Annotated in this window: 49 protein-coding genes and 1 pseudogene; 32 read left to right on the forward strand and 18 right to left on the reverse strand. The window is 39.0% G+C overall.

What is annotated here, in order from left to right; all coding sequences use genetic code 11:
- From ACTIEV_RS08850 to ACTIEV_RS08880, 7 genes are all read left to right on the forward strand, one after another.
- Positions 1–971, forward strand: a 971-nt coding sequence (locus tag ACTIEV_RS08850) for a TolC family protein (protein WP_439516360.1), incomplete at its 5' end; no start/stop codon positions are given.
- A 10-nt stretch (positions 972–981) separates the two neighbouring features.
- On the forward strand, positions 982–2,181 hold the full coding sequence (locus tag ACTIEV_RS08855) for an efflux RND transporter periplasmic adaptor subunit (protein ID WP_322196657.1): 1,200 nt from the start codon (positions 982–984) through the stop codon (positions 2,179–2,181).
- A 33-nt stretch (positions 2,182–2,214) separates the two neighbouring features.
- A complete protein-coding gene (locus ACTIEV_RS08860; RefSeq protein WP_439516361.1) occupies positions 2,215–5,817 on the forward strand; it encodes an efflux RND transporter permease subunit in 3,603 nt (1,200 codons plus the stop codon).
- Positions 5,801–6,337 (forward strand): GxxExxY protein, encoded by a 537-nt coding sequence (locus tag ACTIEV_RS08865; protein ID WP_439516362.1) that lies wholly within the window; start codon positions 5,801–5,803, stop codon positions 6,335–6,337. The genes ACTIEV_RS08860 and ACTIEV_RS08865 overlap by 17 nt, the downstream gene beginning before the upstream one ends.
- Before the next feature lie 35 nt (positions 6,338–6,372).
- The gene (locus ACTIEV_RS08870; RefSeq protein WP_295194267.1) at positions 6,373–6,603 is read left to right on the forward strand and encodes a GxxExxY protein; all 231 of its coding nucleotides are present in this window, start codon (positions 6,373–6,375) and stop codon (positions 6,601–6,603) included.
- 113 nt (positions 6,604–6,716) lie between these two features.
- On the forward strand, positions 6,717–7,511 hold the full coding sequence (locus tag ACTIEV_RS08875; protein ID WP_178887438.1) for a TIGR00266 family protein: 795 nt from the start codon (positions 6,717–6,719) through the stop codon (positions 7,509–7,511).
- A gap of 163 nt (positions 7,512–7,674) precedes the next feature.
- Positions 7,675–8,448, forward strand: coding sequence for a TIGR02757 family protein (locus ACTIEV_RS08880; RefSeq protein WP_439516363.1), 774 nt, complete (start codon positions 7,675–7,677; stop codon positions 8,446–8,448).
- Between the two features lie 90 nt (positions 8,449–8,538).
- Here ACTIEV_RS08880 and ACTIEV_RS08885 read toward each other — a convergent pair whose 3' ends face one another.
- The 3 genes from ACTIEV_RS08885 to ACTIEV_RS08895 form a co-directional block, all read right to left on the reverse strand.
- Positions 8,539–11,310, reverse strand: coding sequence for an outer membrane beta-barrel protein (locus ACTIEV_RS08885; RefSeq protein ID WP_439516364.1), 2,772 nt, complete (start codon positions 11,308–11,310; stop codon positions 8,539–8,541).
- A 333-nt stretch (positions 11,311–11,643) separates the two neighbouring features.
- Entirely contained in the window at positions 11,644–11,844 is a 201-nt protein-coding gene (locus ACTIEV_RS08890) for a helix-turn-helix transcriptional regulator (RefSeq protein ID WP_178887433.1), read from the reverse strand.
- On the reverse strand, positions 11,834–12,283 hold the full coding sequence (locus ACTIEV_RS08895; protein ID WP_178887431.1) for a hypothetical protein: 450 nt from the start codon (positions 12,281–12,283) through the stop codon (positions 11,834–11,836). The genes ACTIEV_RS08890 and ACTIEV_RS08895 overlap by 11 nt, the downstream gene beginning before the upstream one ends.
- 164 nt (positions 12,284–12,447) lie before the next feature.
- Between ACTIEV_RS08895 and ACTIEV_RS08900 the strand changes: the two genes are divergently transcribed.
- Positions 12,448–12,732 carry a hypothetical protein gene (locus tag ACTIEV_RS08900; protein ID WP_439516365.1) on the forward strand — a complete coding sequence of 95 codons (285 nt, stop codon included), beginning with the start codon at positions 12,448–12,450 and terminating at the stop codon, positions 12,730–12,732.
- An 88-nt stretch (positions 12,733–12,820) separates the two neighbouring features.
- Here ACTIEV_RS08900 and ACTIEV_RS08905 read toward each other — a convergent pair whose 3' ends face one another.
- The gene (locus tag ACTIEV_RS08905) at positions 12,821–15,349 is read right to left on the reverse strand and encodes a glycoside hydrolase family 9 protein (RefSeq protein WP_439516366.1); all 2,529 of its coding nucleotides are present in this window, start codon (positions 15,347–15,349) and stop codon (positions 12,821–12,823) included.
- Positions 15,350–15,505: 156 nt separating this feature from the next.
- Here ACTIEV_RS08905 and ACTIEV_RS08910 point away from each other — a divergent pair, with 156 nt between their 5' ends.
- Both ACTIEV_RS08910 and ACTIEV_RS08915 read left to right on the forward strand, forming a co-directional pair.
- The gene (locus tag ACTIEV_RS08910) at positions 15,506–16,513 is read left to right on the forward strand and encodes a fumarylacetoacetate hydrolase family protein (protein ID WP_439516367.1); all 1,008 of its coding nucleotides are present in this window, start codon (positions 15,506–15,508) and stop codon (positions 16,511–16,513) included.
- Between the two features lie 146 nt (positions 16,514–16,659).
- Entirely contained in the window at positions 16,660–16,872 is a 213-nt protein-coding gene (locus tag ACTIEV_RS08915) for a hypothetical protein (protein WP_322196666.1), read from the forward strand.
- A gap of 52 nt (positions 16,873–16,924) precedes the next feature.
- Here ACTIEV_RS08915 and ACTIEV_RS08920 read toward each other — a convergent pair whose 3' ends face one another.
- A complete protein-coding gene (locus ACTIEV_RS08920; protein ID WP_322196667.1) occupies positions 16,925–17,620 on the reverse strand; it encodes a YjjG family noncanonical pyrimidine nucleotidase in 696 nt (231 codons plus the stop codon).
- Positions 17,621–17,740: 120 nt separating this feature from the next.
- Between ACTIEV_RS08920 and ACTIEV_RS08925 the strand changes: the two genes are divergently transcribed.
- The 3 genes from ACTIEV_RS08925 (at position 17,741) to ACTIEV_RS08935 (ending at position 20,511) form a co-directional block, all read left to right on the forward strand.
- The gene (locus tag ACTIEV_RS08925; RefSeq protein WP_322196668.1) at positions 17,741–18,439 is read left to right on the forward strand and encodes an SDR family oxidoreductase; all 699 of its coding nucleotides are present in this window, start codon (positions 17,741–17,743) and stop codon (positions 18,437–18,439) included.
- A gap of 162 nt (positions 18,440–18,601) precedes the next feature.
- Positions 18,602–19,459: a UDP-2,3-diacylglucosamine diphosphatase gene (locus ACTIEV_RS08930; RefSeq protein WP_439516368.1), complete on the forward strand. Its 858-nt coding sequence runs from the start codon at positions 18,602–18,604 to the stop codon at positions 19,457–19,459.
- Positions 19,460–19,461: 2 nt separating this feature from the next.
- Complete coding sequence (locus ACTIEV_RS08935; protein ID WP_439516369.1) at positions 19,462–20,511, forward strand: glycosyltransferase family protein; 1,050 nt, start codon at positions 19,462–19,464, stop codon at positions 20,509–20,511.
- On the opposite strand, the gene ACTIEV_RS08940 is transcribed toward ACTIEV_RS08935, so the two are convergent.
- The 5 genes from ACTIEV_RS08940 to ACTIEV_RS08960 form a co-directional block, all read right to left on the reverse strand.
- Positions 20,508–21,389 (reverse strand): flavin reductase family protein, encoded by an 882-nt coding sequence (locus ACTIEV_RS08940; protein ID WP_439516370.1) that lies wholly within the window; start codon positions 21,387–21,389, stop codon positions 20,508–20,510. The two genes, ACTIEV_RS08935 and ACTIEV_RS08940, sit on opposite strands and share 4 nt — an antisense overlap.
- Positions 21,390–21,462: 73 nt before the next feature.
- On the reverse strand, positions 21,463–22,122 hold the full coding sequence (locus ACTIEV_RS08945) for a phosphatidylserine decarboxylase family protein (protein ID WP_322197242.1): 660 nt from the start codon (positions 22,120–22,122) through the stop codon (positions 21,463–21,465).
- A 55-nt stretch (positions 22,123–22,177) separates the two neighbouring features.
- Positions 22,178–23,038: a phosphatidate cytidylyltransferase gene (locus tag ACTIEV_RS08950; RefSeq protein ID WP_439516371.1), complete on the reverse strand. Its 861-nt coding sequence runs from the start codon at positions 23,036–23,038 to the stop codon at positions 22,178–22,180.
- Between the two features lie 97 nt (positions 23,039–23,135).
- Positions 23,136–23,342, reverse strand: a complete 207-nt coding sequence (locus tag ACTIEV_RS08955) for a putative signal transducing protein (RefSeq protein WP_250687157.1) — start codon at positions 23,340–23,342, stop codon at positions 23,136–23,138.
- The gene (locus ACTIEV_RS08960) at positions 23,339–24,271 is read right to left on the reverse strand and encodes a CPBP family intramembrane glutamic endopeptidase (protein WP_322197244.1); all 933 of its coding nucleotides are present in this window, start codon (positions 24,269–24,271) and stop codon (positions 23,339–23,341) included. The genes ACTIEV_RS08955 and ACTIEV_RS08960 overlap by 4 nt, the downstream gene beginning before the upstream one ends.
- 179 nt (positions 24,272–24,450) lie before the next feature.
- On the opposite strand from ACTIEV_RS08960, the gene dusB reads away from it, so the two are divergent.
- The gene (gene dusB / locus ACTIEV_RS08965; protein WP_322197245.1) at positions 24,451–25,488 is read left to right on the forward strand and encodes a tRNA dihydrouridine synthase DusB; all 1,038 of its coding nucleotides are present in this window, start codon (positions 24,451–24,453) and stop codon (positions 25,486–25,488) included.
- A 45-nt stretch (positions 25,489–25,533) separates the two neighbouring features.
- Here the strand turns inward: dusB and ACTIEV_RS08970 are convergent, their stop codons facing one another.
- Both ACTIEV_RS08970 and ACTIEV_RS08975 read right to left on the reverse strand, forming a co-directional pair.
- The gene (locus ACTIEV_RS08970) at positions 25,534–26,187 is read right to left on the reverse strand and encodes a glutathione peroxidase (protein WP_322197246.1); all 654 of its coding nucleotides are present in this window, start codon (positions 26,185–26,187) and stop codon (positions 25,534–25,536) included.
- 21 nt (positions 26,188–26,208) lie between these two features.
- The gene (locus ACTIEV_RS08975; RefSeq protein WP_322197247.1) at positions 26,209–27,585 is read right to left on the reverse strand and encodes an aldehyde dehydrogenase; all 1,377 of its coding nucleotides are present in this window, start codon (positions 27,583–27,585) and stop codon (positions 26,209–26,211) included.
- A 110-nt stretch (positions 27,586–27,695) separates the two neighbouring features.
- Here ACTIEV_RS08975 and ACTIEV_RS08980 point away from each other — a divergent pair, with 110 nt between their 5' ends.
- The 12 genes and pseudogenes from ACTIEV_RS08980 to ACTIEV_RS09035 all read left to right on the forward strand — a co-directional run bounded on the left by ACTIEV_RS08980 (position 27,696) and on the right by ACTIEV_RS09035 (position 39,947).
- Entirely contained in the window at positions 27,696–28,685 is a 990-nt protein-coding gene (locus ACTIEV_RS08980; RefSeq protein ID WP_322197248.1) for a potassium channel beta subunit family protein, read from the forward strand.
- A 131-nt stretch (positions 28,686–28,816) separates the two neighbouring features.
- A complete protein-coding gene (locus ACTIEV_RS08985) occupies positions 28,817–29,368 on the forward strand; it encodes an RNA polymerase sigma factor (protein WP_322197249.1) in 552 nt (183 codons plus the stop codon).
- Entirely contained in the window at positions 29,361–30,077 is a 717-nt protein-coding gene (locus ACTIEV_RS08990) for a hypothetical protein (RefSeq protein ID WP_322197250.1), read from the forward strand. The genes ACTIEV_RS08985 and ACTIEV_RS08990 overlap by 8 nt, the downstream gene beginning before the upstream one ends.
- 13 nt (positions 30,078–30,090) lie before the next feature.
- Positions 30,091–31,581: a hypothetical protein gene (locus ACTIEV_RS08995; RefSeq protein ID WP_322197251.1), complete on the forward strand. Its 1,491-nt coding sequence runs from the start codon at positions 30,091–30,093 to the stop codon at positions 31,579–31,581.
- 249 nt (positions 31,582–31,830) lie between these two features.
- Positions 31,831–33,090, forward strand: a complete 1,260-nt coding sequence (locus ACTIEV_RS09000; protein ID WP_322197252.1) for a hemolysin family protein — start codon at positions 31,831–31,833, stop codon at positions 33,088–33,090.
- A 25-nt stretch (positions 33,091–33,115) separates the two neighbouring features.
- Positions 33,116–33,490 (forward strand): annotated as a pseudogene (locus ACTIEV_RS09005) (nucleoside 2-deoxyribosyltransferase); the annotation flags it as partial.
- Between the two features lie 73 nt (positions 33,491–33,563).
- Positions 33,564–34,418 carry a twin-arginine translocase subunit TatC gene (tatC, locus tag ACTIEV_RS09010; protein WP_322197253.1) on the forward strand — a complete coding sequence of 285 codons (855 nt, stop codon included), beginning with the start codon at positions 33,564–33,566 and terminating at the stop codon, positions 34,416–34,418.
- Between the two features lie 88 nt (positions 34,419–34,506).
- Positions 34,507–34,962, forward strand: a complete 456-nt coding sequence (gene rpiB, locus ACTIEV_RS09015) for a ribose 5-phosphate isomerase B (protein ID WP_322197254.1) — start codon at positions 34,507–34,509, stop codon at positions 34,960–34,962.
- Between the two features lie 138 nt (positions 34,963–35,100).
- Positions 35,101–36,615, forward strand: a complete 1,515-nt coding sequence (locus ACTIEV_RS09020) for a M28 family peptidase (RefSeq protein ID WP_322197255.1) — start codon at positions 35,101–35,103, stop codon at positions 36,613–36,615.
- A gap of 135 nt (positions 36,616–36,750) precedes the next feature.
- Positions 36,751–37,923 (forward strand): phospholipase D family protein, encoded by a 1,173-nt coding sequence (locus ACTIEV_RS09025; RefSeq protein WP_322197256.1) that lies wholly within the window; start codon positions 36,751–36,753, stop codon positions 37,921–37,923.
- A 93-nt stretch (positions 37,924–38,016) separates the two neighbouring features.
- Positions 38,017–38,340: a helix-turn-helix domain-containing protein gene (locus tag ACTIEV_RS09030; protein WP_322197257.1), complete on the forward strand. Its 324-nt coding sequence runs from the start codon at positions 38,017–38,019 to the stop codon at positions 38,338–38,340.
- Positions 38,337–39,947 (forward strand): class I SAM-dependent methyltransferase, encoded by a 1,611-nt coding sequence (locus ACTIEV_RS09035; protein ID WP_322197258.1) that lies wholly within the window; start codon positions 38,337–38,339, stop codon positions 39,945–39,947. Before ACTIEV_RS09030 ends, ACTIEV_RS09035 begins: the two co-directional genes overlap by 4 nt.
- Positions 39,948–40,065: 118 nt before the next feature.
- On the opposite strand, the gene ACTIEV_RS09040 is transcribed toward ACTIEV_RS09035, so the two are convergent.
- Both ACTIEV_RS09040 and ACTIEV_RS09045 read right to left on the reverse strand, forming a co-directional pair.
- Positions 40,066–41,040 (reverse strand): deoxyhypusine synthase family protein, encoded by a 975-nt coding sequence (locus ACTIEV_RS09040; protein ID WP_250687144.1) that lies wholly within the window; start codon positions 41,038–41,040, stop codon positions 40,066–40,068.
- Positions 41,041–41,156: 116 nt separating this feature from the next.
- A complete protein-coding gene (locus ACTIEV_RS09045) occupies positions 41,157–41,594 on the reverse strand; it encodes a hypothetical protein (RefSeq protein ID WP_322197259.1) in 438 nt (145 codons plus the stop codon).
- Positions 41,595–41,899: 305 nt separating this feature from the next.
- Here ACTIEV_RS09045 and ACTIEV_RS09050 point away from each other — a divergent pair, with 305 nt between their 5' ends.
- From ACTIEV_RS09050 to ACTIEV_RS09065, 4 genes are read left to right on the forward strand one after another with little or no spacing between them, the layout of a single operon-like run.
- Positions 41,900–42,562 (forward strand): SdpI family protein, encoded by a 663-nt coding sequence (locus ACTIEV_RS09050; RefSeq protein WP_322197260.1) that lies wholly within the window; start codon positions 41,900–41,902, stop codon positions 42,560–42,562.
- A complete protein-coding gene (locus ACTIEV_RS09055; protein ID WP_322197261.1) occupies positions 42,559–43,143 on the forward strand; it encodes an ACP phosphodiesterase in 585 nt (194 codons plus the stop codon). The genes ACTIEV_RS09050 and ACTIEV_RS09055 overlap by 4 nt, the downstream gene beginning before the upstream one ends.
- Before the next feature lie 40 nt (positions 43,144–43,183).
- Positions 43,184–43,780, forward strand: a complete 597-nt coding sequence (locus tag ACTIEV_RS09060) for a DUF2911 domain-containing protein (RefSeq protein ID WP_322197262.1) — start codon at positions 43,184–43,186, stop codon at positions 43,778–43,780.
- 12 nt (positions 43,781–43,792) lie between these two features.
- Complete coding sequence (locus tag ACTIEV_RS09065) at positions 43,793–44,932, forward strand: cystathionine gamma-synthase (RefSeq protein ID WP_322197263.1); 1,140 nt, start codon at positions 43,793–43,795, stop codon at positions 44,930–44,932.
- 66 nt (positions 44,933–44,998) lie between these two features.
- On the opposite strand, the gene ACTIEV_RS09070 is transcribed toward ACTIEV_RS09065, so the two are convergent.
- The 4 genes from ACTIEV_RS09070 to bla all read right to left on the reverse strand — a co-directional run bounded on the left by ACTIEV_RS09070 (position 44,999) and on the right by bla (position 49,283).
- Positions 44,999–46,150 (reverse strand): methionine aminotransferase, encoded by a 1,152-nt coding sequence (locus ACTIEV_RS09070; RefSeq protein WP_322197264.1) that lies wholly within the window; start codon positions 46,148–46,150, stop codon positions 44,999–45,001.
- A 95-nt stretch (positions 46,151–46,245) separates the two neighbouring features.
- Positions 46,246–47,544 (reverse strand): TolC family protein, encoded by a 1,299-nt coding sequence (locus ACTIEV_RS09075; protein WP_322197265.1) that lies wholly within the window; start codon positions 47,542–47,544, stop codon positions 46,246–46,248.
- 58 nt (positions 47,545–47,602) lie between these two features.
- A complete protein-coding gene (gene pyrH, locus ACTIEV_RS09080) occupies positions 47,603–48,319 on the reverse strand; it encodes a UMP kinase (protein WP_178887343.1) in 717 nt (238 codons plus the stop codon).
- A gap of 229 nt (positions 48,320–48,548) precedes the next feature.
- The gene (gene bla, locus ACTIEV_RS09085) at positions 48,549–49,283 is read right to left on the reverse strand and encodes a BlaB/IND/MUS family subclass B1 metallo-beta-lactamase (protein ID WP_322197266.1); all 735 of its coding nucleotides are present in this window, start codon (positions 49,281–49,283) and stop codon (positions 48,549–48,551) included.
- Positions 49,284–49,536: 253 nt separating this feature from the next.
- Here bla and ACTIEV_RS09090 point away from each other — a divergent pair, with 253 nt between their 5' ends.
- Together ACTIEV_RS09090 and feoB are read left to right on the forward strand one after the other, a co-directional pair.
- Entirely contained in the window at positions 49,537–50,427 is an 891-nt protein-coding gene (locus ACTIEV_RS09090; protein WP_322197267.1) for a hypothetical protein, read from the forward strand.
- Between the two features lie 583 nt (positions 50,428–51,010).
- Positions 51,011–53,152 (forward strand): ferrous iron transport protein B, encoded by a 2,142-nt coding sequence (gene feoB, locus ACTIEV_RS09095; RefSeq protein ID WP_439516372.1) that lies wholly within the window; start codon positions 51,011–51,013, stop codon positions 53,150–53,152.
- Positions 53,153–53,472 lie beyond the last annotated feature (320 nt).

Genomic DNA, 53,472 nt, shown 5'->3' on the forward strand with positions numbered 1-53,472 from the left:
TTTTCGGTGCGATTTTCTTGCCCTTTTTCATAACGTTGACCTCCTTTTTTGGTCAACCTTTTTTATATACGGACAAGATGATCAAAACAAATATTCACAAGATCTACTATCAGTTGGTGGTGAGTAAAACACAGATCGATCTTTTGGATGCGAACATCAATAGATTATCCAAACTGGAAAACGATACCAGAGAGCTGTACAAGAATGGTTTTGCTGAAAAACTCGACCTCGACAAAATTGCTGTTCAGGTAGCGAATTTGCAAACAGAAAAATTGAAAGCCCTGAATAGTATTGATCTGGGTTACATGGGATTGAAAACTTTATTAGGTATGCCTGTAAATGATACACTGATATTAACCGATCGCTTAAGCGAAGATCAAATCAGTAAAGATTTTACCTTGGATACTGCCTATAACTATGCAGACAGAAAAGATTTTCAGTATTTGAATCTGGGTAAAAAACTCAATGAGTTTAATATCAAACGTTATCAGTTGAGCTATTTACCTACCGTATCATTATCAGGTTCCTATACCAAGAATGCACAAAGAAATAAGTTTGACTTTTTTGGTAAAGGTGATTGGTTCACTACTTCTTTCATCGGCTTGAATGTATCGATCCCCATTTTTGATGGTTTTGGGAAAGATGCCAGAATTAAAAAAGCACGTTTTGAATTACAACAAACCGAAAATCAGCTGGATAACTTGAAACTGAGCATTGACAATGAAGTAGCTCAATCGAGGGTGAATTTCAGAACGGCTATTGCCACGATGAATTTCCAAAAGAAAAACATGCAACTGGCAGAAAGTGTATACAACCAGACCAAGAAGAAATATGAAGTAGGTACCGGTTCCAATACCGAGATCACTGCTGCGCAAACAGATCTGGTGACCGCACAAACCAATTATATCAGTGCCCTGTACAGTGCCATTATTGCCAGGGTAGATTATTTAAAAGCAATCGGAAAACTATAAACCTAAGTATATGCAAAAGATATTCACTATTCTGGTACTCGCCGCTTCAGTAACACTGGTTTCTTGTGGTGCAGGTTCTACTGAAGCCAACAGCGGTGCCGCAGCTGAGCAAAAAGCAAAACTGGCTGAATTAAAAAAACAAAAGGATGGAATTGATGCTGAGATCGCTAAGCTTGAAGCAGAAATCGCCAAACTGGATCCTGCTTCTGCTAAACCGGATAATGCAAAACTGGTTTCATTAACTACTGTAACTCCAGAAACATTTACACACTATATTGATCTGCAGGGTAAGATCGAATCTGAAAATATTTCTTTCGTGACTCCCCGTGGTGGTGGTGGACAGGTTAAAGCCGTTTATATCAAACGTGGTGATGTAGTAAAGAAAGGGCAACTCATCTTGAAACTAGATGATGCCTTACAACGTCAAAGTGTAATTGCAGCAGAACAAGGTCTTGAAACCCTGAAAACACAATTGTCTTTCGCTAAAACTTTGTATCAGAAACAGAAGAATCTCTGGGAACAAAATATTGGCACAGAAGTACAGTTGATCACTGCAAAAAACAATGTAGAAACACTGGAAAATCAATTGAAAAGTGCGGAAGAGCAAGTGAAACTTAGCAGAGAACAACTCGCTTTCTCTTCAGTATACAGTGATGTGAATGGTGTTGCTGAAGATGTGAACATTCGTGTAGGTGAAATCTTTGCCGGTCCGGGTCAAATTAAAATTGTCAATACCAGCAATTTGAAAGTGACTACTGAAGTTCCTGAAAACTATATTGACCGTGTTAATAACGGAACCCGCTTGAAAGTTACTTTACCTGATATCAACAAAACCGTAGAAGCAAAAATATCTGTATCCGGAAAAATCATCAATCCAATTAGTCGCAGCTTCTTTATTGAAGCAAGAATGCCGAATGACAAGGACTTCAGACCGAATCAAATTGCGATGGTACAGATTCAGGATTATACCATCAATAATGCCATCACTGTTCCTGTCAACACTTTACAGAATGACGAGAAAGGTAAATATGTAATGGTGGCTGTAAAAGAGAATGGTAAAATGATCGCTAAAAAGAAAGTAGTGATTGTAGGAGAATTTTATGGTGATAAGCTGGAAGTGAAATCCGGGTTACAGGCAGGTGATATGGTGATTACAGAAGGTTATCAGAGTTTATATGATGGTCAGGTAATTACCACCAGCGCTAAGTAGGCATTAAGATTCAAGATCTATTAAACTAATTGTATGAGTGCATTAGAAAATATAAAAGGTAAGTTCAAAGAATTTGGACCTACTACCTGGAGTATCAAAAACAAAACATCGATCTATCTGATGATGTTGTTTGTGAGCTTGGCAGGTATTTACCAATTCATCACTTTACCAAAAGAGCAATTTCCCGATATCGTTATCCCTACTATTTATGTACAAACTGTATATGTAGGTAACTCTCCAAAAGATATCGAGAACCTGGTTACCCGTCCTATCGAAAAACAGATCAAGGGTATTACGGGTGCCAAGATTAAAAAATTCACCAGTACATCACAGCAAGACTTCTCAGCCATTATGGTTGAGTTTGATACGGATGTAAAAACAGATATCGCACTACAAAAAGTAAAAGATGCGGTAGATAAAGCTAAGCAAGACCTACCGAATGATCTTACACAAGAACCCACTGTTCTTGAAGTAAGTTTCAGTGAGCAACCCATCATGTATGTGAACCTGAGTGGTGATTATGATCTTCCGCGCTTGAAGAAGTATGCGGATGATATGAAAGATAAACTCGAAGATTTACCTCAAATCAACCGTGTAGATATTGTAGGTGCTCCTGAGCGTGAATTCCAGATCAATGTCGACAATTACCGCATGCAAAGTGCAGGTATCACTTTTGATGATATCACAAATGCCGTTCAACGTGAAAACATGGATATTTCCGGTGGTCTTTTAGAAGTAGGTAACATGAAACGTAACCTACAACTGAAAGGACAACTGAAAACTGCTTTTGATATTCAACAGCTCATCATCATAAATACCAATGGTGCACCTATTTATCTAAAGGATATTGCTCACGTTATTGATACCATCAAAGAAAGAGAAAGCTATGCGCGTTTGGATGGTAAAAATGTAGTGACACTAAATATCATCAAAAGAAGTGGTGAGAATTTGATCGAGACAAGTGACGGTGTTAAAAAGATCGTAGAAGAAGGAAAAGGTATTTTATATCCTACGGATATGAAGGCAGTCATCACAGGTGATCAGAGTATTCAAACCAGAACTTCATTCAATGAATTGGTGAACTCTATCATCATCGGTTTCGTATTGGTATTAATTGTATTGATGTTCTTCATGGGTGTCGTGAATGCATTCTTTGTGGCATTGTCTGTCCCTTTGAGTATGTTTGTTGCCTTCGTATTCTTACCGGGTGCCGATCTGATTGTTGGAACACATGTAACTCTCAACTTCATCGTACTCTTTGCCTTATTATTCGGATTGGGAATCATTGTGGATGATGCAATCGTAGTGATTGAAAATACGCACCGCATCTTTATGGAAGGCAAGGGTAAATTGACTTCTGCTTTCTCTGCAAGAATCGCTGCTGGTGAAGTATTCGTGCCTGTATTAGCGGGTACACTTACTACACTGGCTCCTTTCTTTCCATTGTTATTCTGGCCGGGTATCATTGGTAAATTCATGGTGTACCTGCCAACAATGTTGATTTTCACATTGGCGGCATCATTGGTGGTTGCTTTTATCATGAACCCCATTTTTGCGGTTGACTTCATGAATCATGAAGATGAGCACGGAGTAAAAGAACCGAAGAGTGCTATCTTCAAAAAGAAAGGATTCTGGATTGCAATCGTTATTGGTATCTTATTAGATATCGCAGGTGCTACTTTCTGGGGCAACTTACTGTTATTCTTCATGATACTGGTGGTATTCAATAAATATGTATTAGATGATGCCATCCATAATTTCCAAAACAAGGCATTGCCTTGGATCATGAGTCATTATGAAAGTTTATTGAGATGGGCATTGAATGGATGGAGACCTGTACACCTGTTATTGGGAACCATCGCACTGTTCTTTATCTCCCTGTTCATTTTTGTGGGTTCTATTGGAAGTGGTCGTATTCCGATTACTTTCTTCCCGAAAGGTGATCCTAACCAGATTTTTGTCTACCTGAAATTACCGGTAGGTACGAATGTGGAATACACAGACTCTGTTACCAAGGTATTGGAAGGAAGAGTGAATAAGATTTTGGGCACTGAGAATGGCAAAGAAAATCCGATCGTGGAAAGTGTGATCAGTAACGTTGCCGTGGGTGCCGGTGATCCGATGGCAGGCGATAGAAGTACGAGAAGTGAACTGGGACGTATTCAGGTATCATTTGTGGAATTTGAAAAAAGACATGGTGTTTCTACCAGACCTTACTTAGATCAGATACGTGCAGCGATGAAAGGTATTCCGGGTTCAGAAATTAGTGTGGATCAAGAAAGTGGTGGACCACCAACTGATCCTCCGATCAATATTGAAATTGCCAGCGAAGATTTTGATGCGATGATCAAAGGTGCTACGGCACTGAAAAATTATCTGGATTCTATTCAGGTACCGGGTGTGGAAGAATTGAAAATGGATGTAGATCTGAAAAATCCGGAAATCACTTTAACTGTTGACAGACAGCGTGCATTGATCGAAGGTGTATCCACTGCTCAGATCGGCATGGAAATTCGTACCGCACTGTTTGGAAGAGAAGTGTCAAAAGTGAAAGAAGGAAAAGAAGAATATAAAATACAGCTGCGCAACAATGAGATTCAGCGTAAGAGTCTCACAGATCTGCTCAATATGCGTATTTCATTTAGAGATATGGCAGCGGGTGGCGCGGTAAAAAATATTCCGATCAGTGCATTGGTAAAAGTTGAGCCTACCAGTACCTTGGGTAGCGTAAAAAGAAAGAATCAGAAACGTTTGATCACACTACGTTCTAATGTATTGACCACAGAAGGATTCAATGCTACGGCAGTGAATCAGGTATTGGCTAAGCATATTGCTGACTTCAAAGGTTTACCTGATGGCGTAACCATCAAACAAACCGGTGAAGGAGAACAGCAAGCCGAAACCGGCGCCTTCTTATTCAGCGCTTTGTTGATTGCATTGGCATTGATCTTATTGATTCTGGTATTACAGTTCAACAGTGTAAGTAAGCCGGTGATCATTTTAACTGAAATTATTTTCAGTGTGATCGGTGTGTTCCTTGGTTTCTCGATCACAGGAATGGAAGTATCTATTTTGATGACCGGATTGGGAATCGTAGGTCTGGCTGGTATCGTAGTGAAGAATGGTATTCTTGTGATTGAATTTGCGGATGAGTTACGATCTAGAGGTATGAAGACAAAAGAAGCGGTAATACAAGCTGGTAAGACACGTATCATTCCGGTACTATTAACTGCGCTTGCTGCGATCCTAGCTTTCATCCCGATTGCGGTAGGTTTTAATATCAACTTCATAACGCTGTTCTCTGAATTGAATCCAAGGATCTTCTTTGGCGGTGATAATGTAGTGTTCTGGAAGCCATTGAGCTGGACCATTATCTTTGGTTTGACTTTCGCTTTCTTCATGACATTGATCATTGTACCTGCGATGTATCTGATCGCCGAACGTTTACGCAGACCGATGCGCAGAATGTTTGGTGGTAAATGGATCAGTTTCATGGGTATTCCACCGTTGACCATTATCTTCTTATTGTTGATGGTAGCGGCATTGATCAGAAATAGAATAGCGAGAAAGAAAAGAGAAAAACGTTTGAAAAATGTAGCCACTGTTAACCAATCTTTTATTGGCAGTTGGTTCTAATGATAGTGTACAGTTGGTTTTTGGTAATAATCCACACACCGCCCCTGTTCTCAGGGGCGGTTTTTTTGCGGGAAATACGGTACACAAGAAAAAAAATTCTGTGTACCTCTGTGCTCTCAGTGGCAATAAAATGAACCCATACAACTCCAAAGACTACCCCGTCCAAACAGAAACCAGCCAAATTCTATCTACCTGTATAGAAGTTCATCGAATACTTGGTAAAGGATTTTTAGAAATAGTCTATAAAGACGCATTGGAATATGAGTTTCAAAATAGAAAAATAAGCTACCAAAGAGAACAACAATACATCATCGAGTATAAATCAATTATCCTACCACATAAATTCTTTGCTGACTTTGTTGTTTTTGATCAAATTATTTTAGAGGTTAAGGCTCAAAATGGCATTGCGGAAGAGCAATACAAGCAGGTTATTAATTATTTACGTGTGTCAGGATGTAAGATTGGATTGATTATTAATTTTGGGGAGGATAGGTTGGGTATCAAGCGAGTGATTTTGTAAAAAGAAATGCCACTGAGGGCACTGAGATACACAGAATTAAAGAAAAAGAATATACAGTTACCTATAAAAACATCATTTTACCGCATAAATTTTATGCCGACTTTGTAATTGACAACTCAATAATTTTAGAAATCAAATCAAAAGCAGGAATTATAGAGCAACATCAGGCACAGGTATTAAACTATTTGGCTGTTTCAAAATTAAAATTAGGATTGCTTTTAAACTTCCATGAAAAATCATTGCAATACCAAAGAATAATACTGTAATCTGTGAATCTGTGGCTAATTTTTGCCACAGATTCACAGATTATTTTACTCGAGTTATAACTGATATGTAATCTTTATTACTACTTGACTACTAATTTTTAAAATTGTTTGATATGAAACAAAACCACGAAATAGACTACAAAATCTACGGAGAAGAAATGCAATATGTGGAAGTAGAGTTGGACCCAAATGAAACGGCAATCGCTGAACCGGGGGCTTTTATGATGATGGATGATGGTATCCAAATGGAAACCTTGTTTGGCGATGGCAGTAAACAACAAGGAGGATTATTAGGTAAACTTCTCAATGCCGGTAAACGAGTACTGGTAGGTGAAAATCTATTCATGACCGCATTTACCAATGTTACCGGTGGCATTAAAACCGTCAGTTTTGCTTCCCCTTATCCCGGGAAAATCATCCCTGTTGATCTTTCCCGTTTTCAGAATAAAATCATTTGTCAGAAAGATGCATTCCTCTGTGCCGCTAAAGGAGTAAGCGTGGGCTTAGAGTTCCAAAGAAAACTAGGAACCGGCTTATTTGGTGGCGAAGGATTCATCATGGAAAAACTGGAAGGTGATGGAATGGCATTTTTGCATGCCTGTGGTCATGTAGTACAAAGACAATTACAACCGGGCGAATTGTTAAAAGTAGATACCGGCTGTATAGTGGGCTTTACTTCAAGTGTAGATTATGATATCCAATTTGTAGGCGGTATTAAGAACACCATTTTTGGAGGTGAGGGTTTATTTTTTGCAACACTCCGTGGTCCTGGTATCGTTTGGATTCAAACACTACCGATCAGCCGACTGGCAGGAAGAATTCTTGCTTATGGCACTTATAGCAGAAAAGAAGAAGGTAGTATACTCGGAGGCATCGGTAATATTTTGGATGGAGATGGATGGAGGTAAAGTTTAGCGGATAGCTGATGGGTCATAGCAAATAGTTTATAGCAGATAGCTTATGGTTCATAGCAAATTACTTGTTACAAACTATTTGCTATGCCCTATAAGCTATTTGCTACCAATAATAAAGTGGACTTAGTGATGGACGATTGTGATAGTTTTGTACCGTATGAAAATCGATAGTAAGAGCTCCTTAAAAGATTTTTTCGACAGTAAAGTACAACAATACAATCAACCCTCCTTTATCAAAGAAGATCCTATCTGCGTACCTCATACTTTCACCAAAAAGCAGGACATAGAAATAGCAGGTTTTTTTGCAGCCATATTTGCTTGGGGCAATAGAACTACCATCATTCAAAAATCATTTGAATTGATGAAACTGATGGACAATAATCCTCACGAGTTTTGTCTGCACCATCAAGATCAGGATTTGAAAAGATTGGTACACTTCAAGCATCGAACATTTAATGCTACCGATCTCCTGTATTTTATCAGCTTTCTACAACAGCATTATAAAAAGTATGACTCTTTAGAAGCTGCCTTTACGATTCCAAAAGAAAAAGAAATGGAAATCCGATTAATGCGATTTCATGAATACTTTTTCTCCCTAGAAGATGCTCCGGCAAGAACCAGAAAACATATCGCCCCTCCTTATAAAGGCTCATCTTGTAAAAGATTGAATATGTTTTTACGCTGGATGGTCCGAAAAGATAAAGCCGGCGTTGATTTTGGTATTTGGCAAAAGATCAATGCATCAGAATTGATTTGTCCGATTGATTTACATGTAGCCAGGGTAGCAAAACGGTTTCAATTACTAGATAGAAAACAAACAGACTGGCAAGCAGCTGTAGAACTCACCAATTACCTGAAGACACTAGACCCCAAAGATCCGGTGAAATATGATTTTGCCTTATTTGGGTTGGGGGTGATGGAGAAGTATTAGCACTAATAAAAAACTCCTATTCTTTACGGTTACTCCTTTAAAGTAAATAACCGCAGAGAATAGGAGAAATGAGTTATCGCAAAGAAGAGATTAGAAGAAAAACATACTTTGCCTTCCCCCTACTTTACCACCTGATCCCTTACCGGATGCTCCAAAGCTTCTGATATTGTAGGTAAATGTGAGCATAAAATAACGCTGAAGAATATTTACTTGTCGATCGGTAATGAAGTTCTCAGCTGAGAAACGGAATACAGAACGATTTTGATTCAGTAGATCAAAGACTGAGAACTTAAGTTGTCCTTTATCCTCTTTCAAGAACAGGTACGTTAATCCGGCATTCAATAGAGCAACTGTTTTCTGAACCCCGGGAGCTGTTTGTGAATTATAACGATGATCTAAAGTCATTTCCCAAACAAATTTTTTCGGTATCCGTACTACGAGATCAGTATTGATGCTCTGTCTTTCTACTTGCAGGTTACGAAAATCGCCGCTTTCATAATACGCATTATTAATACCTCTGTTATAACTGATATTCCACTCTACTTTATCATTCCAGTTGAAGCCTCCGCGTAAGTACGGACTGAAATCAATATTCTTTACATAGCTCTTCTTGGAATTGATGATTAAAAAATTTCTGGTATAGTTAAGATTATACCCACTTCCGAAGTTCACAGAAAAAGTCTTGTTGAGTTTATACTGTTTATTGAAATAAAAGTTTGTATAAAAATTATGGATACCATCTGCATTTACAGGCATCGTGGTTTGAACACCATTGGCAGCAATTTCGCGACTTCTTACCACACTATTATTGCTAATGTTTCCTCCCAAATAAGCACTAATGAATAATTGTTTAGCAGTGATATTCTTAAAATAGTTGAGATTAAAGTTATGAGATTCTGCCGGTTTCAGATCAGGATTACCCTTATTGATGTACAATGGGTTACTGTTATCCGCTACAGGTTGAATATCTCCAATACCCGGTGGATTGACATTCACATTATAACTCAGGTTAAACTCTCGCCAACTGATATTTCCACCCGGTAAAATATAATTGAAATGCTGATCGAGTTTTTGTCCAATAGAAATATAACGGTTATTCAAATCCAGCCATAAGAAGTTCAGCGTAGCTGTAATGCTTAATTTTTTATACCTGAAATTCAATCCTGATGAAAGATTGTTTCTCCAACTCGTTCTTTCCAGATGATTGGTCAATAAACTGTTTAGTTGATCATATTTACCACTACTATTGCTTTTATTAAAAGTTGATAAAGCGTCTTTATTTTCAAAATACGTTAATGCATATCCCAAGCGTAAGGTTAAGTTTTTAGCAAGCGGCTCAGCAAAATTCAGATTGGTATTGGTAGAGAAATTGGCACGCTCCAAATCACGTAACTGATCCAAAGTAGTGGAACCTGTTGGGAAAAAAGTATTTAAAACATTATTGAATTGATCACTGTTGGTGCTGTTGTAATTCACTGTATTGAATACATTGAATGTTCTTCCCTTTTTTCTGAAATTTTTGAAATAGCTCAATTGATGATTATAGCCTAGATCCTTTGCATGTACAGACTGAAGATTATTACTTGTATTCAAAAGCCCATCTACACTACTTGTTGTATTGATATTGGTAAGACGATTATTATTCTGCTCTCCAACCGTTAAAGAAGGGCGAAATTCCATTCTTGAAGTCGTATCAATTTTCCAGCGCAGACCAAAACCCAATCGATGGCTGTTGGCATTTTGTATTTCAGATCTGTTCGATCTTGTATTAAGGATGGTATCACCCAAAAACTGTTGTCTGTTTTCTAACTCTGTAATATCATTTCTTGTTTTACCATAGAAATATTGTGTATTGAGCGTTAACCCTTTTTTGAATTCATTATTCAGGTTAAATCCAATCCCGCGCGATTGTTGAATACCTTGTCCGGTTCCTCCAAAAGAAATACCATTCACATTCAATCCGCCATTACCATTGATGGAGATAGAATTGATACCACTCCGATCGAAACCACCTAGGGTTCTGATATCATTGAATCCAAATCCGGCTTTATTCAAATTATTACTGAAACCTAAAACGCTCACTTGTAAAGTATCACGGAACATATTTACGATACCGCCCGCTTCATATCTATCTTCATCTGCTTTACCTGCATAGGCTTTTCCAAACCATCCTTGTTTAATGGCTTTTTTCAATTTAAGATTGATGACCTGACCCACATCTGCCTTGGCCTTATCCGGATTCAAATCCAATTCATCTTTATCATCTGCTACCTGAATTTTATCGATAAGGTTAGCCGGTAAGTTACGAGTCGCCATTTTAGGATCACCACCGAAGAAATCTTTTCCATCCACCATGATTCGGTTTACTTTTTTTCCATTCACGGTGATATTACCATCGGCATCCAATTGAACACCGGGTAATTTTTTAAGCAGGTCTTCTACCAAAGCAGAAGGTAATGTTTTGAAAGAGTTGGCATTGAATTCAATGGTATCACGCTTCACCACAACCGGTGGACGTTCGGCATACACCAACACTTCATCCAATGTATTGGCTTGATTGGGTGTCATTTCAAGAGTGCCTGCATCAAAAGAAGGGGCATCTGATGTGAGTTTAAATTCTTTTCTGGTAACAGTATAGCCTGAATAAGAAACAATCATTCTTAATTGTACATCCAAAGGCAATCCACTCACTTTGAATTCTCCTGCCTCTGTACTCAAACGATAGGTAACCAACACAGTATCGACGGCTGTAAAAACGGAGACTGTTGCCAGATTCATTGGTTGTTTAGAAGCTGAATCAATCAGTTTACCGGATAGTAAGCCCTTGTTATTATTTGTTTGGGCTGAAACTACAGTAGTCATACATATGCTCAGTAAGAGCAAAAGAATTCTGTTACGCATTGAACGTATTTTTCTCGTAAACAATAAATGGTTAGGAAACAGTGACTTTTAGATGCATAAGTAATTACCCGAAGGAATTCCTCTCCATTCAAAAGTTGATGTTTCGGGAACTTTTGTTTTCCCAGTGCCAGAAGGGTGTATGCCCAATAAGAGAACTACTGCGAGTGCAGCTGTGGTGACCAGCAGCAACAAAAGCGGTATCCATTTTCTCAGATTCAGCATACAAATGACTTATTTACTTAACTCCAAATAAAGAGTTCTGTTACACGAAAAGGTTGGAAAAAGGAGAAAAAATTAATCCTCGTCCTCTAATTCAAATAATTCTTCTACCGGAACACCAAACAGTTTGGCCATTTTGAGTGCCAGAACAGTAGAGGGTACATATTTCCCGGATTCCATAGTATTGATAGTCTGTCGGCTTACGGCAATTTTTTTGGCCAAATCATCCTGTGTCAGATTATGAATGGCTCTTTGCACTTTGATCTTATTTTTCATAACCTACTTTATTATACTGAAACAATATGTACCTAAAACGAAGGATAAAGATGATCAGCACTGTAAACATATTGTACGTCATCACCTGAAAAAATGTGGTTCCGTACACAGCCAATATGCTGATAATCAATACCAAATAGTTGGCGTATACCGCCCACTGCAATGCTTCCAACCGAAAAAATTGGATAGCTTCATCTTCAATGGATTCTTTGGAGAAAGCAATTAAGATAAGACTGATGATGAGACCAACCGAAGCTACTTCATCCGTGAAATTATGGCTGGCACTAAATTCCAATTGACCATTTGTAATCATTTTAAATTGCAACCAAGAAGGGTTGAATTCAAAAAACATGTGCGCAATACCCAATGCCAGAAAAGGCACCAATAAGACATAACCAATGCGCTGATAGCTATGCGGGAATAATTTGATCTGTTTCATATGCTTATTTGATTTAACAACACAAACGTAAAATCAATTTTTCATTTTGTCAAATTTATTTTACATTTTGTAATAATTATTTAACAATTTGTACATCTTAATTGACTTAATCGATTGATATTGAGGTAAAAAACATCGACAAAAGATTCCTATACCTTTAAAGAATGGCGGAAGAAAATAAGCTGATGGGTATCGAATCCTATTCCTGGGACCAATTGGTGACTTTTGTAAATGAGCTCATCACCCAAGATTTCAATCAACTATTGACCTTACTGTATCGATTAGATATCAATGAAAAAAAACTCAAGCAAACCCTAGCTGATCATCCGGATCAAAATGCCGGTGAATTAATTGCCAAACTGATCATTGATAGACAGGAAGAAAAAAAGAAATCGAGAGAAGCTTTCAAGCAAAAAGATTGGGAGAGCTCAGAAGAAGAGAAATGGTAAAAAATATTTCTGTGTATCTCAGTGTTCTCAGTGGCAATTTTTTATTCTTTGTTTGCCACTGAAAGCACAGAGAGACACAGAAAGAGGTCTATAATTTATCGATGGTTGTGAAGTGATACCCTTTTGTTTTCAACAAAGTGATGATCTCGGGTAAACGGTTGTACAGTTTATCTTTTCTTCTTGGATCTGTGCCTGCATGTATCAATAAAATTGCACCATTCAATGTATGCTTTACTTCAAAGGCTTTAAGCAAGTCAATCAGTTCTTCACTTGATTTATAAGAAGCCCCCATCTCCGGCCAGGTATAATCAGCATTGGTTCTTGTACCGGGTGTAAAACTCACCAATCGAACAGGTCTTTGTGAAAACCATTTTGATATTTTTTTATTCCACCATTCATAAGGCGGAATAAAATATTGCGGCTCTCCATTCTTCAATAAACCTAAGGAGCGCATAGCTTCTATATTATTTTGATAATCTTTCTCCAAAGAATCTCTTGTCACCAAAAGACTATCCCTGTTCTTCCAATCATTGTATAAAATATGCTGATCGGAATGCGCTCCGAAATAATGTTGTTGTTGATACAGTTGTTGAATAACAGGCTGATAGGCTTTATTACGATACAATCTTCCCGTGAAAAAGAAAGATGCTTTGGTATTTTGTTGTTGCAAAATTTTCTGAATAACGGGTAACCCCTCTACATATTCATCTGCAGTAAAAACAATTGCGATAGATTTCTTAGTTGTATCACCTCTCACAATAGCACCATGCTGTAATGTAAAAGCAGGGTGGATAGGAGGATAAGCTGTCCAGCCACCATTAGTTGTTGGTCTTGTTTCATTTTCTTTTGCTGCCAATAAATAAATCAAGGATGCTGTCCCATCCATCGTAGGTTCATTCGTGCTATAATCGCCGTAATCATCATGATAGACAGCCAGATCACTTTGAAAAGCAGCATATTCATCAGGATCATTCAATTTGATACCAATCAGATTTTTATAAATGGCTGTGTATACCGGACCATCAACTAATCCACCATCAATAGGATACTTTTTCAAGTGTGTGAAGGCAGAATGTGGATCAACAGGCGTATCACCCCATGATGGTAATCCATAAACCATACTCGTTCCCCATGGATTACAACCAAAGATCCAATCAATATTTGCTTGTTCCAGTTCGGTGTAAGTATCATCACCTGTCATGGTTCTGTACCAATAACACTGCAATACAAATGAAACCGTAAGGTTATTGCTACACCAGATAAACGGAACACCTCGATAAAAAGCATTTTGTTTGGCCTTATTCCAAACCGCTTTGATGCCTGCTTCATAATAATCATGAAGGGTATCACGCTGGTTATTATTTATTGTTCCATTCGCTAACACATAATGACCCGCATTTACAAAAGGATACCACTCATAATGATGGGCGGTATCTTTTCCCAGCCACGGTGTGATGGGTTCTTTTTTAGCGAATGAATAAGCATCTGTGTGATAGATACCATCTTTACTCCCTTTCGTTTGTGCTAATGTTGCTGCAGCCAATTCCATATCATCCACCCAATTCCCTTCTGCATAGATATAAGGTGATTTTACAGAAGCTGTTTGCGACACCCCAGGATATTGCTTGCCGTATCGATAGGCTGCTTCTGCCTTTTGTAATAATTTTTTGGAGAAGCTTTGATCTTTCTCCTGATAAACCTGCGCTGCCAATGCAAACGTACTTGAATACTTACCGGCAGTGGAAGCAGTTCCTGTTGTTGCGTTCATGAACTTACCCCTTACTTGCGGCTTACCTGAAACAAAGTAAACAGGTCGTTCAAAGCCTTTGCCATAATAGTTAGTGTCTTCTTTAGGAATACGCATTTTCACATGATCTCTGTCATCCCCCAACTGATTGAACATGATACCATCAGAAGGATTCATTTTCAACAACCAATCCAATCCCCATTTGGCTTCATCCAAAATATCTGCTACACCATTTTTCCCATCCAATCCATTAGCCTGCTTTTCATCACTGAACACCCTTCCAAAACTTTGATAGGCTGATAACAGATGCCAGGCTGCATTGGCAGAAGTAGTTGTGTACTGCAAGTAATCACTCGCATCATGCCATCCACCACTTACATCAATATGTGTGCTATCGGGCATCGGACCATACAATGTATATCCATCATAGGTATGGCAACTATCTTTTAAATACGGATTAAAACCACTTCTTTGTTGACGCATATATCGCAAACAGAAATCAGCGGTCCCTTTGTATACATCCTGATCAATTTTAAATATGGGTGATATGGTATTACCCGCACGAAGAAAATAACGTCCGGGTTTACGAAATGAAGTGAACTTAACTCGTGCTGTTTTATTAAACGGACCATAAGCCCCAAAAGCTTCTAACTGATCAATGGAGTAAACAGCTTCATTCGTCTCAGCATTCACCAACTCAATCTTTTTAGGTAAAACATTCTCTTTACTACACCAAACTGCTACTTTACTGCCATTGGGAGTATAGCCCAGTTGATTGATACGAATCCAATGTTGTGGGTCCTCTGATTTTTTAAATGCAAAGCAAAGAATTAGTAAAACAATTCCAACAAAGAACAATATTCTTTTCATACGGCTGTTTTGGGTAAATAAAGATACCTGATTAACTACTCTCTGCGAAACCTCAGCGTACTTCTTTCTCTGCGGTTAAGTATCACCGCAGAGAAAAGAGAAAAAGAGTTTCGCAGAGATTTTTTAAACTATTTTCGCCACTCAAATGATGGCATTATGAAACTTGTTTCTTACTTATCTGATGGTCGTGATCAACTTGCATTTTTAGTTGATGGTTATTTGTTCGATTGTGATCTGGTTCATCCTGAATTACCCGGTAGCATGAATATGTTCCTGCAATATTGGGATGATATGTTTCCCATTGCACAACAAGTGAATGCCGCTATTAAAGATGGTAGAATAGGAAAAGAAAGAGGCGTTGATATACAAGGACAAAACTTACTGGCACCTGTTCCATTCCCAACCTCTTGTAGAGATGGATATGCTTTTCGTCAACATGTTGCCGCGGCTCGTCGCAATCGTAAAGTAGAGATGATTCCTGAATTTGATCAGTATCCTATTTTCTACTTTACCAATCACCATAGCATTCAAGGCCCCGGTGATATTTATTGCATGCCCGATCATTTTGAAAAACTTGACTTTGAACTCGAAGCCGCTATCGTCATCTGTAAAAGCGGAAAAAATATTCCTGCTGAAGAAGCGGATCAATACATCGGCGGATTGATGATCATGAATGATATGAGTGCTCGAAGATTGCAAATGGAAGAGATGTTATTGAACCTGGGGCCGGCGAAAGGAAAAGATTTCTCAACAGTGATTGGACCTTGTCTTGTAACGCTCGATGAGTTGGAATCTTATGAAATACCCGCCAAACCCGGACACTCCGGTAAGAACTGGAACCTGGGAATGAAATGTTGGGTGAATGGAGTACAAGTAAGTGAAGGTAATGTTGGAGATATGGACTGGACTTTTGCAGAGATCATTGAGCGTTGTGCTTATGGCGTACAATTACATCCGGGAGACGTGATCGGAAGTGGTACGGTAGGAACCGGCTGCTTTCTGGAACTGAATGGAACCGGCAAACTGAATGACCCCAATTACCAGGAACAATGGCTACAACCCGGAGATACCGTTACAATGGAGATCGAAGGCATCGGAATACTTGAAAATACGATTGTGAAAGAGGATACTGACTTTTCTATTTTAGCGAAGAAGAAGGGTTAGGTACAAGGTGCTAGGTACTGGTATTATGTAAAAAAGGTGTTACCTTAAAACCTAGCACCTTGTACCCAGCACCACCCCAACGTTTTAACACAATTTCAACCCTCGGTTCCGTATATTTGATATGCTCAAAAACTAAAACGAATCATATGAAAAAAGTAATTGTACTTGCAATGGCGGCTTTCCTGGTAACGGGTGTGTCATTAGCCAACGACCATAAGCACGATGGTGGTAAAAAATGTGCAAAAGCAAAAGAATGCAGCAAGGAAGGTAAAGAGTGCTGCAGTAAAGATGCTAAAAAAGAAACCAAAGAGACTAAAGAAGCTAAAAAAACAGAGACTAAGAAAACCACTAAGGCTTAATCTTTTTCTGTTGCTAATAAAAAAGGATGTCATTTTTGACACCCTTTTTTATTTATAAGATATGTTCCAATTCTTTGAGGTGATACACTGTATAGGTGGGTTGTATATGTGCAGCAATATTCAAATGATTCACAAACACAGTATCCATCCCCGCATTGATACCGCCTTGAATATCAGCATCCAAATTATCGCCAATCATGATGCTTTCTTTCTCATTAGCCCCTGTTTGTTGAAAGGCATAATCAAAAATCTCCTTATGCGGTTTTAAACTATTACTTGCTTCTGATGTAATCACCGCATTAAAATAGGCATGCAATCCTGAACTCTGCAATTTATTGTGTTGCACTTTTTCAAAGCCATTGGTAACAAGATGCAGATGATAGCCCTTGGTCTTCAGGTATTCCAGTATTTCAAATGTATACGGGAAAATTGCTTTTTTTGAGGGTAAGGTTTCTAAAAATTGAACTGCCATGTTACGAGACAATTCCTCATCTGCTAGTTTATAATCCAGCAAAGTCAGCCACATTCTTTTCCATCTCAACTCATCTTGTTTAATAAAACCTTTGGTATATCGATCCCATAAGCGTTCATTATGGTAACTGTATCGATCAAAGAATCCATCAAAATCTTCAATACCTCTTTTACTCAACTCATGACTGTGATACAGATCATTCAATGTGTCTTTGGCATTGGTTTCAAAATCCCATAAAGTATGATCCAGATCGAAAAAAATATGACGATAGCGCATGTCACAAAGTTAATACCTTATTGTACAGGTCTTATCATTACCTTATTGCTAAAGAATCAGCTATCAGAATCCGTATAAAATGATTTACTTCGTAGTGTTCTAACTATTATCTTTCTGTATATGAAAATCGTTATTACTGGAGCCTCAAAGGGAATTGGCAAAGCCATTGCTGAACGCTTTGCACAAGATGGTCATCATTTACTGCTATGCAGTAGAGGTGAAAAATCTTTGTATGATTGTGTTGAAGATTTACAAACGCGCTTCCCCCATGTAACGATTCACGCCAGACCAACAGACATGTCTGTACAATCAGAAGTACTGGCATTTGCCCATTGGTGTTTAGAACAAGGCACTTCGGATATCATCGTTAATAACGCAGGTAATTTTATTCCGGGTAGTGTTCATAATGAGCCGGAAGGTGCATTGGATGAAATGTTACAAGCCAATTTGTTCAGTGCCTATCATCTTACCAGGGCTTTGTTACCATCGATGATGGCAGCGAAATCCGGACATATTTTCAATATTTGCTCCATTGCTTCCTTACAGGCCTATGCAAACGGAGGGAGCTATAGTATCAGTAAATATGCCTTATCAGGTTTCAGTCGTAATCTCAGAGAAGAAATGAAACCTCATGGTATTAAGGTAACAGCCGTCTACCCAGGTGCAGCACTGACCGCCAGTTGGGATGGTTTCAATATAGACCCCAAACGCATCATGGAAGCTGATGATATCGCCAAAATGGTATACGCAGCCGCCCACCTCTCTCCCATGGCGGTAGCTGAGGATATTATTTTACGTCCGCAGTTGGGGGATTTGTAGGTAGTAGTCCATGGTCGATAGTCGATAGTCCATAGGAATACCCAATCTTTTTACTATGGACTATCGACTATCGACCATGGACTATTCACCGTAACAATTTCTTCATCCCCTCCTAACATTCTATTCATACTGTATGAGCAGTTTTGTAAAACCTCATAATGTATGGAAAGACGTCCGCTTGATGTTGTGGTAATGAGCGATCTTCATTTGGGCACTTATGGTTGTCATGCCAAAGAGATTGTCAACTATCTGAAAAGTATTCAGCCACAAATTCTTGTCCTCAACGGCGATATCATCGATATATGGCAGTTCAGTAAACGATATTTTCCTGTTGCACATATGCAGGTGATCAAAGAGATCATGCATTTACTCAGCAAAGGAACCCGCGTTATTTATATCACCGGTAATCATGATGAAGCACTACGCCGCTACTCCGATATGCACATGGGCAATTTCCAGTTGACAGATAAAGTAGTGATGGAGATCAACGGTAAAATGACCTGGATCTTTCATGGTGATGTTTTTGATGCCACTACAAAAGGCAGTGCTAAATTATTGGCCAAGCTTGGTGGACATGGCTACGATCTCCTCATTCTGATCAATAGTCTGATCAATCGTTGTTTGAAACTGATGGGCAGAGAGAAAATGAGCTTCAGTAAAAAAGTAAAAAACAGTGTCAAGAAAGCAGTATCCTGGATCGGGAATTTTGAACAAACAGCAGCAGAATTGGCCATTGAAAAGAAATATGATTATGTCATCTGCGGACATATTCACCAGCCACAAAAAAGAGTCATTACAACCAAAGACGGACATGTTACCTACCTCAATAGTGGCGACTGGATTGAAAACCTGACCTCTCTTGAATACCAAAACAATGAATGGACGATTTATCAATACGATGAAAAACAATTCGCAGATACGGTTGCTCCGGTAGTTATAATGGAGAAAAAACTACCACAGTTGAATGTGGTGACCGATGAGATAGCCTTATTCATTCACTCTTTAGCCATTCAACCATGAGTATGAAAATATTATACGCCGTTCAAGCAACCGGTAACGGACATATCAGTAGAGCGATGGAGCTCATGCCGTTTTTACAACAGTATGGTGAGGTAGATGTTTTTTTAAGTGGCAGCAACAGTAATCTTCAACCTGATCTACCCGTAAAATTTCGCAGTAATGGATTGAGTTTGTTTTATGGAAATACCGGTGGATTAGATTATTGGCGTATGTGGAAAGAGTTAGATCTAAGCAGCATATGGAAAGAAGCAAAAGAGTTGCCGGTAGAACAATATGATCTGGTGATCAATGATTTTGACAGCATTACTTCCATGGCGTGTAAACTAAAAAAGATAAAAAGTATTGGCTTCGGGCACCAGGCAAGTTTTCAAAGTGCGTTGACACCAAGAAATAACAAGAAGGATCTTGCAGGTGAAATAGTATTGAAACATTATGCAACTTCATCAGCATACATCGGTTTGCATTTTGCATCTTATGATGATTTCATTTATCCGCCTGTTATCAAAGAAGAAATTTTAAAAGCTGATCCAACAGATCAAGGACATGTTACAGTATATCTTTCTCATTATAGTGATGAAGTGGTAATTCATGCCTTACAAAAGATTAAAGAAGTTCGATTTGAAGTGTTTTCAAAAAAGGTAAAATCAGTAACTACACTTGCCAACGTGACATTATTCCCAATCAGCAATACAGGTTTTACGCAAAGTATGATTCATTCGAAAGGAGTCATTACCGGCGCAGGTTTTGAAACACCCGCAGAAGCTTTGTACTTAGGTAAACAATTGTTATGCTTACCCATACGCGGACAATATGAGCAACTATGCAATGCCGCTGCGTTAAAAGATTTTGGTGTCACCATCATCGATAAAATCAATAACGATTTTACACAGCAAGTTTACCAATGGCTTCAGGCATCTACTGCAAAACAACTTTTACTTACACATAGTACTTATGAAATTGTACAACAAGCAATTGAGTTGGGCAGAAGTTTACAGCCGGCTAAAAAAGAGGAATCTTTATTAAACGAAGAAGATTTACTGGCTTTATTTTAATTACAAAGTAATACCTGCCAGGCTTTTTCAATATTTCCGGTATTCAATAATTCAGCAGCATACTTGTGTAACTCTGTTTCCATTTCGGCCGGACTCACCGAATAATATTGAAAGATATTTTTTACTCGATCATCGGTAAAAGAAGCATCGATATCAGGCATGGTATGTACATTTCCTAACATGCCCAAATGATTTCCCGTAAGTATGGTACTATTACGAATACTGTCTGGAAGTTGATCTACACCAATACCTAACTGCGTATTTGGTTTGGGAACTTTGAATAAATTGGTATGATCCACTTTACAATACCAATCGCCTCCTAGTCTGGCAACGAGTTCTAATTTTTGCTGATCAATTTTTCCATCATCACCTAAGATGCTTTCATCTACATGCATACAAAGCACTTCAGCAATCACCAGTTGTCCTGCACCGCCATTTTCACCCAAACTCTTTACTTCATTGACTTTACATTCCAATTTAATTTTGGCTTCTTTCACCATCGGTGGCTGAACACGTGTGGATGATTGCTCTGTGAAACCGGCTTTTACAAACTCATTCATTCCTTTCGGAAACTCACAACTCGATAAACTCATTTGCTGTACCATCGCGTAATCAACAATATTGATCACACACTCAGGAACTTCTAACACATTTTCTAAAGTATGCTTGGTGGTATTATCGCGACCCCTTCTGGCAGGTGAGAATATGACAATAGGTGGATTGGAAGAAAACAAATTAAAAAAGCTAAATGGACTCAGGTTCACATTACCCTGTTTATCAATTGTACTGGCAAAACAAATAGGTCTGGGTGCAATCGCATGTTGCAACCATTGCTGTTTTTCCATTACAGGTAGTGAGCTGATATCAATTGTTTTCATGAACGCTGATTATAAAAAGCCACAGATTCACAGATTATTCGAAAGTAATCTGTGAATCTGTGGCTCAAGAAAATTATTGCCAACTAGCCAAAACAGTCACTCCCCCCTTCACTACCTGATTCATACTCACATTCACTTTAGTACCCACAGGCAGTAAAATATCAACCCGACTACCGAATTTGATAAACCCATACTCATCACACTGCTTCACTTGTTGTCCAACAGTGGTATAGTTGCAAATTCGCTTTGCCAATGCACCAGCGATTTGTTTGTATAAAATGGTACCGTAGTTATTTTTTACAGCAACACTCCATCTTTCATTTTCAGTAGATGACTTAGGATGCCAGGCTACCAAATATTTTCCTTTGTGATATTGGTTGTACACCACTTCACCACTCATCGGATTTCTATTCACGTGCACATTGGCCGGACTCATGAAAATACTCACCTGTATTCTTTTGTCTTTGAAGTATTCTTCATCGATCACTTCTTCAATCACCACCACTTTTCCGTCTGCCGGACAAATCAATTGTTGATCATTGATGGTTAGGGTACGATTGGGTATTCTGAAAAAAGAGATCAGGAATAGTAAAAGCCCGAGTGTGATTACAAAAATGATGATGGTTAACCAGGGCAAGGAGGCACTTAAAAAAGTAAAAGATGCCACATTCAGTACACCAAAAATCAATGCACCGATGCCAATAGACTGGTAACCTTCGCGATGAATGGTCATGAGGTTGATGTTGAACTGCAAATGTAAACGGATTAAGGCAAATATCTAAGCCTTCTTAACCAAAGAGAAACAAAACCAGCCATACATAGGGTACAGCTAATAATAAGGAATCAAATCTATCTAAGAAACCACCATGTCCCGGCATAAAACTACCGCTGTCTTTCACACCTGCCATGCGTTTGAGTTTACTTTCCAGTAGGTCACCCAATGTACCCATGACTGCAGAAGTGATGGTGATCAACAATAACTGAATCCAAGGTAGCTCAAGCCAGTAAACACCTGCAATAGTTACCACAGCAACTGCCAGAATAGCCCCGCCGACTGTACCTTCCCAGGTTTTTTTAGGAGAGATAGGAGAAAAAGGTGTTTTGCCTATAAAAGAACCCACGAGATAGGCCATGGTATCATTGATCCAAATCGTAGCAATGATCAACATGGGTAATAGCCATCCCTTTTCATAAACATTACCATCAAAATAATGATACAAATTCATCAATAAACCCCAAGACATGGATATGTATAGAAGTCCACCAACCGTATAACCGATGATTTTCCAATCCGGCATTTTTCCTTTGATCAATTTAACAAGTACCAATACAGTTAAAGCAATCAATAAAATACGAAATCCGATTTCACTTAAAACAAAATCGCCGATGACATAAGCATCCCCGGTCATCCAACACATAAAACCTAATCCGGCAGCAATAGCGCCATAGAAATGAATCGGAGAAATATGTTGATATCGATTATCAATCTTAGCAATTAGCGAACGGTATTCGATCCAACATCCAATATGAATCATCGCAAAGAGCAGCAAAAAACTCCACTGGTTCCATAACAATCCACCCAACATCACGATCACAAAAACAATCGCCGTAATTGCCCGCGTCCGAAAAGTTTGAAAATTAAATGCCATGGGGTGAAGGTAGGAAATTAGTGTTTAGTCAATGGTCCATAGTCCATAGTCAATGGTTAAAAAACATGTCTATTGACCTTGGACTATTAACCATGGACTAATTCAACAACGCCTTATTAATCAATTCCTGCGCAGTTATAGCGTATTGTCCGGGTACGAAGAGTTGAATATCGCCAAACATGGGGTAGCTGCTGTCTTGTTTATTCAATAGCTGAACGGGTATCTGATTTTCTTCCAGCATTCCTTTGATGATGGCAGCTTCAGGATATACACGGGTGGAGAATACTTTTTGCCACTGATTCATATTTCTGTATTCATTTCTGGGTTTGTTACAGCTGTTTCGGTCTTCAACTGATTGCTTTCTGCCAGTAATAAACGGAATAATACCACCAGCAAAATCAGGGCAATACTACCCCACCAAATGGGCATGGTTTCATCCATTACTTTATCAATGGCTTTTCCTTGGGCAGATAAAATATAGAGTTGCGTTACCACAAAACCATTATTCAAAAAGTGAAGCAGAATACTCAACCACAAATTATTGGTATAATAAAAAATCAACCCCAAGATCAATCCCAATGCAATTCTTGGCAGGAATCCAAAGAAAGAGAAATGAATAGCACTGAACAGAATGCTGGTAATGATGATACCCGCCCAGGCATTTTTGGTCCAGCCCACAAATACTTTCTGAAATGCACCACGAAATAAAACCTCTTCAAAAACAGCCGGAGCCAGTGCCATTACCAGCATCGCCAGTAAATAATCAGTAAGGCTTGTCATGTGCGCCATATTCATCATGGCATTTTTATAGGCATTTTCAAGTTGTTGTGCCTGTTTCAGCAAGTTTTCTGATAAAGGAATTTTTTGATTGAGCATGCCCAAAGACCCACTGAGTATCATGCCGGCAAAAGTGATCAATACAACGATCAATATTTGTTTGCCATTCATTCTTTTATTAAACCCCAACCATGAAAAAGGTTGTTTACTCAGCACTTTTGCAAATACAATGGCGGGTATTAAAAAAGCAACGAGCGTAGCCAGGGTATTCAATAAACGGGAAATATTGGCATTTTGAGGGCGATTCAAAGCATCAGGCACCTGCAACAAAGAAACACCTAACATATTGGAACCCAAGGCGGCAACTAGGAGTGAACCAAAAACCATAAAAAGCCCAACGAGCAAAAGGAGCATTAAAAACTGAAGCGGATAATTAATCTGTTGCCTCTGATTCATGTGGTTGAAGAATAAGCTTGTAAATTTGCAGCCGATCTTTGCGCTGAGCGACTAAGGTACAGGTAACCATTGAAATACCGACTTCCGGTCACATGGATATTCTACCATACATCGAATCCTTTTCTTTTCGAAAAGAACAGCTATGCAAAGAAACAGTCAAACAGACAGAAAGTTGCCGCATGGTTAAGATTGATCAAATAGAATTACCCGATTTCCCCTTGTTACTTGCACCCATGGAAGATGTGAGTGATCCGCCATTCCGTGTGGTATGTAAAGAAAATGGCGCCGATTTGATGTATACAGAATTCATCAGCAGTGAAGGATTGATTCGTGATGCCATCAAAAGTCGAAGAAAACTAGACATTTTTGAATATGAACGCCCTGTAGGCATCCAAATTTTCGGTGGCGATGAGGAGAGTCTGGCACTTGCTGCAAAAATTGTAGATGTTACCAACCCCGACCTGCTGGATATCAATTTTGGTTGTCCGGTTAAAAAAGTAGCCGGCAAAGGTGCAGGGGCAGGTGTATTGAAAGACTTGGACCTGATGGTAAGATTGACGGATGCCGTTGTAAAAGCCACACGCTTACCGGTAACTGTGAAAACAAGATTGGGATGGGATGAGACCAGCAAAAACATCGAAGAAGTTGCCGAGCGTTTACAAGATGTAGGTATCAAAGCACTGAGTATTCATGGTAGAACCAGGGCTCAAATGTATAAAGGTGAAGCTGACTGGACGTTGATTGGCAAAGTGAAGAATAATCCTCGTATCAAAATTCCCATTTTTGGTAATGGAGATATTGATAGTCCACAAAAAGCCGTGGAATATAAAAATCGTTATGGTGTAGATGGCGTCATGATTGGTCGTGCAGCCATTGGCTATCCATGGATCTTCAGAGAGATCAAGCATTATATTCAAACAGGTGAATTAATGGCACCGCCTTCAGTGGAAGAAAGAGTACAGGTGTGTAGACAACATTTACGCAAATCCATTGAATGGAAAGGACCCATTGTTGGTATCAATGAAATGCGCAGACATTATGCTAATTATTTGAAAGGTCTGCCGGGTATCAAAGATTACAGAAACAGATTGGTGACGCTGAAAACCATGGAAGAAGTAGAAGCGGTGTTAGATGAAGTTGCCATCAACTATAAAGGCTTTGCGATGGAGCATCAGCAAATAGAGCTGGTGAATTATCACGAAAATTGTCCTCTATAATCATCTGTGAATCTGTGGCTAAAAATTCAGCCACAGATTCACAGATTACTTAACTAGTAGCTGAACCACTGACTTATCCAAAGGCGATACTGTTTGTGGGAAAAATGCTTCGAGAATACCTTCTTCATTCACCAGGTATTTACAGAAATTCCAAGTAGGCTCCTGATCATTCCATCCATTTTTACCGGCATCACTTAACCATGCAAACACCGGATGTTGCTCAGCCCCTTTGATCACTGAACTTTTCTTCGCCAACAAGAATGTAACTCCATAATTCACTTTACAAAACTCAGCGATCTCTTCATCATTCTTTTGCTCCTGTTGTTTGAAATCATTCGCAGGAAAACCAATGATCACTAATTGATCTTTGTATTTTTTGTACAACTCTTCCAATTCGGCATATTGTCCGGTATAACCACAAGCACTCGCTGTATTTACCAACAATAATTTTTTTCCTTTGAACTGTTCCATGGAAATGGCTTGTCCGTTATTGAGTGTAACTGTAAGCTGATAAAAATTCATAGTCGCTGTTTTATGTTGCTTGTTCAAAGAGCCTTTCTGTGTGCCGAATAATTTTCCCGGCAACATAATCACAGGATATACTGCTTTCAGAATAGACTCTCTCCAGGTCATATTTTTCTTTTTAATGAGAATAAGTAGTACAATGATAACAATCAGTCCAATGATTAGTTTACGCATTATTTTATTGATATGGATATGCTAAATAAATTTCTTGAATAATTTCAGCTTCCCTTTGAATGGCGGATATTTCATGGAAGGATCAAACCAAGTAGGCGTTTGCAGCACTGCTTTTTCATGACTAAACGTATCAAATGAATACTTTCCATGATAACGCCCTGTTCCGCTGAAACCCCTTCCACCAAAAGGCAAATGATGATTGGTGGCATGCCAGCTCGCATTATTGATACAAGCCCCACCGGAAGGAACTTTATCTAACCACCGTTCTGCTTCTTTCTGTTGATTCGAGAATACATAAAATGCGAGTGGATTCGGATTTTTTTGGATGATAGACAAAGCTTCTTCTTCAGTGTCGTAACTAATGATGGGTAAGATAGGACCAAAGATCTCATCGCTCATAATAGAACTATCAAGCGATACAGACTCTATCAATGTAGGTGCAATGAATAAATGTTGCACATCATGCTCACCACCATGCACTACTGTTCCATCTTTCAAATAGCCAATCAATCGATGGAATTGTTTTTCATTGATGATCTTTCCAAACTCATGACTATTGATCGGCTGTTCTGAAAAAAACTGTACAATTTTTTTCTTCATGGCTGTAACCAATTGCTGCTTAACAGATGTATGCACCAACACATAATCCGGCGCAATACACATTTGTCCCGCATTCGAGAACTTAGTTACAACGATCCTATTGGCAGCTACTTTGATGTTAGCTTTTTCCGTCACAACGCATGGACTCTTCCCTCCCAACTCTAAAGTCACGGGCACCAATCGCTCTGCTGCCATTTTATAAATAATCTTACCCACTGCTGTACTTCCGGTATAAAAAACATGATCAAAAGTGAAATGATGCATCATCGCCGGAATCACAGTAGCACCATCACCCGATACATACAAAACATATTCTTTAGGGAAAATCGACTCGATGATCTTTTGCATCACAGCATCGGTAGTCGGCGCAAATTCACTGGGTTTTAATACAACACAGTTACCTGCAGCAATGGCACCAATCAATGGAGTTAATAATAATTGAAAAGGATAATTCCATGGACCCATGATGAGCACTATTCCTAAAGGTTCTTTAACAACGCTACTCTTACTCGGCAAATTCAAAAGATTCGTTGATTTACGTTCCGGTTCCATCCAGGCGCTCAGCCAACTGATGGTATGATCCAGTTCACTCAAAACAAAACCATTTTCGGTAACCCAACATTCTTCCGGACTCTTCTTAAGATCACGATACAAAGCAGTATAAATTTCCTGCTCATGTGCAATGATGGCTTTTTTCAATGCCAATAATTGCTGTTTCCGAAAAGTATAAGAACGAGTGACGCCGGATGTGAAATAATGCCGCATGGCATTCAGTTGTTCAATTGATACACTAGACATAACAACAATTTAGGCAAGAATACCCGAAACCATAAATGTCTGAACAGCCTTTTTTGTAAATTGCATCTTCCCGACTCATGGGAGCATACAGCATTACTAAAAAACACAATATGGAATACAGAAGAATGGGCCGAAGTGGCTTACAGCTAAGTGTACTGAGTTATGGTAGTTGGGTAACTTTTCACAAACAGATTGATGACAGCATTGCCGATGAATTGATGGGTATTGCTTATGACAATGGCATTAATTTTTTCGATAATGCAGAAGCCTACGCATTGGGTGAAAGTGAAAAAATGATGGGAAGAATTCTGAAAAAGAAAAATTGGGACCGAACTTCTTACACAGTTTCTTCCAAAGCATTTTTCGGATGGAGAGGAAAAGAAAATAAACCCAATCAAACCGGACTCAGCCGCAAACACTTGATGGAAGCCTGTCACGAAGCTTTGCAACGTCTGCAGCTGGATTATCTGGATCTGTTTTTCTGTCACCGCCCCGATCCCCATGTGCCCATTGAAGAAGTGGTATGGACCATGCATAACCTGATTCAACAAGGAAAGATCTTATACTGGGGCACCAGTCAGTGGAGTGCCGCAGAAATTATGGAAGCGCATCGTGTTGCACAGCAATATGGACTGATCGGTCCAACCGTAGAACAGCCGCAATACAATATGTTCGAAAGATTTAAGGTTGAGCAAGATTATTTACCCGTATTCCGGAATGTGGGATTGGGTACCACCATTTGGAGTCCATTGGCAGCCGGTTTCTTGACCGGTAAATACCTCAATGGTATTCCAGAAGATTCCAGACTGGCCATTCAGGGATTTGATTGGCTGAAAGAGCGCTGGGTACAGGAAGCCAAAATTGAGAAGGTAAAGAAACTGGCATTACTGGCACAGGAAATGGGCGTAAGCTTGGCAGAACTGGCCATTGCCTGGACTATTAAAAATCCAAATGTCACCACTGCTATTCTGGGTGCTACCAAAAAACAGCAATTGGAAGAAAACCTGAAAGCTTTACAAGTATTGCCATTATTGACCCCGGAAATCATGGAGAAAATAGAACAGATCTTACAAAACAAGCCTATCCTAGACTTGGCATAAGGTTTTGAAAAACAATATATTAGAAGCGGAATGAAGGTCTTTCATTCCGCTTTTTTATGCAAGCACTAAAAAAAGTTCTACCTTCTTTCCAACCATTATCTCCTTTTCAACTCCTATAAGCGGAATTATACTTGGAACAGGAATCTACCATACAAACGGCTGTTGTGAGAAAAGCCTGCACGGGAGATGCAGCATCGCAGGCATGGCTATATCGTCAGTACTGTAAAGCCATGTACAACATCTGTATTCGCATGACCGGCAATCAGAATGATGCTGAAGACCTCTTACAGGAAGCTTTCATGATCGCATTCAAAAACCTGAGACAGTTAAAGGATCCTGTTCAATTTGGCGGGTGGCTGAAAAGAATTGTGGTGAATGAATGTATTCGTTTTTGCAAGAAAAATGTGTACTGGTCTGAATGGGATGAACAATGGGAACAAACCCTAAGCAATGAAGAACCCGAATGGTGGAAAACAGTTGATCTCAATATGGTACATCAGGAGATCAAAAGTTTACCGGATGGTTGTAGACAGGTTTTCAATTTGTATGTACTGGAAGACTATAGTCATAAAGAGATCGCCACCCATTTGGGAATTTCTGAATCCACCAGTAAGAGTCAGTACCACAGGGCCCGACAACTATTAAAAGAAAGAATCACTAAACAAATGCAGCTACATGGATAATTTTAAAAAATACCTGCAAGAAAATCGTTCTGCATTAGATGTGGAAGAGCCATCGCCTGCCATCTGGGAACGCATAGAAAGACAAGAACCCGTGAAAAAAACAAGGGTGGTTGTACTGATGACAAGATGGGTGGCAGCAGCTTGTATATTCGTACTGGCAGGAATCGGCGTATGGAGTATTGTGAATGATACAACAATACCTGAATCATCCAATCTTACCGCCGCTACTAAAACAATCACACCCGTTGAACAACCTGTTGAAACAATACCGGAGACCGAATCCATCATTACTACAAAGGAACTGTCCGCATCTGTAAAAAAAGAAGCCAAGAAAAAAGAATCCACAAATACAGCAGCAGCTAAAAGACAGGATCTGATGATCATGAACAATATTGAAAGCAGCTTCAAACAGGTTATCAATTTACAGCGTGATAAAGTAAGTACCACTCCAATGTTTGGAGAATCAAGCGACTATTTTACAGATTTTAAAATTCAGATCAACCAATTGGAAAAAGACGAAAAAAGTATCAAAGCAGAGATCGTCAAAAGAGGACTGTCTGATCAATTATTGAATCAACTTATGAATATCTATCAAATCAAACTCAATACACTCAAACAATTACAACTTGAAATGAACAAGATCAACAACCGCATCAAACAAAATCGTGCACCTGTTGATAGTGTGAAAACTTATTTCATCAATATTTAAAACCATCAATAATATGAAACGTATTGCTCAACAATGTGTACTGCTGTCGGGAATTGTAACACTATCCATCAGCGGAACTTTTGGTCAGACAGCAAGTTCTCCTGCTGCACAAAATATTAATCGATCATCAAATACCAATGTAATAAGTGTTGATAATGTAGCGACAGCCTATGGCTATGGTTTTGAGACCCGCAACATCAATCAAGAAGATCTTAAGTCTAAAGAAGTCAGCCAAGAGATCAATATGCCTAAAAGTGGTGAGATCTATATTGAAAATAATTCCAGATCTATTCAGGTAAAAACCTGGGATCAACAAAAAGTAAAAGTGGTAACCACTGCTTATTTCGAGAAAGAAAGTACACTCACAGATGCTGAATGGTTTGAGAGAATGGGCATCAGTTTAAAAGCATTGGGTTCTTCTGTAAAGATTAAATCAGGAGCAAATAGTTTCGGAACATACACTTATGCAACCGGTGGTCAAAATGTTGTAGTAGGATACCCAACCACCATTAATAAATCGGGAACAATGAGCAGATCCGGTACCGATAACAAAAGAATACTCACCATCTACGTTCCTGTCGGAAGTAAGTTGGATATTGAAACTAAATTTTCCGAATTACAATTACCGGCAAATATTGGGGAAGTATTATTGGATATTACCAATGGTAGTGTTGAAGCAGAGAACTTAAATAAACTTCGTCTTCGTTCTAAATACTCCAATGCCAATCTGCGTGATATCAAAGATGCAGAAATTGAGTTTGCAAATGGCAGATTCACTGCTAATAATATTGATGATCTTGATATAGAAAGCAAGTATTCCACCATTGAAATGGCTACTGCGAAAACGATCAAAATGGTGAGTACGAATGACGAGTTTGAAGTAGAAGATGTTACCGATATCAGAGGTCGAAAAAATTATGGCAACCTGCGCATCACCAGACTCACCGGCTCCATTGAAATGGATGGCAGCAATGCAGATGTGAAGATCAGAAATGTAGGTGCGAATGTAAAACTCATCAAAATCAATAACCGCTATGCAGATATTCGTATTCCACTACGTGATATGAAAAACTATGCGGTAGACTTTTTAGGTAGCTATTCTACTGTGTATGGCGATTTTGAAAGAAAAGCGGTTGAACCTACTGAAGAAGAGAAAAAAGAATATGCAAGTCTGATACAATCGATGATCAATACTTCAGGTACTGCTAAAATTAGCTCTGTCAATGGTATGACTGCTATCAACATACCGGCACAATCTGGTAAAGCTAGTACCCCAACGGGAACAATAGAAGCTAGAACTGTACCTATGCCGGAAATGGTAGCTACAACCGGAACAATATCCGAAGGAACTTTTTCAGGAACACTGTCACCAACCATCGCACAAGGACACCCCATGTATCGTGGTGTGAATAGTACCCCTTCGAAATTCACTGCCAATATCGGAAGCGGTTCCGGTTTGAAAGTGCAGATAAAATGCCAGAATTGTACGGTTGATTTTAAATAATATTTCAGTTTCCATATACCCGAATGAGCAGCGCCATACTGCTCATTCTTTCTTTCGAGTTTCTTCATGTGCATATAAATTTCACACAGCCGATTTTTCTCATTTGTTCACGATCGGTGCGTGCCCCGTTTCTACGGGGCACTCTTGTGAAGGTGAAAAGTGAATGGTGAATGGTGAAAATATTAACCCCTTTCACTTTTCACCTTTCACCTTTCACTTTTTCTTATCTTGCATAGTGAATAAGTAACCATGACCGAGCTGTATACGATTATATGGATTCTGCTGTCGCTGATTTTCATCGGCTTTTTTGCCGGATATGAGATCGCTTTTGTGAGTGCCAACCGATTGAGTATTGAACTCAAAAAGAAACAAGGTAAACGCAGCGGTATCATCTTATCAGATTTTGTTGACAATCCTGCAAAATTCATCGGTACCTGTTTAATCGGATTGAATACCGTACTGGTAGTATATGGCTTGCTGTTTGACGAATTCCTGAAAAGTATTGCCTGGAATCCCCTCAATGTTCAAAATGAGTTCTTAAAATTATTTATTGATACCATCATCTCCGCTTTGGTTGTGATGGTTTTTGGTGAATTCATTCCAAAAGCTATTTTCCGTGCCAAGAATGATAGCTTACTGATTTTCTTTGCCCCACTCGCAAAGTTCTTTCACACACTCTTTGAGCCTTTGACCAATTTATTCGTGAACCTCTCACAATGGATCTTGAAATACATTTTGAATGTTCGTGTGAATGATAAAACAGAAGCTTTTTCCAAAGTAGACCTGGAACATTTCTTCCAACAAACCAAAGAACAAGACGAAGACAACCAGGAATTAAATACAGAGCTTTTTGAAAACGCCCTGAGCCTGCCTACCATTAAAATCAGACAATGTCTGGTTCCACGTACAGAAATTGAGGGAGTAGACCAACGTATTTCTGTGCGAGAATTACAACATCGTTTTGTTCAATCTAAATTGAGTAAACTCATTGTTTTTGATGAGAATATCGACAATATTCTTGGTTACGTTCACCAGATAGACCTCTTTAAAAAACCACACAGTATCCAAGACATCATTCATCCTATTCTGGCTGTTCCGGAAAGCATGAGTGCTGCTGACCTGATCAATAAATTCACCAAGGAAAGAAAAAGCATTGCATGGGTTGTAGATGAGTTTGGTGGCACTGCAGGTATTGTAACCATGGAAGATCTGTTGGAAGAGATTTTTGGAGAAATACATGATGAATATGATGTAGAAGAGTTTGTAGAGAAGCAATTGGCTGATGATGAGTTCATTTTGAGCGGAAGACTGGAACTGGATTATCTCAAAGAAAAATATGAGCTCGAGTTTCCTGAAAATGAATCCGAAACGCTCAGTGGATATATCATTAATAAGCACGAATCCATTCCCAAACAAAAAGAGACCATCATTATTGACGATTATCGTTTTGATATCCTGAATGTGAGCGAAACACGTATTGATACAGTTAAGCTGAAAATATTACGCTAACACGCGAAGAGCCTATCTCGCTGTTAGTCTTGATCATCGACCACATCTTGAATCGGTGATTCAAACCCTTCACAACTGTCTCAACAAATATTCCATTGACTTATTTGTTTTTGTAGACCATTATCATTTCAGCTCAAATGAAGAAGTGGAAATGATGCAAACCGCCATGATAGAAATCGATCGTTCCGACATACTGATCGCAGAAGTATCCGTCAAAGCCATAGGGGTAGGTCTGGAAGCGGGTTATGCTGCCGCCAAAAACAAGCCTGTTTGGTACTTGAGAAATAAGGCTGCTGCTCATTCTTCTACCGTATCGGGCATCGCCAGTGAACGGATATACTACCTGGATGAGCAGGATCTCGCTCATCAACTAGACGGTATTATACATCCATATCATTGAATAGCCTATAAAATCGACGTTTTTCGTGTTCCTGTTACCCGTAACTTTGGCAACTCAAAAGCAGCGCGGATACATGGCTTTATTCAACAGAAACAGAGGACAGGAAAAAGCAGAGATGAGTTTTATTGACCATCTCGAAGAACTGAGACAGCATATCGTTCGCTCCATTATTGCTATTTTGGTAATGGCGATCGTGATCTTTATTTATCGCGATTGGGTTTTTGATAATATCATCACAGGTCCTATCAACCCTAATTTCATCAGCTATAAGGCGCTATGTGATTTTAGTCATTGGGCACATATGGGCGATGCACTGTGTATGCCACCGGTAAAAGTGGATATGCAATCCACCACTTTTGCCGGACAATTCCTCAGTAGTATTTCCATGGCACTGATTGGAGGTATTATTATTGCTTTTCCTTATATCTTCTGGGAGTTCTGGAAATTCATTAAACCCGCATTGAAAGAGAAAGAACTGAAGAATACCCGCTTCATTATTTTCTGGGTATCTTTTTTCTTCTTTTGTGGCGCAGCTTTCGGATATTTCTTACTAGGTCCATTTACGTTTAACTTTCTCGGCAGTTTTCAGTTAGGTACACAAGGACTACTCGTCACCAGACCCACATTAACAGATTATCTGGACAATCTTACCAACCTCATCCTAGGTTGTGGTATTGCATTTGAACTACCGGTGTTGGCATTTTTATTGACAAAAATCGGACTAGTCACCCCATCTTATCTTAGACGCATGCGCAAGTATGCAGCCGTAATTATATTAGTAGTTGCTGCCATCATTACGCCAAGTCCGGATTGGATGAGTCAGCTCATCGTATTCCTTCCACTATTTTTCTTATATGAAGTGAGTATCATCATTTCTGCTCGTGTATCGAAGGAGCAGGAAAGAAGAGAGCAAGAAGAGTGGAGTTAAGCGTATGATGCCTGGTCATTGTTCCGCTTATACATTTTTTAGTTTTTCGTTGGATCAATACTTTAATTTCACTGCTTAATTTTTAGTCATGAACTACGTGTTTGATGCTTCAAAACCGATTGCCATTGGTTCAGACCATGCCGGTTTTGAGTATAAAGAAGCCATCAAAAAATGGCTGACGGATAAAGGATATACCGTAAAAGATTTTGGAGCACCTTCTCTTGATTCGGTAGACTACCCCGATTTCGCCCATCCAACTGCTGCCAGTGTAGAGAATGGCGAAGCAGCGTTTGGTATTCTGTTTTGTGGCAGTGCCAACGGTGTAGCGATTACTGCCAACAAACATCAAGGTATTCGCGCCGGATTAAGCTGGCAAAATGATGTGGCTTCATTGATTCGTTTACACAATGATGCTAACCTCATCTGTATACCTGCCAGATTTGTTGCTTTACCACTTGCGCAACAAATGATTGAAATATTCATGACCACTGCTTTTGAAGGTGGACGTCATGCTACAAGAGTCAACAAAATTGCCTGTTCATAATGTTGTAAAGAAAATTTCCCGCTACGCACTTAACCGGATTTAAAAACCCAGATAATCCAATTTCATAAAAAAAATTATTACTTACCTTACGGCGCCACCACCATATGTTGTGATGGCTCTTTCATTTAAAATCAATTTATGAGAATCATTCTTTTATCAGCATTACTGCTATCTGCAGCCACAGGTATGGCGCAGAAAGGAGATCCTGCCACTTATGCCAGCACCATTACAGCTGTTGACCTTAAAAAACACCTCACTATTGTAGCCGGACCTGAAATGGAGGGTCGCGAAGCTGCCAGTGAAGGTGAAAGAAAAGCAGCTGCTTATCTGGAAAGTCAGTATAAAAAACTAGGACTAAAACCGGGTAATGGTAATAGTTACCTACAACCATTTACATTATTCCAATCTGAGTTAACAGAGACTGGATTGTCTGTAAATGGCCGTTCATTTCAGTTAGACAAAGACTATTCATTATCTGTAGCGATGGTACCCAATGGTAAATCCATGATCAATGAAGTAGTATTTGCTGGATATGGCCTTAGTGATTCCAGCAGAAATGATTATGCAAATCTTGATGTGAAAGGTAAATTGGTACTGATATTAGAAGGTTTACCAGGAAATGCCACTGTTACAAATCCTAGAGGTCCGGGTTCTTCGTTTGCAAAAATGACTATAGCCAGATCAAAGGGTGCAAGCGGTGTTTTAGTTGTATCTAAAAACTTCCCTAGAACAAACCCAAGTCAGTTAAAAGGCGGTTTGTCTATCAGCAAACCTACTATCGATGTAACTTTTACATCCATCACTATTTCAGAAGAGATTGCATCAGCTTTATTGGGCCGTACAGCTAAACTGAGCATGCAGCAAATATCTGAATTGAATAAAGGTGTTTATCGTTCTGAGTTATCAATCAAAGCAGATAAAAAAATCAATGAGCTACAAAGTGCCAATGTAATAGCAGTATTACCCGGTACCGATAAAGCAGATGAATATGTTTTCATTACCAGCCACTACGATCATGAAGGTATTATAAACGGACAGATCTATTATGGTGCAGATGATGATGGCTCTGGAACAGTGAGTGTACTTGAAATTGCTGAAGCATTTGTCAACGCCAAAAAGAAAGGAGAAGGTCCTAGAAGAACCATTGTATTCATGAATGTATCCGGTGAAGAAAAAGGATTATTGGGTTCTCGTTATTATTCAGAACATCCGATTTATCCATTGGACAAAACCACTGTTGATCTGAACATTGATATGGTGGGAAGAATTGATCCTACGTATAAAGGTGATTCTATGAACTATGTATATGTAATTGGTGATGATAAACTGAGTAGCGACTTAACACCTATTACCAATGAAGTAAATCAGAAATACTTTAAGATGGAATTGGACAGAAGATTCAATGATCCAAATGATACCAATCGTTTTTATTACAGAAGCGATCATTACAATTTTGCTGCAAAAGGCGTTCCCATTATTTTCTATTTCAATGGTACACACCGCGATTACCACAGACCTACCGATACGGTTGATAAAATCAATTTTGATCTGATGGAAAAAAGAGTTCGACTCATTTACCATACGGCCTGGGTCATTGCACAAAAAGATACGATGCTGAAAAGAGATATTCCACTGAATATGCCTCCACGCTAAAACAAAAAAGCTCCGAATTAAATTCGGAGCTTTTTTGTTTTACACGATTACTAGAAATTATACTTTATTATTTTATAAATTTAATACTTGAAGGTTTTAAGTAATTTGTATTTTATTTGAAAAAATAGTCGAGTTATGAAAATCACAATACTAGGACAAGGATTTGAAAAAGAATCCGAGAATTCTGTTGGAAATTATTTAATGAAATTTTTAAAGGATAAAAATTTTCATAGCTTTTATGCGATTACCGCTTTTACAAGTTTCGCAGGTGTTACTGGTATTCAAAAACACTTGGAAAATGGGAAACATCTGAAAAACGTAACAATTATTACTGGCGTAGACCAAAAAGGTACATCGGAAGAGGCCTTAAGAGCATTACTTAAACTTAATATCAATTCTTATGTATTTTTTGTCCCACCACCATCACCAATTTTTCACCCGAAAATTTATTTATTTGAAGGCCAAAAAAAATCAGAATTAATAATTGGCTCTTCGAATCTTACTGTTAATGGCCTTTTCACTAATCTCGAAGCCTCAATTCTACTAAGTATTTCGAATCAAAAAGTTAGTGACAAAAAAACTTTAGAAAGATTGAAACAGTATTTCACTGGTCTTTTTGATTATAGTGACCCTAATTTAAAACCTTTAACAAATGAATTAATTACTGATTTAGTTAATGCTAAAATCGTACCCACAGAAACAGAAAGAAAGGAACTTCAAGACAAAAGAGAAGACTCGGATACGGTTGATACAAAAGCTATACTTTCTAAGATTTTTCCAAAAAGAACAAGTGCTAAAATCCCAAGAGATTTTCGGAGTATAAAAAAAGATATTATTAAAAAATCAGTACCCCCTTCCATACTCAAAGGACTAACTCTTTTATGGGAAAGCGGTCCACTAACTGAAAGGGATTTGAATATTCCTAAAGGACCTAACACGAATCCCACAGGATCAATGCTTTTTAAGAAAGGAAGAACTGATGCTATTGACCAAAGACACTACTTTCGTGATGTAGTTTTTGCTTCATTAAAATGGGTTTTCGATACACGAAAAGGCTCTTCACATTTAGAAAAAGCTGCTGGTTTATTTAGATTGGAGGTCTTGGGAAAAGACTATGGAACTTTCGCATTAACACTAACACATAATCCCAAAACCGATACCCAGTCTTATTTTCAAAAGAATTCAATGACTTCAATTAGCTGGGGTGACGCAAAACCTATTATAGCAAAGAAAAAACTTATTGGAAGAAGTGCAAAACTGTACAGAAGTTTCCCCAATAATGGCGAATATGTACTTATTATCAGTTAACTAGTTTTCATCTTCACAACTGTTAATAATTCATTATAAAAAAGATTTTTTAATAGGTGCCCACTACTTATTTTTGGACTGAAGTAGTCCAAAATGATATTTGAAAAAACCTTTGGTGAAACTGTCAGAAAGCTTAGAGAAGAAAGACAACTTACTTTACGAGAAGTAGCAGATGCATTAGCAATTGACATCTCTATGCTTAGTAAGGTTGAGAAAAATAATCGCAAGCCAACTAAACAATTAATATCAAAATTTGCTGAATATTTCGATGTTAGCACCAAAGATCTGATTATCGCTTTCTTAAGTGACGAAATTGCTTATCAAGTTTTAGAAGACTTAGATTTATCAAATAAAATATTTAAAGCTGCGGAAGGGAAAGTGAACTATCTAAAAAATAAAAAGAAGTCAAGAGTATGAAGCTAATAACGCAAGCATCAGCAGAAAAATTGAGAGGTGGATTTTATACTCCAGAGCCTATTGCGGAGTTTATATTAAAATGGGGCATTAATGGAAGTAAAAACTATGATATTCTTGAGCCAAGTTGTGGTGATGGTGTTTTTTTAGAACAACTTCAAAAACATAAATTAAAATATAAATCAGTTACAGCGATTGAGCTCGACAGGCAAGAAGCCCAAAAAGCTGATAAAATAAAGCTAAAAAATAAACAATTAATAAATACAGATTTTCATAAATTCTGCAATAATACTTTAGAAAGATTTGACTTAATAGTAGGTAACCCTCCATATATACGTTATCAATTTTTTGATAAGTTTCAGCAAATAGCTGCAGCAGATATTTTCATCAAAGCTGGTTTAACATATTCTAAGCTAACTAATGCTTGGGTTTCATTTGTAGTTGGATCATCACTTCTACTTAAAGAAAATGGAGGTAAAATAGGCTTTGTTTTACCTGCCGAAATTCTTCAAGTTTCTTTCGCCCAGCAACTCAGGCATTTCATTTCGAGTTTTTATAATAAAATAAACATTATTTCTTTTGAAAAATTAGTATTCCCTGATATTCAACAAGAAGTAGTTTTATTGTTATGTGAAAAGAACAATAGCAAGAACCATAACATTGAGCATATTGAATTACATGATGCAAGTGAACTAGCGTTTTTGGATGTTGCAAGACTGAAAAGCCCTCGTAAGAGAATTGATTTTAAAAGTAATAAATGGACATTCTATTTTTTAGATCAAGAAGAAATTGATTTTCTTGAGAATATCTCTATTAAGCGAAATATTCCTACACTTGGAAAATTTGCAAATGTTGAAGTCGGAATAACTACAGGTTCAAATGATTTTTTTACTGTGCCGCTAACAACTGTTGAGGAATATGATTTGCACAATTATGCTAAGCCGATGGTTGGGAGAAGCGTCCAAGTAAATAGCATAATATTTACTGAGAAAGACTGGGAAAAAAATAAATTTTCAAAAGCAAAGGCTCATCTCTTAGTATTCCCAGAAAGCAAACTATTAAATAAAAAAAATGGGGCTGTAAGGTATATTTCTCATGGAGAATCAATTGGTATTAACAAAGGCTACAAAACAAGTATTCGTGATGATTGGTTTGTAGTGCCTTCTCTAAAAATTTCTGACGCCCTTTTTATAAGGCGAAATAATTTATATCCACGATTGATCATAAATCAAGCTAAGGCATATACAACTGATACAATGCATAGAGTATTTCTGAAGCCAGGAACCGAACTCAATGCATTTACCGCAAGTTATTATAACTCGCTTTCATTAGCATTTGCAGAAGTTTGTGGTCGTAGCCATGGAGGCGGGGTACTAGAATTGATGCCCAATGAAGCCGAGAAAATCCTTCTCCCTTATCATAAGGCTAATAGCTATCTGCTTAAAAAAATTGATACCCTAATTAGAAAAAAAGCTTCCATTGATGATATAGTCAAAATGACAAATCAATCAATATTAAAAGATCATTATGGTATGAGTGAAAAAGAAATTAAAATTGCTCATACAATTTGGAAAAAATTGTCCACTAGACGGTTAAATAGGAGCAAATGATTTTATTCCGAAATACCTCTTCTAACAAAAAATATAAGTTATAAGCAACACTTTACCTCAGTGAGTTAAAAAACTACACCAGATTACCTCTTAACAATAATGGTAATCCTGAATTATCTTACCACCCTAACAAATACGCAAAGATCAAAGGCGCTACAATCGTAGCATCACTCTCTACAATATATTTAGGCGTATGGATATCTAATTTACCCCAGGTAATCTTTTCATTCGGTACCGCACCGGAATAAGAACCATAAGAAGTAGTGGAATCACTGATCTGACAGAAATAACTCCAGAAAGGAACATCATGCCATTCCAGATCTTGGTACATCATTGGCACTACGCAAATCGGGAAATCACCTGCAATACCACCACCGATCTGGAAGAATCCAACACCTTTACCACCACTGTTCTGACGATACCAATCGGCCAACCATACCATGTATTCGATACCACTTTTTACTGTGCTCGCTTTTAATTCGTTTTTGATTACATAGCTGGCAAAGATGTTACCGGTAGTACTGTCTTCCCAACCCGGCACCACGATCGGCAGATTTTTTTCAGCAGCAGCTACAATCCAGCTGTTCTTAGGATCAATTTCATAGTATTGTTTCAGATCACCACTCAATACTGTTTTGTATAAAAATTCATGTGGAAAATAACGCTCACCTTTTGCTTCAGCATCTTGCCATTGTTTCAATAAGTGCTTTTGTAATCTTCTGAATGCTTCTTCCTCAGGAATACAAGTATCTGTTACACGATTGTAATGGTTCTCTAATAAATCCCACTCATCTTGAGGAGTAAGATCTCTGTAATTAGGCACTCTTTTATAATGACTATGTGCCACCAGATTCATCACATCTTCTTCCAAATTGGCACCGGTACAACTGATGATGGCCACTTTATCTTGACGAATCATTTCTGCCAGACTAATCCCCAGTTCAGCAGTACTCATGGCGCCTGCCAAGCTTACCAGCATTTTTCCGCCTTCCAGCAAATGGGTTTCATATCCTTTTGCTGCATCAACCAATGCAGCGGCATTGAAATGTCTGTAATGATGCATAATAAACTGAGAAACAGGCCCTTTCGTCATATTCGGTGATTTTGAGGGGCAAAAGTAAATTTTTTAAACGGTTCGGGAAAGTGCAATTAAAATAAAAAAGCCCCCCAGCCTATTGACCGGGAGGACTTCCGATTAACCAAACCAACTTATTTACTCTTCTCAAAAATGGTCACATTGCCGTACAATGAAACTTCCAGAATCTTACGGTCTGCGTCATTTTCTAAGGAAACAAAATATTTTCTTTCGCCATTGAATTCAAATTCAATCGTTTCAGTGACTTTGTATTTACCATAACTTTTTCTGATCTTTTGAATGGCGTTCAATGGTAAACGTTTCAGATCTGTTTTTCTTGAAGTGCCAATCATATCTCCTGAGGCATTGAAGAAAGCTTCTACCTGCTCTCCTTCAATCGTGAATTTTGCCTTGCTATAATCTTCAGTAACTGTCCAGTTAACATCCGTAGCATCAGTAAATTGCACTTGAAATGCAGTCAATACGCGGTAACTAACTTTGCTTACATCTGAAGCAAATACTTGACTGCCAATCATAGCAGCAATCAAAGTGGTTAAAAAAATCTTTTTCATGTTTTCTGTTTTTTAAGTTTAAGTATGATGATGTATATCTTTCGGTTGACAAATCAAAACTAGTGCTTACAATACCCGACATCCATTCTTTATGACCAATGCGATCAGAAGATTACTTCAGTATTATGAGCGGTGTTAATGACTATGTTAACAGGAGTTAATAGACAGCTGAAACCCTTATCAACATTGCATTTCAAAAAGTTTCATAATAAAAAGATAAAGGCGTTATGGTGTGGTTAATTTTTAGAAGTGGTGAACCAATACTTAGATGACAAAGCTGTTGTATCTTTAAGCAAAGCCTTACCATGAGACGAGTTTTTACATCCCCGCTTCTGGCAGTGGTTATTTTAGCATTGCCATTTCTGTATCTGGGTATACAATACGCAAGCTTACCCGATACCGTACCTGTACATTTCAATGCAGAAGGAGTAGCTGATGGATTTGGATCAAAATCTTCCTTATGGCTACACACCTGTATTATCTCTGTAGTTGCCTTAAGCACTTATTTACTCATCAGCAACCTACATAAAATTGATCCGAAAAAAACAGCCAAAACCTCTGCTGCTACCTTGCATCTTATAGCGATTGTTATTGTATTGTTTCTTTCCGTGATCAATATCAGCATTACATATAGTGCTGTCAACTATCCTGCTAGTTTTAATCTTACAACAGTTGTTCTATTCGCTGTTGGACTTTTATTATCGTTTATAGGCTATCAGATGCGTACGATACAACCCAATTATTTTATTGGTTTACGATTACCCTGGACATTAGAAGATGATGACAATTGGAACGCTACACATCGGTTGGCTGCTCAACTTTGGATTCCCGGTGGATTGATCATTGCCATTATTGCCTGGTTATTGCCTTTTTTTAGTGCATTTATCACCACCATCATCATCACAATCATCATGATCATCATTCCGGCTATATTTTCTTACCGCTTTTTCAGAAAAAAACAGGCATGAATTATCTCGCACATGCTTTTTTATCTTTTAATAAACCGGGATTGCTGATCGGTAATATGATCAGCGATTTTGTCAAGGGAAAAAAACAGTTTGACTATACACCCGATATTCAAAAAGGCATCAGGCTGCACAGAATGATCGATACATTCACTGATGCACACGAGGCCACACAAGCAGCAAAACAACTATTAAAACCTGCTGTGGGTCCTTATGCAGGTGCTTTTATAGATGTAGTTTACGATCACTTTTTAGCCATCGATACAAATATGTTATCCGATCAGGAATGGAAAGCATTTGCAGAACAGACTTATGCTACTTTACATGCACATGAATCATTGTTACCGGAAAAGTTTGCCAGAATGCTTCCTTATATGAGCAGTCAGAACTGGTTATACAATTACCGTCACAAATGGGGGATCCAAAAAAGTTTTGAGGGGGTGGTACGAAGAGCCTCATATCTGGAAGATAGTACTGCTGCCTATCGGTTATTTGAAGATCATTACACGATTCTACAGGAAGCATACCATACATTTTTCCCTGATGTTAAAAAAATGGCTACTGCCTTTTCAAACACTTTGTGAAACGCTTATGCAGCTATCTTTGCCAAAAAATAAATACCACATGAAGTTTCTATTGCTGAGTATTTCATTACTAGTCAACTTTTGCATGTTCGCCCAACAAAAACCGACAGATCTGGATAAGTCGCCCATGGATATGAGCTACTGGCCTGCTAACTACCCCATTCTTAAACTCAGTGGTAAAGCAAAAGATGCTCCTATTGCACGTGTTATTTATGGCAGACCTTTAAAAAGCGGACGCGATATTTTTGGAGGTATCATCAAGTACAATGAAATATGGAGACTAGGTGCCAATGAAGCTTCAGAAGTAGAGTTTTTCAAGAATATACGTATCGACGGTAAATTGGTACCCAAGGGAAGATATACTTTGTATTGTGTACCAACAGAAGATAAATGGACCATGATCTTGAATAAAGACAATTTCTGTTGGGGTAATTTTAATTATGACGCAAAAAAAGACTTATTGAGAACAGAGATTGATATCGCCAGAAACAATGAAACCGTTGAAGCATTCACCATTTATTTTGAAGAAACCAAAAACAACGGTGCCCAAATGATTATTTTATGGGATGATCTAAAAGCAATATTACCCATGACCTTTATCGAAGATGCACCCGTAAAAACTACTAAAAAGAATTAAACCATCCCTTGTATGAAACTTGCTACAAAATATATACATGCCGGTACAGAACCCGATCCATCTACCGGTGCGATTATGACACCTATTTATCAAACTTCTACTTATGTGCAGGAAGCACCCGGAGTAAATAAAGGTTTTGAATATGCCAGAAGTCAGAATCCTACCCGAAAAGCATTAGAAGAAGCATACGCGCAAATCGAAAATGGAAAATACGGACTGGCATTTAGCAGTGGTGTAGCAGCTACCGATGCCGTCATTAAACTCTTATCGCCCGGCGATGAAGTGATTGCAGCCAATGATATGTATGGTGGTACTTATCGCTTATTCACCAAAGTGTTTGAGAAATTTGGTATTCAGTTCAAGTATGTAGATACAACCAATACTGAAAATGTAGCGGCAGCCATCTCAGCAAACACAAAACTTATCTGGATTGAAACACCTACCAATCCACTGATGAATATCACAGATATTGCTGCAGTGGCAGCCATTTCAAAAAAAGCAGGGGCATTGCTTTGTGTTGACAACACTTTTGCTTCCCCCTATTTACAAAATCCTTTAGACCTGGGTGCAGATATCGTGATGCATTCTGCTACCAAATACCTGGGTGGACATAGTGATGTGATTCAAGGATGTTTAATAATGAATGATGCGGATCTGCGTGAAAAATTATACTTCATTCAAAAAAGTTGCGGTGCTGTTCCCGGACCGATGGATTGTTTTTTGGTGTTGAGAGGTATTAAAACCTTGCATGTTAGAATGCAGCGCCATTGTGAGAACGGAGAAAAGATGGCTAATTTTCTACGCACTCATCCAAAAGTACAACAAGTGTATTGGTGTGGCTTTACAGATCATCCCGGTTATGCCGTTGCCAGTCAACAAATGCGTGGCTTTGGTGGTATGATGAGCTTCACTTTAAAAGATGATAGTGTTGAGAATGCCAAACGTGTATTATCATCAACCCATGTATTTGCACTCGCAGAAAGTTTGGGTGGTGTTGAATCACTCATCAACCATCCGGCATCTATGACACACGCTTCTATTCCAAGAGAAGAAAGAATTAAAAATGGATTGAGTGATAGTTTGATCAGACTCAGTGTAGGTATTGAAGATATCGATGATTTGATCGCTGATATTGATCAGGCCATCGGATGATTTTCGTTGGATACAATTTCACAAAAAAGAAGCCGTCTCAATAACATAATTGAGGCGGTTTCTTTTTTATTTGATCCTTAATAATTTTTCAATCGCTTTATCCAAAGTGGCTTCTTGTTTAGCAAAACAAAAACGAATGACTTTATCATCTTTCCCATCTTTATAGAATGCAGAAACAGGTATGGTAGCTACGCCATATTCAGTTGTTAGTCGCTTGGCAAAGACCATATCCGGTTCATCACTGATAGCTGCATAACTGTAACACTCAAAATAACTTCCATGAGATGGAATACATTGAAAAGGGGTTTGTTCCATTTGTTTTCTGAAATAATCTCTTTTCAGCTGTATCTGAGCACCCAATTCCAGATAAGCCTGCGCATCATCCAAGTAAGTAGCCAGTGCAACTTGTTTAGGTGTATCACAAGTAAAACAATTGAACTGATGCACTTTTCGAAACTCTTTCATCAATTCAGATGAACTGATACAATAACCTAATTTCCATCCCGTACAGTGATAGGTTTTACCAAAAGAAAAACATACAAAGCTGCGTTTCAATAATTCAGGATAACGAAGAATGCTTTGATGTGTGAGTCCATCAAAGATCAAATGCTCATACACTTCATCACTCAGAATAATGATATTCGTTCCTTCTACCAAACTGGCTAAAGCTTGCATATCAGCAGCAGATAAAACAGCGCCGGTAGGATTATGCGGTGAGTTGATCATGATCATCCTTGTTCTGCTCGTGATCTTTTGTTTGACCTCCTCCCAAGGAATACTATAATCTGGATAATTCAAAGCGATGCGAACGGCAACTGCCCCATTGATCTCAATATTCGGAATATAACTATCGTATGCCGGTTCAAATACAATCACTTCATCACCGGGTTGTAAAACGGCTGTCAATGCAGTATAGATGGCATAAGTGCCACCGGGAGTAATGGTGATATCTGTTTCTGCATCCACAGCAGTAGCATACAGTTGCTGCACTTTTGCTACCAGTTTTTGACGCAATAACGGATAACCATTCATATGCACATATTGATTGGCGCCATCACGCATGGCTTTGGCTACCAGCTCATGCAGTGTTGGGTTCATGGGGAAGTCAGGAAATCCTTGTCCGAGATTCACCGCATTATACTGCGCTGCCAGCTGACTCATCACAGTAAAAATGGTAGTCCCTACATCCGGTAGTTTAGAAAGGATCGATACAGACACGTTGAATAATTTATTCCGGCAATTTACGAACGGAAATGCATTCGCCGTTGATCATTCATTCAACTGATACTGTTTAATATTGAAATCAAAAAGAGTTACGGGGTAATTTGATTGGCCAGTCTTTTCAATTCAATCTCAGCCAACTTAGCCGTATAATTCAGGTTCAACAATCGGAAACCCGATGTTTCAAAACTTTGTTGTGCCTGTCTAACATCAATGATGGTAGCCTGATTGAGTTCAAAGCGTTTTAAAACGAGGTCAACCAATTGCATGGAGAGTTTATAATTTTCAACCTCTGTTTCCAATTGTTGCAGCGCATTTTTATATGCCTGATAGGTTCTAACAGCGCCTGTTTCCAAGGTTTGCACCAATGTTTCTTTTTGTAGCACAGCATTTTTTGAATTGATCTCTGCTACTTGTTGCTGACGCTTGAATGCCGTACCATTATAAATGGGAATACTCAGGTTCAAACTAATAAACGGACCATAACTCTGGTTCTGCAAAATGAAACCTGCACCACTTCTTGTATTGTTGAAATTATATCCGGTATTGGCGCGAAGAGTAGGCATACCCAATGCTTCTGTTTCTTTTTCAATCAGTTCATTGATCTTGATCTGTTCATTTGCACTCAATAACTGCGGATTGTCTTTCAACTTGGTACGAATATTTTCCAATGAAAGGTTACGCTCAACGATGATGGTATCCTGAATGGTAATGGTGGAATCCGGATTGAGGAATAATAAATTCAGCAAATCGGTTTTGCCTTGTTGTATCACCAATGCTTGCTGCTGTTTCAATTGTACTTGTGCGTTCAAATCCAATCTGGCCTGGAAAATATCGGCGTTATTGGATAATCCGGCTTCTTTGCGAGCCATTAGGATATCCAATCTTTTTTGAAACACATCAATGGATTGTTCAATGGTTTTAATAAACTCCTGTTGACGAACCACATCATAATAACGGGTGGCTACGGCTGCCATGGTATTTTGAATCTGAGCATCCAACAGGTAACGGTTTTGGATCACCAATTCATTCAAACGCTTTTTAGTAGTGACCACCCGATAGCCATTGGATAAAAGAATGGTACCGGTAACACCCACACTCAGGTTATTCGAGCTAACATTGTTACGAGTTGTATTTCTAGATGGATCCGGAAATTTTTGGTTGATGGAAACGATCTGTTCATTGTCATTGGCGGTTGCTGTAACCGTAGGCAATGCACCGGCAACACCCGGATGATTATTGATGGTGCTGATCTCTACATTATTCTTAGCCAATTGAATATCGAGGCTATTCTTCAGTGCAAGATTGATGGCATCTGAAAGTGTAAGGCGACCTTGTGATAGCGCCATTCCTGCATTCAGACAACAAACGAGTATCAATAGTTTTTTCATTGGAGTGAAATTACCAACAGCATTCAACAATAACCCTTGTTTTTACACCAACGGGCGATCAGCTTACAAAAGTGCCTACATTCATCCCTTCAACCACTTTCAGCAGGTTTCCGGGTTTGTTCATATCAAACACAATAATGGGGAGTTTGTTTTCCATGCAAAGGGTGAAAGCCGTCATATCCATCACTTTCAGGTTATTGGTGATACATTCCTGAAAACTGATTTTATCATATTTAGTGGCAGTAGGATCTTTCTCCGGATCCGCTGTATATACGCCATCAACACGGGTACCCTTTAAAATCACATCTGCTTTCATCTCAATGGCACGAAGAGAACCTGCTGTATCTGTTGTGAAATAAGGATTACCGGTACCTGCTCCAAAAATCACCACCCTTCCTTTCTCCAAATGACGCAAAGCTTTTCTGCGGATATAAGGCTCAGCTACCTGCTCCATATTGATGGCACTTTGTAAACGGGTATACACGCCAATCTTCTCCAACATCGCCTGCATCGCCATGGCATTGATCACCGTAGCCAGCATACCCATATAATCGCCATGTGCTCGCTCAATACCACTCTCTGCCTCATTCATGCCTCGATAAATATTTCCTCCACCAATCACAATCGCTACCTGAACCCCTAAATTGGTCACGAGTTTGATATCGTGCGCATATTGTTCAATGATCTGCGGGTTGAATGGATCACCATTTTTTTGATCGCCTAATAAGGCTTCACCCGATAACTTGAGGAGGATTCTTTTGAACTTAGGAAGCATGGGAATGATTTGTTTGCAAATAACCTGAATTTTTGGTCAAATGCCAAATGAGAGAATGGCGGATGTCTGATGTCTGATGTCTGATTTGATTAGCAGAAGATTAGCGATGAGCTGCAGGCTGCACGCTACAGGCTACAAGGGGTTTGATGAATTCCCTCATGCGTCTCTGAGGTAATAGTCCTTAAGACTCCTGTGTCGAACAAATAAACCATACCCCATGAACTATAACCTATGAGCCATCAGCTACCAGCAAATCCGCCATTTCTATGGAGTGCTTCAATGAGTTGAGATCATTCCAGTCGCTATGCGCAACAATGATGTGTTTGGGAGACGGGTATTTTTGTTGTACTCTTTTTAAGGTGTTGGCATATTCTTTCACATTACCATCTCCTAAAAATCCTAGATTGGTATCCGAAGCACCTTTGATCAAACATCCGCCATACAATACTTTCTCTGTGGGAAACCAAATCACAATATTATCTTCCGTATGACCCGGACCCGGATAAAATATTTCAAATCGGTAATTCCCAACCTGAAACAAAGTGTCTTTATTCATGAGAAAAGCAGCTCGCTTCGCAGCATTCTTTTTACTCAGTTCATCTGTTTTTCGAGTAGTATAAGTCTTGATACCTTTTTGATGATAATATTCCAATCCCGCTGTTTTATCGCTATGCCAATGGGTAGCAAAAGCCATGATGACGGGTTGATGATGTCTGGCTTGTATGCTGTCTAACAAAGGCTGAAACTGCGTAGTATCCCAAGGTGTATCAAACATGACCACACCATCCTTTGTAACCACATACATTCCATTCGCAGGTACTTGTGTATTTTGATAAGTATTGTACGTGGTGTAGATATAAAAAATATTTGTAAGTGCTGTGATCTTGAGTTTGGGGTTTGTTGATTGTGCAATCAACGGTGTGATTAAAAAAAGAAAGCCAAAAGACAATAATAATTTACGCATAAAATAGATAATGAGGATTTGAAGCAATATACCCATTTACAGTCATCCTAAGGAGCGTTTATAGCATCATCCGAAACTTTTGGAAAGTTTTAGAACTTTCCAAAAGTTCATCTGTACCCTTCGTCGTCATTTCCGACTCTCGTCGGAAGACTCCTTAGGGTGACAACTTTATCTTATATAACAACTCCTTACTTATATTTGGAATATGATAACCTGTTTAGGATATTATGATTCAATAAAACAATCCAATACTATGAATCTACTTTCAGTTCTTCGATCCGGTTTTTGTATAGCAGCCATGCTCATAACACAGGATACCATTGCGCAGATGACTACGCAATTCCTTGAACCCAATATATCCATCACCTATGATACCACCCGATTCAAACCCTACAAGCGTGATATTTTTACCTTTCGGGTGCAGGGCGAACAGACTGAAATAAAATTGAGTCCCGGACTTTCGGAAAAAGCCCCTTCACTTGATAATAAAAAAACAACCAATCTTTCTGAACTGGAAGACTACTATAAAAATACAATAGACAGACTAAAAAAGGATCCCGGCTCCTTTTCTTTATCGGGCAATCCAGTGATTGAATATGAGCGAAAACCCTTAAAAATGGGATCGTTTCGAGGTTTTAGTTTTGTTGAGGAAGGTAAGAGTGATAAAAAACGTTATGCGCAGATATTTGCAAGTCATCTGTCTGCCAACGATTACACATCCATTCACTTACGCTCATTTGAGCAGAAACCGGTGGACATTCAATATCAAATACTGACCGAATTCCTAAAAGGTTTTAAATCCTATTCAGCAGCAGAATTAGCTACACATGAAGCAGATATCCGAAAGAAATATACCGTAGTGGTGAGTAAGGCGGAGACTGTTCCGGCTTCATTACAGCAACGTGCAAAAGAATATATTGCCCTCGTACGCACCAAAGAGCCGATGCAAGACAAGATCAAAGAAGTATACATATCTGTTGATGGCTACGCAGAAGTTTTTTCGCCCAATGAAAAAGGTGAAATCTATATCGCCACGAAAAGTAATAAAAAAGGAATGATAGAAAGAACAGGTAGACTGATCGTCATTTCACCCATCGGTAAACACATCAGTATTCCATTTAGCTTTCAATATGAACAGCAATGATCTTGTACCGATATCACTTGGAATATACTATTGCGCATAGATTCTAGTCCCCCATTTCCAGCAGAATAAACCCTGAAAAAACAGGAATACCATTAATGATATTAGTGTAGGTATTGCTTTTCTGCAGGGTGTACTTTCTAGACTCTACCACTCATCTTCAAAAGATGCAGCTTCCCACGATCGTCTCCCGAGGTAAGAGGGGGACGTTGCGGAGAACTTCTTTTTTGGATCGGGGTGACATTCCGGTATCACCCCGTTACAAGTCCGTTATAAGTCCGTTATAAGTCCGTTATCGGTCCGTATTCCAAGCGGTATTCATTCGAGTTTCATTTGATATTCATCCGCCCTCCATTCGTATTATATCAACCCTCCCCCTAGGTATCAGCTTATCGCCCCCTTATCTATCTAAGGTCGTTCATTATGATTGCTTGGGGTTTTGCCAAAGAAAACCCCAAGAAGACCCGAAAGAAGTACGGCATATGTAATACGTAAGTGCGCTAATGAGTAAAAACGATTTGTTCATACACCCGTCACCCTTCGTCGGCGACGAAGGGTTCCCAATCTCGTAACTACCTACCCCGTATTGCCACTACTTTTGCAACCACATCCATTGAGCCACAAGAAATTACATATCGCCTTGGTAGGTAACCCGAATAGCGGGAAGAGTTCGCTCTTCAACAGCCTTACCGGATTGAACCAGAAAGTGGGCAACTTTCCCGGTGTTACCGTTGACAAAAAGACCGGCAGCACCCGTTTGGATGACCGCACCGAAGCTGAACTCATTGACCTGCCCGGTACATATAGTCTGTATCCGCGCAGGGCCGATGAATGGGTGGCGTACAAGGTGCTCATGGGCGCCGATACCGATCTGAAAGCTGATGTAGTATTGCTCGTGGCCGATGCCAGCAACCTCAAACGCAACCTGCTCTTCTGTAGTCAGATGATTGATCTGAAGATTCCGGTAGTGATGGCACTCACCATGAATGATATCGCTTCCAAAAAAGGTATCAAGATCGATATCAGTGGACTAGAAGCCGATCTCGGTATTCCCGTTGTGGCAGTGAACCCCAGAAAAAACAAAGGTCTCAACGAACTCAAGAAAGTATTGGCACAGGTATCCAGACTGGGTAACAGTGCCGTACCTCGTGATTTCATCGACAATAAAAAACTGGCAGCGCCATCCATCGATGCCATTCAACAACTCGATGGCTCTTTGAGTGATTATGCTGCTGTACATTATCTCATCAACCACGAAAGTTTTCCACTCAGCGAAACTGTTCAGCAAAAAATAGAACAGATAGAGATCGATCATAAATTCAATCCTACCAAAACACAGGCTGAAGAAATCATGCATCGATACACACGTATCCGCCAGATCATGCAGCAAAATGTATTGGAGCCCGGACCGCTTGAGAAAAAACTCTTTACCGATAAATTAGACAACCTACTTCTACATCATACCTGGGGTTATGTGATCTTGTTATCCGTTCTCTTTCTCTTGTTCCAAAGTATTTTCTGGCTCGCCGCATTTCCGATGGATGGTATTGAATGGGGCTTTGCTGAGATCAGCGGATGGTTGGGTACGCATCTTCCTTCCGGCTGGTGGAGTGATCTCATCATCAATGGACTGGTAGCCGGTTTGAGCGGCATCCTGGTTTTCGTTCCACAGATCATGATCCTTTTCGGATTGATCACCATTCTCGAAGACACCGGTTATATGGCGCGCATCAGTTTCCTCAGTGATAGACTCATGCGTAAAGTTGGATTGAACGGTAAAAGCGTGATGCCCATGGTGAGTGGTTTTGCTTGCGCTGTTCCTGCCATCATGAGTGCTCGTAATATCGAGAACAGAAAAGAACGTTTGCTCACCATCATGGTTACACCACTCATGAGTTGTAGTGCACGTTTACCGGTATACACGATTTTGATTTCTTTGGTGATTGATGATACTTATTATTTGGGCTTTCTCAGTTTACAAGGTTTGGTGATGATGGCACTCTACTTACTCGGTACAGTGATGGCACTCATCGTGAGTTATGTGATGAAGTGGTTCATCAAGATCAGTGAGAAAAGTTTCTTCATCCTCGAACTCCCCATCTACCGTGCCCCTCGTTGGAAAAATGTAGTCATCACCATGGTAGAGAAAGCACGCATCTTCGTTACCGATGCGGGTAAAGTCATCATGGTCATCAGCTTATTGCTGTGGTTCTTGAGTAGTTATGGTCCGGGGGACAGAATGGAAAAAACGGAGACAAAATATGTAGCACTGATCCAGCAAATGCCTGATCAGATTGATTCTTTACAAAGACAATTGTCTACCGAAAAATTACAGAACTCTTATGCCGGTATCCTCGGACAATTCATTGAACCTGCGATTCAACCTTTAGGATACGATTGGAAAATTGGTATCTCTCTCATCACTTCTTTTGCGGCACGTGAAGTATTTGTGGGCACCATGGCTACACTCTATAGTGTGGAAGAATCGGATGATAGTTCTTTACGTGCCAAACTGCAATCTGCGAAACATGCGGATGGTTCTAAAGTATATACACTGGCTGCGGCACTTTCACTCATGGTGTTTTATGTGTTGGCGATGCAGTGTATGAGTACACTCGCTGTTGTAAAGCGTGAAACCAAAAGTTGGAAATGGCCCACCATTCAATTGATCTACATGACCGTTCTTGCTTACGGAATGAGTTGGATTACTTATATACTGTTTAGTTAAAAACAAATTATCTGCGTCAATCATGACAATCCGCTCCATCTGCGTTCCATTTACAACTATATAGAACACGGATTTTCATGATTTTCATGATCTACGCTGATTCAATTCGTGTACCACAAAAACTATCTGCGTCAATCATGATAATCCGCTCCATCTGCGTTCCATTTACAACTATATAGAACACGGATTTTCATGATTTTCATGATCTACGCTGATTCAATTCGTGTACCACAAAAACTATCTGCGTCAATCATGATAATCCGCTCCATCTGCGTTCCATTTACAACTATATAGAACACGGATTTTCATGATTTTCATGA

Origin of the sequence: Sediminibacterium sp. (assembly GCF_051861365.1) — a bacterium.
In the GTDB taxonomy this organism is placed as follows: Bacteria; Bacteroidota; Bacteroidia; order Chitinophagales; family Chitinophagaceae; genus Sediminibacterium.

Coding starts and splice junctions, on each gene's coding strand:
- ACTIEV_RS08855 (WP_322196657.1), top strand. CDS start 982: ATGCAAAAGATATTCACTATTCTGGTACTCGCCGCTTCAGTAACACTG.
- ACTIEV_RS08860 (WP_439516361.1), top strand. CDS start 2,215: ATGAGTGCATTAGAAAATATAAAAGGTAAGTTCAAAGAATTTGGACCT.
- ACTIEV_RS08875 (WP_178887438.1), top strand. CDS start 6,717: ATGAAACAAAACCACGAAATAGACTACAAAATCTACGGAGAAGAAATG.
- ACTIEV_RS08880 (WP_439516363.1), top strand. CDS start 7,675: ATGAAAATCGATAGTAAGAGCTCCTTAAAAGATTTTTTCGACAGTAAA.
- ACTIEV_RS08885 (WP_439516364.1), bottom strand. CDS start 11,310: ATGACTACTGTAGTTTCAGCCCAAACAAATAATAACAAGGGCTTACTA.
- ACTIEV_RS08890 (WP_178887433.1), bottom strand. CDS start 11,844: ATGAAAAATAAGATCAAAGTGCAAAGAGCCATTCATAATCTGACACAG.
- ACTIEV_RS08895 (WP_178887431.1), bottom strand. CDS start 12,283: ATGAAACAGATCAAATTATTCCCGCATAGCTATCAGCGCATTGGTTAT.
- ACTIEV_RS08900 (WP_439516365.1), top strand. CDS start 12,448: ATGGCGGAAGAAAATAAGCTGATGGGTATCGAATCCTATTCCTGGGAC.
- ACTIEV_RS08905 (WP_439516366.1), bottom strand. CDS start 15,349: ATGAAAAGAATATTGTTCTTTGTTGGAATTGTTTTACTAATTCTTTGC.
- ACTIEV_RS08910 (WP_439516367.1), top strand. CDS start 15,506: ATGAAACTTGTTTCTTACTTATCTGATGGTCGTGATCAACTTGCATTT.
- ACTIEV_RS08915 (WP_322196666.1), top strand. CDS start 16,660: ATGAAAAAAGTAATTGTACTTGCAATGGCGGCTTTCCTGGTAACGGGT.
- ACTIEV_RS08920 (WP_322196667.1), bottom strand. CDS start 17,620: ATGCGCTATCGTCATATTTTTTTCGATCTGGATCATACTTTATGGGAT.
- ACTIEV_RS08925 (WP_322196668.1), top strand. CDS start 17,741: ATGAAAATCGTTATTACTGGAGCCTCAAAGGGAATTGGCAAAGCCATT.
- ACTIEV_RS08930 (WP_439516368.1), top strand. CDS start 18,602: ATGGAAAGACGTCCGCTTGATGTTGTGGTAATGAGCGATCTTCATTTG.
- ACTIEV_RS08935 (WP_439516369.1), top strand. CDS start 19,462: ATGAAAATATTATACGCCGTTCAAGCAACCGGTAACGGACATATCAGT.
- ACTIEV_RS08940 (WP_439516370.1), bottom strand. CDS start 21,389: ATGAAAACAATTGATATCAGCTCACTACCTGTAATGGAAAAACAGCAA.
- ACTIEV_RS08945 (WP_322197242.1), bottom strand. CDS start 22,122: ATGACCATTCATCGCGAAGGTTACCAGTCTATTGGCATCGGTGCATTG.
- ACTIEV_RS08950 (WP_439516371.1), bottom strand. CDS start 23,038: ATGGCATTTAATTTTCAAACTTTTCGGACGCGGGCAATTACGGCGATT.
- ACTIEV_RS08955 (WP_250687157.1), bottom strand. CDS start 23,342: ATGAATCAGTGGCAAAAAGTATTCTCCACCCGTGTATATCCTGAAGCT.
- ACTIEV_RS08960 (WP_322197244.1), bottom strand. CDS start 24,271: ATGAATCAGAGGCAACAGATTAATTATCCGCTTCAGTTTTTAATGCTC.
- dusB (WP_322197245.1), top strand. CDS start 24,451: ATGGTTAAGATTGATCAAATAGAATTACCCGATTTCCCCTTGTTACTT.
- ACTIEV_RS08970 (WP_322197246.1), bottom strand. CDS start 26,187: ATGCGTAAACTAATCATTGGACTGATTGTTATCATTGTACTACTTATT.
- ACTIEV_RS08975 (WP_322197247.1), bottom strand. CDS start 27,585: ATGTCTAGTGTATCAATTGAACAACTGAATGCCATGCGGCATTATTTC.
- ACTIEV_RS08980 (WP_322197248.1), top strand. CDS start 27,696: ATGGAATACAGAAGAATGGGCCGAAGTGGCTTACAGCTAAGTGTACTG.
- ACTIEV_RS08990 (WP_322197250.1), top strand. CDS start 29,361: ATGGATAATTTTAAAAAATACCTGCAAGAAAATCGTTCTGCATTAGAT.
- ACTIEV_RS08995 (WP_322197251.1), top strand. CDS start 30,091: ATGAAACGTATTGCTCAACAATGTGTACTGCTGTCGGGAATTGTAACA.
- ACTIEV_RS09000 (WP_322197252.1), top strand. CDS start 31,831: ATGACCGAGCTGTATACGATTATATGGATTCTGCTGTCGCTGATTTTC.
- tatC (WP_322197253.1), top strand. CDS start 33,564: ATGGCTTTATTCAACAGAAACAGAGGACAGGAAAAAGCAGAGATGAGT.
- rpiB (WP_322197254.1), top strand. CDS start 34,507: ATGAACTACGTGTTTGATGCTTCAAAACCGATTGCCATTGGTTCAGAC.
- ACTIEV_RS09020 (WP_322197255.1), top strand. CDS start 35,101: ATGAGAATCATTCTTTTATCAGCATTACTGCTATCTGCAGCCACAGGT.
- ACTIEV_RS09025 (WP_322197256.1), top strand. CDS start 36,751: ATGAAAATCACAATACTAGGACAAGGATTTGAAAAAGAATCCGAGAAT.
- ACTIEV_RS09030 (WP_322197257.1), top strand. CDS start 38,017: ATGATATTTGAAAAAACCTTTGGTGAAACTGTCAGAAAGCTTAGAGAA.
- ACTIEV_RS09035 (WP_322197258.1), top strand. CDS start 38,337: ATGAAGCTAATAACGCAAGCATCAGCAGAAAAATTGAGAGGTGGATTT.
- ACTIEV_RS09040 (WP_250687144.1), bottom strand. CDS start 41,040: ATGACGAAAGGGCCTGTTTCTCAGTTTATTATGCATCATTACAGACAT.
- ACTIEV_RS09045 (WP_322197259.1), bottom strand. CDS start 41,594: ATGAAAAAGATTTTTTTAACCACTTTGATTGCTGCTATGATTGGCAGT.
- ACTIEV_RS09050 (WP_322197260.1), top strand. CDS start 41,900: ATGAGACGAGTTTTTACATCCCCGCTTCTGGCAGTGGTTATTTTAGCA.
- ACTIEV_RS09055 (WP_322197261.1), top strand. CDS start 42,559: ATGAATTATCTCGCACATGCTTTTTTATCTTTTAATAAACCGGGATTG.
- ACTIEV_RS09060 (WP_322197262.1), top strand. CDS start 43,184: ATGAAGTTTCTATTGCTGAGTATTTCATTACTAGTCAACTTTTGCATG.
- ACTIEV_RS09065 (WP_322197263.1), top strand. CDS start 43,793: ATGAAACTTGCTACAAAATATATACATGCCGGTACAGAACCCGATCCA.
- ACTIEV_RS09075 (WP_322197265.1), bottom strand. CDS start 47,544: ATGAAAAAACTATTGATACTCGTTTGTTGTCTGAATGCAGGAATGGCG.
- pyrH (WP_178887343.1), bottom strand. CDS start 48,319: ATGCTTCCTAAGTTCAAAAGAATCCTCCTCAAGTTATCGGGTGAAGCC.
- bla (WP_322197266.1), bottom strand. CDS start 49,283: ATGCGTAAATTATTATTGTCTTTTGGCTTTCTTTTTTTAATCACACCG.
- ACTIEV_RS09090 (WP_322197267.1), top strand. CDS start 49,537: ATGAATCTACTTTCAGTTCTTCGATCCGGTTTTTGTATAGCAGCCATG.